Source organism: Pseudomonas sp. C5pp (assembly GCF_000814065.1).
Lineage (GTDB): Bacteria > Pseudomonadota > Gammaproteobacteria > Pseudomonadales > Pseudomonadaceae > Aquipseudomonas > Aquipseudomonas asiatica.
Map to the genome: position 1 here is coordinate 56,319 of NZ_JWLN01000019.1, position 56,710 is coordinate 113,028.

General features: G+C 64.3%; 50 protein-coding genes and 1 pseudogene. 34 read left to right on the top strand and 17 right to left on the bottom strand.

What is annotated here, in order from left to right; genetic code table 11:
- Positions 1 to 70 precede the first annotated feature (70 nt).
- On the top strand, positions 71 to 778 hold the full coding sequence (locus tag RR51_RS16710; RefSeq protein WP_015269550.1) for an MlaA family lipoprotein: 708 nt from the start codon (positions 71 to 73) through the stop codon (positions 776 to 778).
- A gap of 167 nt (positions 779 to 945) precedes the next feature.
- Here the strand turns inward: RR51_RS16710 and RR51_RS16715 are convergent, their stop codons facing one another.
- Positions 946 to 1,245, bottom strand: coding sequence for a PilZ domain-containing protein (locus RR51_RS16715; protein ID WP_013971739.1), 300 nt, complete (start codon positions 1,243 to 1,245; stop codon positions 946 to 948).
- Between the two features lie 281 nt (positions 1,246 to 1,526).
- Here RR51_RS16715 and rssB point away from each other — a divergent pair, with 281 nt between their 5' ends.
- Both rssB and rssC read left to right on the top strand, forming a co-directional pair.
- The gene (gene rssB, locus RR51_RS16720) at positions 1,527 to 2,711 is read left to right on the top strand and encodes a two-component system response regulator RssB (RefSeq protein ID WP_015269551.1); all 1,185 of its coding nucleotides are present in this window, start codon (positions 1,527 to 1,529) and stop codon (positions 2,709 to 2,711) included.
- Positions 2,708 to 3,190: an anti-sigma factor antagonist RssC gene (gene rssC, locus RR51_RS16725; RefSeq protein ID WP_013971741.1), complete on the top strand. Its 483-nt coding sequence runs from the start codon at positions 2,708 to 2,710 to the stop codon at positions 3,188 to 3,190. Before rssB ends, rssC begins: the two co-directional genes overlap by 4 nt.
- A gap of 266 nt (positions 3,191 to 3,456) precedes the next feature.
- On the opposite strand, the gene RR51_RS16730 is transcribed toward rssC, so the two are convergent.
- The 4 genes from RR51_RS16730 to RR51_RS16745 all read right to left on the bottom strand — a co-directional run bounded on the left by RR51_RS16730 (position 3,457) and on the right by RR51_RS16745 (position 8,868).
- Positions 3,457 to 5,307, bottom strand: a complete 1,851-nt coding sequence (locus RR51_RS16730; RefSeq protein ID WP_039614143.1) for an alkaline phosphatase D family protein — start codon at positions 5,305 to 5,307, stop codon at positions 3,457 to 3,459.
- A 206-nt stretch (positions 5,308 to 5,513) separates the two neighbouring features.
- Complete coding sequence (gene tal, locus RR51_RS16735; protein WP_039614144.1) at positions 5,514 to 6,440, bottom strand: transaldolase; 927 nt, start codon at positions 6,438 to 6,440, stop codon at positions 5,514 to 5,516.
- A 345-nt stretch (positions 6,441 to 6,785) separates the two neighbouring features.
- Positions 6,786 to 7,796, bottom strand: coding sequence for a tRNA dihydrouridine(20/20a) synthase DusA (gene dusA / locus RR51_RS16740; protein WP_039614145.1), 1,011 nt, complete (start codon positions 7,794 to 7,796; stop codon positions 6,786 to 6,788).
- Positions 7,797 to 7,998: 202 nt separating this feature from the next.
- Entirely contained in the window at positions 7,999 to 8,868 is an 870-nt protein-coding gene (locus RR51_RS16745; RefSeq protein WP_039614146.1) for an AraC family transcriptional regulator, read from the bottom strand.
- Positions 8,869 to 9,275: 407 nt separating this feature from the next.
- Between RR51_RS16745 and RR51_RS16750 the strand changes: the two genes are divergently transcribed.
- Positions 9,276 to 10,313 carry a sterol desaturase family protein gene (locus RR51_RS16750; protein WP_039614147.1) on the top strand — a complete coding sequence of 346 codons (1,038 nt, stop codon included), beginning with the start codon at positions 9,276 to 9,278 and terminating at the stop codon, positions 10,311 to 10,313.
- A gap of 33 nt (positions 10,314 to 10,346) precedes the next feature.
- Here RR51_RS16750 and RR51_RS16755 read toward each other — a convergent pair.
- Positions 10,347 to 10,661: pseudogene (locus RR51_RS16755) on the bottom strand (chitin deacetylase); the annotation flags it as partial.
- Here RR51_RS16755 and RR51_RS31550 point away from each other — a divergent pair.
- The 9 genes from RR51_RS31550 (at position 10,622) to RR51_RS16795 (ending at position 18,454) form a co-directional block, all read left to right on the top strand.
- Positions 10,622 to 10,837, top strand: coding sequence for a hypothetical protein (locus tag RR51_RS31550; protein ID WP_236693272.1), 216 nt, complete (start codon positions 10,622 to 10,624; stop codon positions 10,835 to 10,837). The pseudogene RR51_RS16755 and the gene RR51_RS31550 sit on opposite strands and share 40 nt — an antisense overlap.
- Positions 10,838 to 10,933: 96 nt before the next feature.
- Entirely contained in the window at positions 10,934 to 11,107 is a 174-nt protein-coding gene (locus RR51_RS31555) for a hypothetical protein (protein ID WP_236693273.1), read from the top strand.
- A 413-nt stretch (positions 11,108 to 11,520) separates the two neighbouring features.
- Entirely contained in the window at positions 11,521 to 11,778 is a 258-nt protein-coding gene (locus RR51_RS16765) for a hypothetical protein (protein ID WP_039614148.1), read from the top strand.
- Positions 11,779 to 11,881: 103 nt separating this feature from the next.
- The gene (locus RR51_RS16770; RefSeq protein WP_039614149.1) at positions 11,882 to 12,169 is read left to right on the top strand and encodes a DUF3077 domain-containing protein; all 288 of its coding nucleotides are present in this window, start codon (positions 11,882 to 11,884) and stop codon (positions 12,167 to 12,169) included.
- 110 nt (positions 12,170 to 12,279) lie between these two features.
- Positions 12,280 to 12,855, top strand: coding sequence for a hypothetical protein (locus RR51_RS16775; RefSeq protein WP_039614150.1), 576 nt, complete (start codon positions 12,280 to 12,282; stop codon positions 12,853 to 12,855).
- Positions 12,856 to 13,321: 466 nt separating this feature from the next.
- Complete coding sequence (locus tag RR51_RS16780; protein WP_039614179.1) at positions 13,322 to 13,804, top strand: formate dehydrogenase subunit gamma; 483 nt, start codon at positions 13,322 to 13,324, stop codon at positions 13,802 to 13,804.
- The gene (locus tag RR51_RS16785) at positions 13,798 to 15,366 is read left to right on the top strand and encodes a formate dehydrogenase beta subunit (protein WP_039614151.1); all 1,569 of its coding nucleotides are present in this window, start codon (positions 13,798 to 13,800) and stop codon (positions 15,364 to 15,366) included. Before RR51_RS16780 ends, RR51_RS16785 begins: the two co-directional genes overlap by 7 nt.
- The gene (gene fdhF / locus RR51_RS16790) at positions 15,363 to 18,254 is read left to right on the top strand and encodes a formate dehydrogenase subunit alpha (protein WP_039614152.1); all 2,892 of its coding nucleotides are present in this window, start codon (positions 15,363 to 15,365) and stop codon (positions 18,252 to 18,254) included. Before RR51_RS16785 ends, fdhF begins: the two co-directional genes overlap by 4 nt.
- Positions 18,251 to 18,454 (top strand): formate dehydrogenase subunit delta, encoded by a 204-nt coding sequence (locus RR51_RS16795; protein WP_039614153.1) that lies wholly within the window; start codon positions 18,251 to 18,253, stop codon positions 18,452 to 18,454. Before fdhF ends, RR51_RS16795 begins: the two co-directional genes overlap by 4 nt.
- 142 nt (positions 18,455 to 18,596) lie before the next feature.
- Here the strand turns inward: RR51_RS16795 and RR51_RS16800 are convergent, their stop codons facing one another.
- Entirely contained in the window at positions 18,597 to 19,460 is an 864-nt protein-coding gene (locus tag RR51_RS16800; RefSeq protein ID WP_039614154.1) for a universal stress protein, read from the bottom strand.
- 154 nt (positions 19,461 to 19,614) lie between these two features.
- Here RR51_RS16800 and RR51_RS16805 point away from each other — a divergent pair, with 154 nt between their 5' ends.
- Positions 19,615 to 20,232 (top strand): tRNA-(ms[2]io[6]A)-hydroxylase, encoded by a 618-nt coding sequence (locus tag RR51_RS16805; RefSeq protein ID WP_013971805.1) that lies wholly within the window; start codon positions 19,615 to 19,617, stop codon positions 20,230 to 20,232.
- Between the two features lie 22 nt (positions 20,233 to 20,254).
- Here RR51_RS16805 and RR51_RS16810 read toward each other — a convergent pair whose 3' ends face one another.
- Positions 20,255 to 20,575, bottom strand: coding sequence for a DUF883 family protein (locus RR51_RS16810; protein ID WP_003256286.1), 321 nt, complete (start codon positions 20,573 to 20,575; stop codon positions 20,255 to 20,257).
- A gap of 129 nt (positions 20,576 to 20,704) precedes the next feature.
- Here RR51_RS16810 and RR51_RS16815 point away from each other — a divergent pair, with 129 nt between their 5' ends.
- Complete coding sequence (locus tag RR51_RS16815; RefSeq protein ID WP_003256287.1) at positions 20,705 to 20,968, top strand: hypothetical protein; 264 nt, start codon at positions 20,705 to 20,707, stop codon at positions 20,966 to 20,968.
- 18 nt (positions 20,969 to 20,986) lie between these two features.
- Here the strand turns inward: RR51_RS16815 and RR51_RS16820 are convergent, their stop codons facing one another.
- The gene (locus tag RR51_RS16820; protein WP_039614155.1) at positions 20,987 to 21,469 is read right to left on the bottom strand and encodes an LEA type 2 family protein; all 483 of its coding nucleotides are present in this window, start codon (positions 21,467 to 21,469) and stop codon (positions 20,987 to 20,989) included.
- Positions 21,470 to 21,604: 135 nt separating this feature from the next.
- Between RR51_RS16820 and RR51_RS16825 the strand changes: the two genes are divergently transcribed.
- Positions 21,605 to 22,726, top strand: a complete 1,122-nt coding sequence (locus RR51_RS16825) for a sigma-70 family RNA polymerase sigma factor (RefSeq protein WP_039614156.1) — start codon at positions 21,605 to 21,607, stop codon at positions 22,724 to 22,726.
- Between the two features lie 226 nt (positions 22,727 to 22,952).
- Positions 22,953 to 25,379 (top strand): TonB-dependent receptor, encoded by a 2,427-nt coding sequence (locus RR51_RS16830; RefSeq protein WP_039614157.1) that lies wholly within the window; start codon positions 22,953 to 22,955, stop codon positions 25,377 to 25,379.
- Between the two features lie 196 nt (positions 25,380 to 25,575).
- On the opposite strand, the gene RR51_RS16835 is transcribed toward RR51_RS16830, so the two are convergent.
- Entirely contained in the window at positions 25,576 to 26,466 is an 891-nt protein-coding gene (locus tag RR51_RS16835) for a LysR family transcriptional regulator (protein WP_023661939.1), read from the bottom strand.
- A gap of 102 nt (positions 26,467 to 26,568) precedes the next feature.
- On the opposite strand from RR51_RS16835, the gene RR51_RS16840 reads away from it, so the two are divergent.
- The 6 genes from RR51_RS16840 (at position 26,569) to RR51_RS16865 (ending at position 32,244) form a co-directional block, all read left to right on the top strand.
- Entirely contained in the window at positions 26,569 to 27,648 is a 1,080-nt protein-coding gene (locus RR51_RS16840; RefSeq protein ID WP_039614158.1) for an extracellular solute-binding protein, read from the top strand.
- A gap of 25 nt (positions 27,649 to 27,673) precedes the next feature.
- A complete protein-coding gene (gene speB, locus RR51_RS16845; RefSeq protein WP_039614159.1) occupies positions 27,674 to 28,639 on the top strand; it encodes an agmatinase in 966 nt (321 codons plus the stop codon).
- 208 nt (positions 28,640 to 28,847) lie between these two features.
- Positions 28,848 to 29,165, top strand: coding sequence for a hypothetical protein (locus RR51_RS16850; protein ID WP_003256290.1), 318 nt, complete (start codon positions 28,848 to 28,850; stop codon positions 29,163 to 29,165).
- A gap of 23 nt (positions 29,166 to 29,188) precedes the next feature.
- Positions 29,189 to 30,337 (top strand): PQQ-dependent sugar dehydrogenase, encoded by a 1,149-nt coding sequence (locus RR51_RS16855; RefSeq protein WP_039614160.1) that lies wholly within the window; start codon positions 29,189 to 29,191, stop codon positions 30,335 to 30,337.
- Positions 30,338 to 30,541: 204 nt separating this feature from the next.
- Positions 30,542 to 31,648: a cell division protein ZapE gene (gene zapE, locus RR51_RS16860; RefSeq protein WP_039614161.1), complete on the top strand. Its 1,107-nt coding sequence runs from the start codon at positions 30,542 to 30,544 to the stop codon at positions 31,646 to 31,648.
- A 14-nt stretch (positions 31,649 to 31,662) separates the two neighbouring features.
- Entirely contained in the window at positions 31,663 to 32,244 is a 582-nt protein-coding gene (locus RR51_RS16865) for a DinB family protein (protein WP_039614162.1), read from the top strand.
- Between the two features lie 120 nt (positions 32,245 to 32,364).
- Here the strand turns inward: RR51_RS16865 and RR51_RS16870 are convergent, their stop codons facing one another.
- The 4 genes from RR51_RS16870 to RR51_RS30545 all read right to left on the bottom strand — a co-directional run bounded on the left by RR51_RS16870 (position 32,365) and on the right by RR51_RS30545 (position 34,483).
- Positions 32,365 to 33,363: an alpha/beta fold hydrolase gene (locus RR51_RS16870; RefSeq protein WP_039614163.1), complete on the bottom strand. Its 999-nt coding sequence runs from the start codon at positions 33,361 to 33,363 to the stop codon at positions 32,365 to 32,367.
- Between the two features lie 75 nt (positions 33,364 to 33,438).
- Positions 33,439 to 33,876 (bottom strand): YqaA family protein, encoded by a 438-nt coding sequence (locus RR51_RS16875; protein ID WP_039614164.1) that lies wholly within the window; start codon positions 33,874 to 33,876, stop codon positions 33,439 to 33,441.
- Positions 33,876 to 34,307: a DUF411 domain-containing protein gene (locus RR51_RS16880; protein ID WP_039614165.1), complete on the bottom strand. Its 432-nt coding sequence runs from the start codon at positions 34,305 to 34,307 to the stop codon at positions 33,876 to 33,878. The genes RR51_RS16875 and RR51_RS16880 overlap by 1 nt, the downstream gene beginning before the upstream one ends.
- 11 nt (positions 34,308 to 34,318) lie before the next feature.
- Positions 34,319 to 34,483: a copper resistance protein B gene (locus tag RR51_RS30545; protein ID WP_236693274.1), complete on the bottom strand. Its 165-nt coding sequence runs from the start codon at positions 34,481 to 34,483 to the stop codon at positions 34,319 to 34,321.
- A gap of 90 nt (positions 34,484 to 34,573) precedes the next feature.
- Here RR51_RS30545 and RR51_RS16885 point away from each other — a divergent pair, with 90 nt between their 5' ends.
- On the top strand, positions 34,574 to 35,224 hold the full coding sequence (locus tag RR51_RS16885) for a hypothetical protein (protein ID WP_039614180.1): 651 nt from the start codon (positions 34,574 to 34,576) through the stop codon (positions 35,222 to 35,224).
- A 9-nt stretch (positions 35,225 to 35,233) separates the two neighbouring features.
- Here the strand turns inward: RR51_RS16885 and trhP are convergent, their stop codons facing one another.
- The gene (gene trhP / locus RR51_RS16890) at positions 35,234 to 36,553 is read right to left on the bottom strand and encodes a prephenate-dependent tRNA uridine(34) hydroxylase TrhP (protein WP_039614166.1); all 1,320 of its coding nucleotides are present in this window, start codon (positions 36,551 to 36,553) and stop codon (positions 35,234 to 35,236) included.
- A 133-nt stretch (positions 36,554 to 36,686) separates the two neighbouring features.
- Between trhP and RR51_RS16895 the strand changes: the two genes are divergently transcribed.
- Positions 36,687 to 37,751: an AI-2E family transporter gene (locus RR51_RS16895; RefSeq protein WP_039614167.1), complete on the top strand. Its 1,065-nt coding sequence runs from the start codon at positions 36,687 to 36,689 to the stop codon at positions 37,749 to 37,751.
- A 116-nt stretch (positions 37,752 to 37,867) separates the two neighbouring features.
- Here RR51_RS16895 and phnX read toward each other — a convergent pair whose 3' ends face one another.
- Together phnX and RR51_RS16905 are read right to left on the bottom strand one after the other, a co-directional pair.
- Entirely contained in the window at positions 37,868 to 38,695 is an 828-nt protein-coding gene (gene phnX, locus RR51_RS16900) for a phosphonoacetaldehyde hydrolase (protein WP_015269646.1), read from the bottom strand.
- Between the two features lie 34 nt (positions 38,696 to 38,729).
- Positions 38,730 to 39,836, bottom strand: a complete 1,107-nt coding sequence (locus RR51_RS16905; protein ID WP_039614168.1) for a 2-aminoethylphosphonate--pyruvate transaminase — start codon at positions 39,834 to 39,836, stop codon at positions 38,730 to 38,732.
- 112 nt (positions 39,837 to 39,948) lie between these two features.
- Between RR51_RS16905 and RR51_RS16910 the strand changes: the two genes are divergently transcribed.
- From RR51_RS16910 to RR51_RS16950, 9 genes are all read left to right on the top strand, one after another.
- A complete protein-coding gene (locus RR51_RS16910; protein WP_039614169.1) occupies positions 39,949 to 40,812 on the top strand; it encodes a LysR substrate-binding domain-containing protein in 864 nt (287 codons plus the stop codon).
- 57 nt (positions 40,813 to 40,869) lie between these two features.
- The gene (locus RR51_RS16915; RefSeq protein ID WP_039614170.1) at positions 40,870 to 41,892 is read left to right on the top strand and encodes an AraC family transcriptional regulator; all 1,023 of its coding nucleotides are present in this window, start codon (positions 40,870 to 40,872) and stop codon (positions 41,890 to 41,892) included.
- 78 nt (positions 41,893 to 41,970) lie between these two features.
- Positions 41,971 to 46,479, top strand: a complete 4,509-nt coding sequence (locus tag RR51_RS16920; protein WP_039614171.1) for an NEL-type E3 ubiquitin ligase domain-containing protein — start codon at positions 41,971 to 41,973, stop codon at positions 46,477 to 46,479.
- A 120-nt stretch (positions 46,480 to 46,599) separates the two neighbouring features.
- Complete coding sequence (locus RR51_RS16925; RefSeq protein WP_039614172.1) at positions 46,600 to 51,030, top strand: dermonecrotic toxin domain-containing protein; 4,431 nt, start codon at positions 46,600 to 46,602, stop codon at positions 51,028 to 51,030.
- A 122-nt stretch (positions 51,031 to 51,152) separates the two neighbouring features.
- A complete protein-coding gene (locus RR51_RS16930; protein ID WP_039614173.1) occupies positions 51,153 to 52,799 on the top strand; it encodes an acyl-CoA synthetase in 1,647 nt (548 codons plus the stop codon).
- A gap of 12 nt (positions 52,800 to 52,811) precedes the next feature.
- Positions 52,812 to 53,579 (top strand): SDR family NAD(P)-dependent oxidoreductase, encoded by a 768-nt coding sequence (locus RR51_RS16935; RefSeq protein WP_013971831.1) that lies wholly within the window; start codon positions 52,812 to 52,814, stop codon positions 53,577 to 53,579.
- 11 nt (positions 53,580 to 53,590) lie between these two features.
- Complete coding sequence (locus RR51_RS16940; protein ID WP_039614174.1) at positions 53,591 to 54,784, top strand: acetyl-CoA C-acyltransferase; 1,194 nt, start codon at positions 53,591 to 53,593, stop codon at positions 54,782 to 54,784.
- An 8-nt stretch (positions 54,785 to 54,792) separates the two neighbouring features.
- Entirely contained in the window at positions 54,793 to 55,920 is a 1,128-nt protein-coding gene (locus RR51_RS16945) for an acyl-CoA dehydrogenase (RefSeq protein WP_039614175.1), read from the top strand.
- Positions 55,921 to 55,933: 13 nt separating this feature from the next.
- Complete coding sequence (locus tag RR51_RS16950; RefSeq protein ID WP_023662690.1) at positions 55,934 to 56,707, top strand: enoyl-CoA hydratase; 774 nt, start codon at positions 55,934 to 55,936, stop codon at positions 56,705 to 56,707.
- The last annotated feature ends 3 nt before the right edge of the window (positions 56,708 to 56,710 follow it).

The following is a 56,710-nucleotide window of genomic DNA, read 5'->3' on the forward strand; positions in this document are numbered from 1 at the left end:
TCTATACTGCCGCCGTACAGCAGCGCACCCGTTTGCGCTTGCGGCCGAGAAATTCGATGGAGAAACACCTATGCGTAGGATCGGTGCCAGTGTGATCGAACGAGTCACCCAGGCCTGTGTCTGCGCCAGCATGCTGCTGGCGCCCGTGGCAGCCACCCAGGCAGCCACCGAGGAAGATCCCTGGGAAGCGGTCAACCGCCCGATCTTCCGTTTCAACGATACCCTCGACACCTATGCCCTCAAGCCATTGGCCAAGGGCTACCAGGCGGTCACCCCGCAGTTCCTCGAAGATGGCATCCACAACATCTTCCGCAACCTGGGCGACGTGACCAACCTGGCCAACGACCTGCTGCAGTTCAAGCCCCATGCGGCGGGCGTGGACACTGCGCGGCTGATCGTCAACACCACCTTCGGCCTGGGCGGCTTCTTCGACGTGGGTACCAAGATGGGCCTGCAGCGCAACGACGAGGACTTCGGCCAGACCCTCGGTTACTGGGGCGTGCCGAGCGGCCCGTACGTGGTCATCCCGCTGCTGGGCCCGAGCACCGTGCGTGACGGCGTGGCCAAGTACCCGGATACCTACACCAAACCCTACCGCTACATCGACCATGTGCCGACGCGCAATTCGATCTTTGCCCTGGATATCATCGACACCCGCGCCGACCTGCTGTCGGCAGAGAAGCTGATCCAGGGTGACAAGTACATCTTCATTCGCAACGCCTACCTGCAGAACCGCGAGTTCAAGGTCAAGGATGGCGAGGTCGAAGACGACTTCTGATCCTGCGCGGGCTTGGTCCTGCGCAGCCCCGTGTAGGAGCGGCCTTGCGTCGCGATAGGGCCGCAAAGCGGCCCCGGCAATTCATGCGGCGAAGCTGAAGTCGGGGGGCTGCTGCGCAGCCCTATCGCGACACAAGGCCGCTCCTACAGGGGTGCCCAGCAGGCCCATCAATGCATCGCTACAATCCGCAACCCGAACTTCTGCTGCCCGCCCGGCTGGTCGGCAATCCACACCACTTCCGTGCTGGCGTGCAGCCCTTTCAGCGCCGGATGCTCGGACTCGATCCGTACCTCGATATGGTCCCCCACCTGGAAGCGCTGCGGTGCCTGCACCTGCATGCCGCCGCTGGACAGGTCCAGGCACACTGCCGCGATCACCTGGCCTTCGTGCAGAAGGCTGACCTCGGTGTCGATGCGCATGCGGATGAAATCGCGTTTCTCGCCATGGCTGGAGGGCGTGTGGGGCATGCTGCATCCTTCCCGTCGGGTTGCGCTGGTCGACTTTCTTATAACTCTCGGTGATTTGCCCTGTAAAGTGCGCCGGGGTCGACCCTTGCATGCTTGAAACGCCTGCCGGATGGGAGTACCGTCTGCGCCTTACAAGGTAGCTCTCGCAGTTGCCAGACAGTTGCCGGGCAGGTGTTCTTGTCCTACAACTCAAGTAGAGTGTGACCATAAAGAATTCCCGTAGCTGGCCGTCTGCCTTGCCGACACCGCTGCACCAACCTAAATCGGCGCCGTTCGCCCACATGCAGAAAACCAGTGCAACGCTGCTGATCATCGATGACGACGACGTGGTCCGTGCAAGCCTCGCCGCCTATCTTGAAGACAGTGGCTTCAGCGTCCTCCAGGCCGGCAATGGCCAGCAGGGGCTTCAGGTCTTCGAAGAACACCAGCCCGACCTCGTGATCTGCGATCTGCGCATGCCGCAGATGGGCGGCCTCGAACTGATCCGCCAGGTCAGCGAGCGCGCCCCGCAGTTGCCGGTGATCGTGGTGTCCGGTGCCGGCGTCATGAGTGATGCGGTGGAAGCGTTGCGCCTGGGCGCTGCCGACTACCTGATCAAGCCGCTGGAAGACCTGGCCGTGCTCGAGCATTCGGTGCGCCGCGCCCTCGACCGCTCGCGCCTGGTGCTGGAAAACCAGCGCTACCGCGACAAGCTCGAAGCCGCCAACCGCGAACTGGAGGCCAGCCTGCACCTGCTGCAGGAGGACCAGACCGCCGGTCGCCAGGTGCAGATGAACATGCTGCCGGAAAGCCCTTGGGTGGCCGGCGAGTTCGCCTTCGAGCACCAAATCATCCCGTCGCTGTACCTGTCGGGTGATTTTGCCGATTACTTCCGGGTGGACGAACGGCGCATCGCTTTCTATCTCGCCGACGTCTCCGGGCATGGCGCGTCGTCAGCGTTCGTCACCGTGCTGCTGAAGTTCATGACCACACGGCTGTTGTTCGAATTCAAGCGCGGCAGCAAAATGCGCGAGTTCAAACCTTCGCAGGTGCTCAGCCACATCAACCGCGGGCTGATCAACTGCAAGCTGGGCAAGCACGTGACCATGGTTGGCGGGGTAATCGATGAAGACACCGGCCTGCTGACCTACGCCGTTGGCGGCCATCTGCCGCTGCCGGTGCTGCACACCCCCGAGCACACCCGCTACCTGGAAGGCCGCGGCCTGCCGGTGGGGCTGTTCGACGAGGCTACTTACCAGGACCTGGTAGTTGAGCTGCCGCCGCAGTTCAGCCTCAGCCTGATGTCCGATGGCATTCTGGACCTTTTGCCGGGTGATACGCTCAAAGATAAAGAAACCGCCCTGCCGGAAATCGTCAGGGCAGCAGGTGGCAGCCTGGATGGGCTGCGTCAACGATTCGGATTGGCTACGCTTGGGGAGATGCCGGATGATATCGCCCTATTGGTGTTGAGCAGGAACCTTCAATGAGTACCGGTAGAATCCAGTTCGCCGAGCAGAGCGGTACCTTCGTCCTGAAATTCGTCGGTGAAGTGCGCCTGACCCTGTGTTCGGCGCTGGATGCGACGATCGAGAAGATTTTCACCGCGTTGAACTTCTCGGCGATTGTCATCGACCTGACCGAAACCGAGAGCATCGACAGCACTACCCTGGGCCTGCTGGCCAAGCTGTCGATCCTGTCGCGCCAGAAGGTGGGCCTGTTGCCGACCGTGGTCACCACCAACCCGGACATTTCCCGGTTGTTGCAGTCGATGGGCTTCGATCAGGTGTTCAACATCGTCGATCGGCCGATCCCGTGTCCGGAATGCCTGACCGACCTGCCATCCCAAGACCAGAACGAAGATGTGGTGCGCTCCAAGGTGCTGGAGGCGCACAAGATCCTCATGGGCCTGAACGACTCCAACCGCGAAGCCTTCCATGACCTGGTCAATGCGCTGGAGCGGACCTGATCTTCAGCCTGTACCGGCCTCTTCGCGGGTAAACCCGCTCCCACAGGTTATGCACCAGTCTTGAGTCAGGCGCTCACCTGTAGGAGCAGCCTTGTGCTGCGAAGAGGCCAGCACTGCCACAGAATATCTTTTGTCATACCTGCCTCTTCGCAGCACAAGGCTGCTCCTACAGGTACTGCGTTGCATTCGAAACCTGTGTTGCCCCTGTGGGAGCGGGTTTACCCGCGAAGAGGCCGGCAAGGCCAACACAAGCATTACCTGCCTGATCACCCTCGCCGCGCAAACTCGGTAGCCTCACCCCCACCCGCATCCAGCTGATACACCCGCGCCGGCCGCCCCTGTTCATCGAAGAACACCTGCCCCAACCCCGCACCATTCCACAACCGCTCGCCAGCCTTGCTATGGCTGGGCGTACGCGGCACCACCTCCATTTCCCGCCGCTTGGTAAACCAGTTGAGCGGCGAGCGTGGCGCATACAGCCAGCGGTTGAGCCGGTCGAGCACATCCAGCAGGCGCCGCGGGAATTCGTTCTTGATCCCGCTGCTGGTCACCTGCCACAAGTGCGGGCTGCGCTGGCGGTGGCGGATCAGCACTTCATAGACGAACGAGTAATGCACATCGCCGGACAGCACTACGTAGTGCCCCGGCGTGCGCGAGTGGCGGAAGATGTTGAGGATGACCTGCGCTGCACCGCGGTGGGCCATCCAGTTCTCGGCATCCACCAGCAGCGGGTAGCCCAGCCAGCTGAACAGCTTCTGCACCGTCTCGATCAGCTTCACGCCAAAAATCGGTGCAGGCGACACGATGATCGCCGAGGGGTGGTCCAGCAGTGCTTGCTGCAACTCGCTCAGCGCCTCCCAGTCGAGCAGCCCGGACGGCTTGGCCAGGCTGCTTTCGCTACGCCAGCGGCGGGTGCGGGTGTCCAGCACCAGCAAGGGTGGGTTGGTGGGCAGGCTGAACTGCCAGCCCTGGAAGCGCAGCAGTGCGCCGATCAGCTCATCCTGGGTCTGGCTGTTCAACGCCTGGCATTGCCCGACCAGGGGCTTGCAACCCTGCGGGTCGTTACCCCAGGCCTGGCACAGCAGGTAGCCGAGCAGGGCATTGCCGATGATCCGCCGCGAGAAGGGGTGGCCGTAGGCGGTTTCTTCCCATAGCGCCGATAGGTTCCAGTCGTCGGTGATGTCGTGGTCGTCGAAGATCATCAGGCACGGCAGGTGGGCCATCACCCGCGCTACCTGGCCGAGGTTGTCGGCAAACGCCTGGATCAGCGGCAGCTCCTGGCGGTAACGTGCCTGGCGCGGTGCGGTGAGCCCGTCGGGCATGTCCAGGTTCACCAGCTGCCAGGGCACCGGTGACCACACCAGCAGGTACATGGCCATGACCTCGGCGAAGGTCACCAGGTGGTTGTCGGCGTTGCTGGACGAGAATATCGGCTTGCGCTTGCCGCCGAAAAAGCGCTCGCGCAGGGTTTCGTTGCGCTCCTGCGCTGGCAGCAGGTCGGCGCGGTGGTAATAGCAGGCCGGGTGCTGGTACAGCGCCTGGCTGTCGGGCACCACCGCGCCCTCCAGTTGCTCGTCGAACAGGCCCAGGCGCGCAATCAGGCTATGGATGGCGCGCAGCATCGGGCCGGCAACGTCGTCGGCATAGACCTGGTCGCCGGTCATCAGCAGCACGGCGGGGCGGTCCGCGGGTTTTTCGCAGGCCTGCAGCAGGCGGTCGGCGCAGAGCAGGCCATCGGCGGCCGGGAAATGCGGCTTGCGGCAGGAACCGTGCAGCAGGTGGTCGAGCCGATCGCGCAGTACCAGGCTTGGGCGCCGGGCGCCGGGGTAAAGCAGGTGCGGCGCCCAGCCTGCGATGCCCTGGCCGTTGATGAGCAGGTCATAGTCGAGCAGCTGGTTGCAGGGCAGCGGCTGGGCGAAGTGGATGTCCAGCAGATGGATGAAGGCGTGCTGGCCCACCGCGACCACCTGGCAATCGACCTGGGCCTCGCCTGCCGGGAAGATGAATTCGGGTTGCAGCGGTTGCGTGGCGACCAGCCAGATGGCCAGGCGCTGGGGTTCCAGGCGGCGCAGTACCGGGCCGGCGAGTACGAGGGGCAATGGGGTAGAGGAGGTCATCGACAGCTCAGGTGGCTTCTCGGGCCTCTTCGCGGGTAAATCCGCTCCCAAAGGTACAGCGCCAACTTCTGGCCTGTGGGAATCCTTGTGGGAGCGGGTTTACCCGCGAAGAGGCCCTGGAATTCAATACAAATCTAAGGCCAGGTAAAACAAAACGGGCGGAAAATGCTGAACACTTCCCGCCCGTCAGGCAATCCCGAAATGTATCAGGCCTTTTCAGCCATCAACTTCTCCAGCTTCTCCTGGTCCCGCGCGAACTGGCGAATGCCCTCGGCCAGTTTCTCGGTACCCATGGCATCTTCGTTCATGGCCCAGCGGAACTGGCTTTCGTTCAGCTGTTGCTTGGGCTCGCCGGCATTGCCCGGCTTCAGCACTTGCGGCAGGCTGCCCTGGTCATCGCTGAGCTGCTGCAGCAGCTCTGGGCTGATGGTCAAGCGGTCGCAGCCGGCCAGCTGCTCGATCTGGCCGATATTGCGGAAGCTGGCGCCCATGACCACCGTGTTGTAGCCGTTGGCCTTGTAGTAGTTGTAGATGCGAGTGACCGACTGCACGCCCGGGTCTTCGGCGCCCACGTATTCCTTGCCGGTGCTCTTCTTGTACCAGTCGTAGATACGGCCCACGAACGGCGAAATCAGGAACACCCCGGCATCGGCGCAAGCCTGGGCCTGGGCGAAGGAGAACAGCAGGGTGAGGTTGGTCTGGATCCCTTCCTTCTCCAGCTTCTCGGCGGCGCGGATGCCTTCCCAGGTGGAGGCCAGCTTGATCAGCACGCGTTCGCGGCCAACACCGGCGGCTTCGTACAGCTCGATCAGCTTGCGCGCCTTGGCCAGCAGCGCGGGTTCATCGAACGACAGGCGGGCATCGACCTCGGTGGAGATACGCCCGGGGATGACCTTGAGGATGCCCGAACCCACGGCCACCGCGAACTTGTCGCAGGCCAAGTCGACATTACCCTTGGCATCGGCCTTCACCTGCTTGAGCAGCTCGGCGTAACCCGGGATGGCCGCAGCCTTGAGCAGCAGCGACGGGTTGGTGGTGGCATCGACCGGTTTCAGGCGGGTGATGGCGTCCAGGTCCCCGGTGTCGGCGACCACGGTGGTGAACTGCTTGAGTTGTTCCAGCTTGGAGGTCATGGGCGTGCTCTGTCCTGTGCAATGACTCGACATTACCCGAGCCCCGACGGCCACTCAAGGGCTCGCGAAGCGCGGTGCGAAAGGTGAGGATTCGAGTCGCAAGCGGCCCCTAGGTTCCGCATCTGCTTGCAAGGGCCGCTGGAGATACAACTGGCTTACACAAAATGTGGTGGTTTGCGCCATCCCTGTGGGAGCGGGTTTACCCGCGAACACCGGCGAAGCCGGTGCCATGTACCGAGTTGTTTTCTTCGCGGGTAAACCCGCTCCCACAGCATCTGCATATATCTGAACCCCTGCGGCATCCTGGAGGGGATGGTTTGCTGGCGATCAGGCTCACCTGCTGAATTACCGCCCCTGCAACAGCTCCACCGCCTGGTCGAACACTGCCAACGGCTCCGCCGCCTTGTGGATATCCGCCGACAGCAACTGGCGGAAGCGCCGCGCCCCCTTGAACCCTTGGGCCAGCCCCAGGATATGCCGGGTAACGTGGTGCATCGCGCCACCAGTTTCCATGTGCGCGACGATATAAGGCCGCAACTGCGCCAGCGCCTCGCTGCGGCTGACCACCGCCGCCTCGCTGCCGAACAGCTGCTGGTCCACCTCGGCCAGCAGGTAAGGGTTGTGGTACGCCTCACGCCCCAGCATCACCCCATCGAAGGTTTCAAGGTGTGCCTGGCACTCGGCCAGGGTCTTTATCCCGCCGTTGAGCACGATCTCCAGGTCCGGGAAGTCCGCCTTCAACTGCGCCGCCACGTCATAGCGCAGCGGCGGAATCTCACGGTTCTCCTTCGGCGACAGCCCTTCCAGGATCGCGATGCGCGCATGCACGGTAAAGCTCCGGCAACCTGCCTCGCGCACCTGGCCGACGAAATCGCACAGCTCGGCGTAGCTATCGCGGCCATTGATGCCGATGCGGTGCTTGACCGTCACCGGGGTCGACACCGCATCGCGCATGGCTTTCACGCAATCGGCCACCAGCGCCGGGTGGGCCATGAGGCAGGCGCCGATCATGTTGTTCTGCACCCGGTCACTCGGGCAGCCGACGTTGAGGTTGACCTCATCGTAGCCAGCCTCCTCGGCCAGGCGGGCACAGGCGGCCAGGTCGGCCGGCACACTGCCGCCCAGTTGCAGGGCCAGCGGGTGTTCGGAGACGTCGTGGCGCAGGAAACGGTGGGCGTCGTTGTGCAGCAGGGCACCGGTGGTGACCATTTCGGTGTAGAGCAGGGTGTTTTTGGAGAGCAGGCGCAGGAAGAACCGGCAGTGGCGGTCTGTCCAGTCCATCATCGGTGCAACGCTGAAGCGACGGGAAGGCTCAGGGCGCGTGGTTGCTGGGTTAGAGCCTGGGTTTGTGGTCATATCGTTCAACGTGTCTTGTACCAAATTCAGCAGTTTCGAAGGTGTTTGTAGCAATCCGGTTGCGCGCCCTGGCAAAAGTCGACGGCAAGCGCTCGGTGATAGCCAGGGCAGGCAGCTAGTTTACCAAGAGAGCCGGGCATCCGTCTGGACTCGATCCATGCGCGGCCCTGCAGCCTTCTCCCCAGATTAGCCACCAGCCAACTTACTTGAGCGGCACGTAGATATCCGTTTGCCATTGCTCCAGCGGCGTTTCCGGATACACGCTCAAGTAGTGAAAGAACAACGGATGATCCCGCAGTTCCTCATCGCTCGAAGGCAGCCAGTCCCGATAAAGCGGATAGATGGTTTCGCCAATGTAGTCAGGCGAGCCGGTATGCCGGATCACGGCGCAGCGGCCCGCCGGGATGATGCGTTCGTGCACGCCGAAATCGTTGGGCTGCACGGCTTCGCATATCTCGCCACACACGGCGAAGCGAAAGGCGTGTGCCGGGGTGGTGTCGGGGTTGTCGTAGGGGATGCCGAAGGTTCGGCTGCTGGCCACCGGTGACTGGCCGCTCTGAATGCGCCATTGGCGAAAACGCGCAACGCTTTCACTGACCAGGCCGGGCGCCCCTTGGTGTTCGAGCGCGGCCACATGGGTTTCGGCGAAATCCACGATGCGGATCTGCATGGTGATACTCCTTGAAATATGAGGAACAACGAAAACCGCACTCCAGGCCTGCCAGTTCGGGGCCTTGGCGAATACGCTCGGCGCCATGCCAAACGCACGCTTGAAAGCCCTGGAAAAGGCTTCGGGGCTTTCGAAGCCGGCGCCGAAAGCTGCCTCCAGCACGGAGATGGCCGGCGAGGCGACCAGTTGGTGCGCCGCGCGTCGAAGCCTCATCAGTTGCACATACCGTGAAACCGGAATGCCCATGTATGCCGTGAACTGCCGATGGAAATGAAATGCCGAGAAGTGCGCGACGCGGCTCAGGGCATTTACCGACAGGTCACCTTCGAGGTGGCTGTCGATGTAGGCAAGCACGGCTTCGAACCGTTTCGTGTAGGTCGCTTTGTGCTGTGAATCAGTCAACGAACGGAATCTCCGGGAGGTGCGGTGAGCGCTAGCATCCGTTGTTCAGCCATGCAGGCGCCTAGCCGGGATTGCTGTATCGGGGATTGTCTTGACCGTGCCGTGGATGGCACCGGTGCTTTCGGTGTTCGCAGGGGGGGGGCAGCAGGGTGAATGCGGTCGCTGGCCTTTCGTGCAAGGGGAAGCACCAGCGTAACCGGCCTGGCATGATCGGTCGACTGGGCGAAGCGGGTCGTTCACGCTGATCAATGAACTCCGAGCCTCGCCAGCGCACTCTGCCGCCCACTTTCAACTGCGGCAGTGCCTGCAGGCGGGAGCTGGTGAGGTAGCACCAGGCAATGCATAAAACCACTGGAGTAAATCAATCTGATTTACAATTGCGTCCCTTTTGCCGAGGCTGACGTTTCGTGGATGCCCTGTCGCTTGTCTTTGAGCACCTGACCGAGTGGGTAATTACGCCCGTTACCGACCAGTTTCTCGGCATTTTCAATATGAACGGCCGTTTCGGGGCCTTGTTCCTTTGCATCTCCTATGGCGCAGCCTACGGCCTGTTCCGTTTCAGGAAGCGGCGCGGCCTGAGCGACGCCCAGTCGTTCTGGCAATTCATCGGCGGCGCCCGGGTACATCTGCATCCCTCGGCGCTGCTGGACTACCGCTACTACTTCGTGCGGGCCATCCTCAAGGTTGCGCTGGTGCTACCCGTCGTCCATCTGGTCGACCCTTACATCCTGCGCTCCGGCGATTACCTGGCCTTTTTCAGCAACCTCTGGGGCGCGCGCCCGCGCCTGGGCGAGAACCTTGCACTGTCCCTGCTCTACGGGTTGGGGGTGTTCCTGCTAAAGGACTTCATCCATTACTGGGCGCACCGGGCCTTTCACTCCCGCTGGCTCTGGGCCTTTCACAAAGTCCATCATTCGGCGCCCGTGCTGGTGCCGGCGACAGCGAGCCGGGTGCATTTCGTGGAAAAGATCGTCGAGAAACTGAGCACCGGCATTGGCATCGGCTTCTACGCCGGATGCTTCTGGTACCTTTGCGGCGGTGAAGTCAGCCGCTACACCCTGTTCGGCGTGACCTACCTGGTGTTCATCTTCAACAGCCTGGCGGCCAACCTGCGGCATAGCCATGTCTGGCTGTCGTTCGGCCCGCAGCTGGAACATGTGTTGAACAGCCCGGCCCAGCACCAGATCCATCACAGTGACGCCCCGCGCCATTTCAACCGGAACTTCGGCACCAACCTGTCCCTGTGGGACTGGATGTTCGGCACGCTCTATGTCACTACATCAACGCCCGAAAGCATACGCTTCGGCACCGGTGAGCAGGACCACCAGCGTTACCTGACGGTCTATAGCCTGATCGTCACGCCCTTTGTCGAAACCGGCCGTAAGGTCCTGATGAAATGCCAGCGCAAGGCTGTGCTCGGCGCGTCCGGCAGGGCAGGCCGGTAGCTGATCCCGTGTTTGTTGCGAACGACTGACCGCTCAGGCGGGAAACTGGGCTATCCAGTGCCTGGCAATCTCTTCGCGCCGGCAGACCCACACCCCGTCGTGGCCCTGCACGTAATCGAGAAAGCGCGCCAGCGCCATCGCACGACCAGGATGGCCACTGATCCGCCCATGCAGGCCCACGCTCATCATCTTCGGGTGGTGCGCGCCCTCCTGCCACAACAGGTCGAAAGCATCCTTCAGCAGCCGGAAGAAGTCTTCACCGCAGGCGAAGCCATTGGGCAGCAGAAAGCGGGCGTCGTTGTTGACCAGTGTGTACGGAATCACCAGGTGGGCGGGCGAGCCTGGGAGCGGCCATCCGCGAGGCGCGCAAGCAGCAGCTCAAGTCGATCGAGGCGCGTTTGCCGGCGGTCTATCTGGATGTGCTCGATGCGGCCATGCATGCGGTCAGTAATGAGGCGGGGGCAAATTTGCGCAAGTTGTTTCTTGCCCACTATTTCCAACAGTTGGTGCAGGCGCAGCAATAGTGGGCAGTTGCATGCGGCGCATCAAACGTTCCTTCAGGCGCTGGATGAACAGCGAGAGCAGCGCGGGCTTGCGCGTTCCACTGTTGGCGGTTGTCGATGAAGGTCAATCCGTACATGGCGGAGGACATGCTTGCGCTTCAGCAGCATACAGAGATGAACCAGACCGAATTGCTGAAGGCTGTGATCGCCCGTATTCAGGCGGATGTGCTGGAGAACCGGGATCAGGAGGTGATTCGAGCTTTGCAGCGACTGGCGCGGTTGGCGTTGTAGTGAGCATTTGAAAGAAGCACAGCGTACCGCCAAGCGCTGTGTTTCACACTCGGTTCTTCGAGTCTTTTAGAGAAACTCATATCAGTTCCTACAAGAACTAATCAGATTTTTCCCCTTCCTCGTAGTCCATTTCTGAATCATCCTTTTCAAGCCGTTTCACCATTGCGATGGAAACCTGAGCCCCCTAGTCTCGCCCTGTCGTTGCAAATTCAACGACCGGGTCTGCAAGCCCGATGCTTGGTTTGGTCTCAGTTTGCTGTTGGCTTCGTTCAACGGTGGCTGCGTGCGGGTGGTCTTCGGGCCAGCCGGGAATCGACCTCCAAGCCCGGTCTTGCAGGCCCGCATGTAGCCGCCACCCTATCATCTGCAAGTGATCTGGCGACGGTCCGACTTGTTATTGTCTGGAGGCTGTCATGCTGAAACTCGTTCCCGATCCACCTTTCTCCACTGACTCACCCCATCACCTGGAAGACACCCTGATCCATGCCGCGGAATACGTACTCTGCGCCTTGTCCGTAGGCCATCACGCCATAGCCTCGCTCCCCAGATCTCCCGCCACGATCATGACCCTGGCGGTCATGCATGAAATGGAGGCTGTGCGCACGCTGCTGGAGTCGGCGATTGCGCAGGTGCAGCTCCGGGGCGGGCAGCCGGTGCATACATTGCATTGATGGGCTGATTTTCAAATTTTGCCAGCCTGGGCGGTGCGGTTTTCTTGCCGGGGACTGCAACCGGGAAATCGCACTGGCCGGCAGATTCAAAAGAGGGTTTCAGATGGACAAGGAATTGGATGACGACACCGGCACACTGGGCCTGACCGTAGGTGCGGCCACGTTCCTGGACGGTGTGCTGGACGGCAAGAAACTTTTCCGCGTAGAGGCGGGAAACTGCTGCGACCACGCGATCGAACAAGCGTCGGTCTTGATGGACTGCTCACGGCGAGCGTCGTTCATAGGGGTTATGGACAACGAACCGGTGCTGGTCTGGGCTTCGCACTTTCTCTGCGACATGGCCAAGGCGCTGATGGATGACGCGCATATGGGCATGCGCAAAAACCGCTGACCCAGCCAGGCGTCGCGAAGCCGGGGCAGGGTGGGCTTGGCACCCTGCCAGTATTGTCTGATCGTCATGCAGGGGTTAGGTTGCTGGGCTCTTTTCAAGGAAGATGACCGATGAAACGGACCCTGCCGCTGGTATTCGCCTGCGCGCTTTTCCCCCTGCAAGCCTGGTCGGCGCTGGAAGTCGGCCAGTTCACCCTGGGCATGCCCAAGCCCCAGGCCATGGCCATTCTGCAGCAGCAGTTCGGCGAAGTTGAGCATTTCACCGGCTATCACTACCAGGTGCCCACCGAGTTCTTCCAGGGGAGCAACCCGAAGGGCGATTTCAACCTGGGCGGTATTGCCATCACGCAAGTGAAGGCATCGTTCAACGAGGCCGACCAGCTTCGCCAGGTGGAGGTGCGGCTGGCCAGCACCGACGAGGCGCGGGTCCAGCAACTGCTGCCGATGACCAGGCAGGCCAAGCCTGTGCCGAACAGCGGTGGCCGACTCGAGGCGTTTTCCGCGGACGGTGAGCTGGTGTACTGGGTGGCCAAGGACCGGGACTGGACGGTGGTGACCATCGCCGACAAGGCCAGCTCGGACCATAACGTCAAGGCGCGGGCCAAGAGCGATGAGCGCTTTGCCCAGCTGAACCGCAAGTTCGACAAGCTGATCGAGACGGCCAAGGCGGTGGAAGGCAAGCACTGATCGACAAAGCCGTGCAGCTTTGAAGCTTGCGCATACCATGCATTCATGGGACTGGACATAACTCATTGAATTAGCAGGGACCCTGTGGGAGCGGCTTTAGCCGCGAACACCGGCGCAGCCGGTGCCATGCACCGCGTTGGATTCATCGCGGCTAAAGCTGCTCCCACAGGGTACGCGGACCGCTTGCGAATTCAGTTCTCTAAGCGACAGCGCAGCAGACTGCATAAGGCCAGAAACAACCCGCGTCGGTTTCAGGATGCGCCTGGTCGTTCGCACGCAACCCCCCGGCGCCACAAGTGCCATGCTTGCAGGATGCCTCGGACCAGTGCGCGCAGACGTACGGCCGCAGGCAAGGAGGCCGCTGGCTCCACGCAACCGTGACGTGGCCGGCGCGCCGCAGCAGAACACGCCGGATACCTGCCCTCACAACAATTCAGGCAGGGTCCGTGATGCCGAGGTCCGCTGTATGCCTGATGAATTGCTCCACCTGCCTGTGATCCAACGCATTCTGGCCCGTGACAAGGATACCCCCGGCGCGCTGTTGCCGATCCTGCATGCCATCCAGCACGACATCGGCTACATCCCCGATGCCGCTGTCGCCGAAATTGCCCATGCCCTGAACCTCAGCCTGGCCGAGGTGCGTGGGGTGATCAGCTTCTACCACGATTTCCGCACCACGCCACCGGCGCGCCACACCCTGCGCCTGTGCCGCGCCGAGTCGTGCCAGAGCCGGGGCGCCGAGGCGCTGGCGGCGCAACTGCGCGAACAACTGGCGCTGGAGGACCACGGCACCAGCGCCGACGGCGCCATCAGCCTGCGCCCGGTGTACTGCCTGGGCGCCTGTGCCTGCTCGCCAGCGCTGGAACTGGACGGCCAGGTGCATGCGCGCCTTACCCCTGAGCGCCTGCGCGCGCTGGTCAACGCTTGCCAGGAGGACGCAGCATGCTGAAGCTGTATATCCCCTGCGATTCGGTAGCCCGTGCCGTGGGCGCCGACCAGGTTGCCGATGCATTGCAGCGTGAGGCCGAGCGCCGCCAGCTGCCGCTGGATATTCAGCGCACCAGCTCCCGCGGGCTGTACTGGCTGGAACCGCTGCTGGAGTGCGAGAGCGCGCAAGGGCGCCTGGGTTTCGGCCCGGTCACCCCGGAAGACGTGCCGTCCTTGCTCGACGCCTTTACCGGTGAGCCCGGTGAACCTGGTGGCCACTCGCTGGCCCTGGGGCCGGTCGAGGACATCCCTTACCTCAAGACCCAGCAGCGCCTGCTGTTCGCCCGCGCCGGCATCACCCGCCCATTGTCGCTGGACGACTACCGTGCCCATGGCGGTTTCGCCGGCCTTGAAGCGGCCGTGGCTCTGGATGGTGCCGAGGTGGTCGCCGCCGTGCTCGATTCCGGCCTGCGCGGCCGCGGCGGTGCGGCGTTCCCGGCCGGCATCAAGTGGCGCACCGTGCGTGACGCCGGGGCCGGGCAGAAGTACGTGGTGTGCAACGCCGACGAGGGTGACTCCGGTACCTTCGCCGACCGCATGCTGATGGAAGGCGACCCGTTCTTGCTGATCGAAGGCATGATCATTGCCGGCCTCGCCGTGGGTGCCGACAAGGGCTACATCTATGTGCGCTCGGAATACCCCGACGCCATCCGCGTGCTTGACCAGGCCTTCGCCATCGCCCGTGACGCCGGCTATCTCGGCAGCGACGTGGCCGGCAGCGGCCAGGCCTTCGACCTGGAAGTGCGGGTCGGCGCCGGAGCCTATATCTGCGGCGAAGAAACCGCGCTGCTCGAATCCATCGAAGGCAAGCGCGGCATCGTTCGCGCCAAGCCTCCGCTACCCGCGCTGCAGGGCCTGTTCGGCCTGCCGACGCTGGTGCACAACGTACTCACCCTGGCCTCGGTACCCGTCATCTTGGCCAAGGGCGCGGCGTTCTATCGCGACTTCGGCATGGGCCGCTCACTGGGCACCATGCCGTTCCAGCTGGCCGGCAACATCCGTCAGGGCGGCTTGGTGGAGCGCGCCTTCGGCCTGACCCTGCGCGAGCTGGTGGAAGGCTATGGCGGCGGCACGGCCAGCGGCCGGCCGCTGAAGGCCGCGCAGGTGGGTGGCCCGCTCGGTGCCTGGGTACCGCCCAGCCACTTCGATACGCCGCTGGACTACGAAGCCTTTGCCGCCATGGGCGCGATGCTCGGCCACGGTGGTGTGGTAGTGGCCGACGACACCCTGAACATGGCCAGCATGGCGCGCTTCGCCTTGCAGTTCTGTGCCGAGGAGTCCTGTGGCAAATGCACCCCGTGCCGCATCGGTTCGACCCGGGGCATGGAAGTGGTCGACCGGCTGATCGCCACCAGCGACATGACCGAGCGGCATGACCAGGCCCTGTTGCTGCGCGACCTGTGCGACACCATGCAATACGGCTCGCTGTGCGCCATGGGCGGCATGACCGCCTATCCGGTGGCCAGCGCGCTGAAGTACTTCCCCGCCGATTTCGGGCTGACCCACACGGAGGCCGCGCAGTGATCAATTTCTTCGACCCCGCTTCTGATAAAAGCAGCGACCTCGGCACCCCGGCCCGTGACAGCGAGGTACAGGTCAGCCTGAGCATCGATGGCCGCGCCATCACTGTGCCCGCCGGTACTTCGGTGATGCGTGCCGCGGCCATGCTCGGCACCAGCATTCCCAAACTGTGCGCCACCGACAGCCTCGAAGCCTTTGGCTCGTGCCGCATGTGCATGGTGGAAATCGAAGGCATGCGCGGTTACCCGGCCTCCTGCACCACCCCGGTCAGCGAAGGCATGGTGGTGCACACCGAAACCCCGCGCCTGGCCGGCCTGCGCCGCAACGTGATGGAGCTGTACATCTCCGACCACCCGCTGGACTGCCTGACCTGTTCGGCCAACGGCAACTGCGAGCTGCAGACCGTGGCCGGCCAGGTGGGCCTGCGCGAGGTGCGCTATGGCTACGACGGCGCCAACCACCTGGCCGAGAAAAAGGACGTATCCAACCCGTATTTCGACTACGAGCCGAGCAAGTGCATCGTCTGCAGCCGCTGCGTGCGTGCCTGCGAGGACATCCAGGGCACCTTCGCCCTGACCATCACCGGGCGCGGTTTCGAGTCGCGGGTGGCGGCGGCGGGTGGTGAGAACTTCCTCGCCTCCGAGTGCGTGTCTTGCGGCGCCTGCGTGCAGGCCTGCCCGACCGCGACCCTGACGGAAAAGAGCCTGGTACAGCTGGGCCAGCCCGAGCGTGCGGTCATCACCACCTGCGCCTATTGCGGCGTCGGCTGCTCGTTCCGCGCCGAAATGAAGGGCGACCAGTTGGTGCGCATGGTCCCGGACAAGAACGGCGGCGCCAACCACGGCCACGCTTGCGTCAAGGGCCGCTTCGCCTGGGGCTACGCCACTCACCCGGACCGCATCACCAAGCCGATGATCCGCAAGCGCCTGGAAGACCCATGGCAGGAAGTCAGCTGGGACGAGGCGGTGACGTACGCCGCCAGCGAGTTCCGCCGCATCCAGCTGAAGTACGGTCGCGATTCCATCGGCGGTATCACCTCCAGCCGCTGCACCAACGAAGAAGCCTATCTGGTGCAGAAACTGGTGCGCACGGCGTTCGGCAACAACAACGTCGACACCTGCGCGCGGGTATGCCATTCGCCCACCGGCTATGGCCTGAAGCAGACCCTGGGTGAGTCGGCCGGTACACAAAGCTTCGACTCGGTGATGCAGGCCGACGTGGTGCTGGTGATCGGCGCCAACCCCACCGACGCCCATCCGGTATTCGGCTCGCAGCTCAAGCGCCGCCTGCGCCAGGGCGCGCGGCTCATCGTGATCGACCCTCGGCGCATCGACCTGGTCGACTCGCCGCACGCCCGCGCCGAGCTGCACCTGCAACTGCGCCCCGGTACCAACGTGGCCATGCTCAACGCCCTGGCCCACGTGATCGTCACCGAAGGCCTGCTGGCCCAGCGCTTCATCGATGCCCGCTGCGAAACCGAAGATTTCGCCCGCTGGCGCGACTTCGTCAGCCTGGCGGAAAACGCCCCCGAAGTGCTTGGCCCGGTCTGCGGCGTGCCTGCTGAGCAGATCCGCGCCGCAGCGCGCCTGTACGCCACCGGCGGCAACGCGGCGATCTACTACGGCCTGGGCGTGACCGAGCACAGCCAGGGCAGCACCGCGGTGATGGGCATTGCCAACCTGGCCATGGCCACCGGCAACATCGGCCGTGAAGGGGTAGGGGTGAACCCGCTGCGCGGGCAGAACAACGTGCAAGGCTCGTGCGACATGGGCTCGTTCCCCCACGAACTGCCCGGCTACCGGCACATTTCCAACGAAGTTGTGCGCGCCGAGTTCGAGCAGGCCTGGGGCGTGACCCTGCAGCCTGACCCGGGCCTGCGCATCCCCAACATGTTCGAGGCTGCGCTGGACGGCAGTTTCAAGGCCCTTTACTGCCAGGGCGAGGACATTGCCCAGAGCGACCCCAACACCCAGCACGTCACTGCGGCCCTGCTGGCCATGGAGTGCGTGGTGGTGCAGGACATCTTCCTCAACGAAACAGCCAAGTTCGCCCATGTGTTCCTGCCGGGCAGCTCGTTCCTGGAGAAGGACGGTACCTTCACCAATGCCGAGCGGCGTATTTCGCGGGTGCGCAAGGTCATGGAGCCGTTGGCCGGGAAGGCCGACTGGGAGGCGACCATAGCCCTGGCCAATGCATTGGGCTACCCGATGAGCTACCGTCACCCGTCCGAGATCATGGACGAGATCGCCCGCCTTACGCCTACCTTCCGCCGCGTCAGCTACGCCGAGATCGACCGCCACGGCAGCCTGCAGTGGCCGTGCAACGACGCAGCGCCGGATGGCACGCCGACCATGCACATCGACCAGTTCGTACGTGGCAAGGGGCGCTTCATGCTCACCGGCTACGTGCCCACCGAGGAGAAGGTCAACAACCGCTACCCGCTGCTGCTGACCACCGGGCGCATTCTCAGCCAGTACAACGTCGGCGCCCAGACCCGGCGTACCGGCAACGTTGCCTGGCATGACGCCGACCGCCTGGAAATCCACCCGACCGACGCCGAAAGCCGTGGCATCCAGGATGGCGACTGGGTCGGCATCGGCAGCCGCGCCGGGCAGACGGTGCTGCGCGCCAAGGTCAGCACGCGGGTGGCGCCGGGTGTGGTGTACACCACGTTCCACTTCCCAGAGTCGGGGGCCAACGTGATTACCACCGACAACTCCGACTGGGCCACCAACTGCCCTGAGTACAAGGTGACGGCGGTGGAGGTGGTGAAAGTGTTCCAGCCTTCGCAGTGGCAGAAGCGCTATCAGGACTTCAGTGATGAACAGCGGCGGCTGCTGAAGGAGCGCCGTAAAGCGGAGAAGACGGAGAAGGCCGAGGTGCGCCGATGAGCACCGAAAACCTGGTCAAGATGGCCAACCAGATTGCCCATTACTTCGACAGCGAGCCAGACCGGGCGCTGGCGGTGCAAGGGATACGGCAGCATCTGCAGAGCTTCTGGACGCCTGCGATGCGCCGGCAACTGGCGGAATGGGCCGAGGCCAATGCAGGGGAGGGGCTGGACCCGAAGGTGCAGGAAGCGTTGGCCTAGATACTTCTTGTAAGAAATCCCTGTGGGAGCGGGTTTACCCGCGAATGCGTCGTTGGACTCACCGCCGCTTTCGCGGGTAAACCCGCTCCCACAGGGGCCCTGCAATTTCAAGGAATCATGTGTCCTCCTGAGGAAGGCAAACTCAGCCGCGAGCCAGTTCCGCCAGATGGGCAATTGCCTCCTCGCTCTTGAGCACCAGCACATCCCCCTCCAGCGAATCCAGCACCACCTCCGCGGTATTACCAATCAACGCCCCGGAAATCCCCGTGCGGCACACCGTGCCGATCACCGTTACCACGGCATCGAGCTTCTTCTCGGTATACGGAATCAGCACATCCGCCGGCCCTTCGGCCACATGCAAGCGGTCTTCGCTGATGTCGTACTCTGCCTGGAACGCCTTGCACGCCTCGCGGTAGCGCTTTTCGATGGTATCGCTCAGCTGGTACACCGGGTCCGACGCTGACAGCATCGGCGACGGATGGGCGCTGATGACGTGAAGCTCGCCTTTGGCCAGCCCGGCAATGGCATAGCCATGGTCGATGATGCTGGCATGCAGGCGGCGGTGGTCCTCGTCCTGGTTGCCCACGTCCACCGCGGCCAGGATCTTGCCGCCGGTCCAAGGCCGCTCGCTCTTGACCATGAGCACGGCACACGGGCATTGGCGCAGCAGCTTCCAGTCGCTGGGGGTGAGCAGGGCCTTTTTCAGCGGGTTGTCCGGGCGGTGTTCTTTGATCACCAGCTCGCAGCCCTCGGCCTGCTGCACGTAGATGATGGTGTCGTGCAGGTTGTCGCGCCAGGCCTCTTCATGGGTGACGCTGTCGTACCCGTCATCATGCAGCTGGCTGCTCAGCAGGCTCAGCAGCGCGCTGTGGTCATGCCTTTTGTCGCACATCAGCAGGTGCAGGCGGGCGCCGGTGACGCCGGCGATCAGCTTGGCCCGGGTCAGTGCCCGGCTGTGGGCGTGCTCGGGGTCGAGGACGACGAGGATGCTGCGGACGGCTTGCATGGGCGTTAACTCCCTTCAAAGGTGGCGACCAATGCCTGACTATAGTCGGCGCTTCCCCCGCTGGCGCTTGATGTACATCAAGCATAGTCACTGGCGCCGCCCGCCGCCGCCGGTATAATCGCCGGCCCTGCCTGTTCTTTGTGGTCGCACGCTCATGTCCCTGATCCCCGAAATCGACGCCTTTCTTGGTTGCCCGACACCAGACGCCTGGATCGAAGCGGCGCTCGCCGACCAGGAAACCCTGCTGATCGACCACAAGAACTGCGAGTTCAAGGCTGCCAGCACCGCCCTGAGCCTGATCGCCAAGTACAACACCCACCTCGACCTGATCAACATGATGTCGCGCCTGGCCCGCGAGGAACTGGTGCACCACGAGCAGGTGCTGCGCCTGATGAAGCGTCGTGGCGTGCCGCTGCGCCCGGTGTCGGCGGGGCGATATGCGTCGGGGCTGCGGCGGCTGGTGCGCGCCCACGAGCCGGTCAAGCTGGTGGATACGCTGGTGGTGGGGGCGTTCATCGAGGCGCGCAGCTGCGAGCGCTTTGCCGCGTTGGTACCGCATCTGGACGAGGAACTGGGCCGCTTCTACCACGGCCTGCTGAAGAGCGAAGCGCGCCATTACCAGGGTTATCTGAAACTGGCGCACAACTATGGCGAAGAGGCAGACATTGCCCGCCGGGTGGACCTGGTGCGCGCAGCAGAGGTGGAGCTGATCCAGTCACCGGACCAGGAGCTGCGCTTCCACAGCGGTATACCGATGGCGCAGGCCGCCTGATTCGCACCAGGCGGCCCAGGGGTCAGTGACGGCGGCCCAGCAGCAGGCCGACCACCAGCCCGAGGCCAGCGGAAATGGCCACGGTCTGCCACGGGTGGCCACCGATATAGTCCTGGGTAGCGTCCATCACCGGTTGCGCCTTGCTGCGTACCTTGTCGGCGGCATTGCGCGCCTGGCGTAGCTTGAGGCTTACCTGCGCGCGCAGGGTTTCCGCCTCGTCACCCACCAGGGCGGCGCTGTCGTTCAGCAGTTTTTCCGACTCTTCGATCAGCGCCTGCAGTTCGCTGAATACCTGGTCCTTGATCTGATCGCTGTCGGTCAGCGGGGCGTTTTTCCGGGCCATGAACTCGTCCTCGTCGATGGTGTGGCTTGAACAATGGATGCCGGCGCGTCGGGAAAGTTGCGGCGGCTTTGGGCTGTTGCAGTACCTGGGTGTAAGATAGCGGCCATTTTCAAACCTGCAGGTACCTTCATGAGTTTCAATCTGGCCAACATGAGCTTTGAGGAACGGGCGCAGATCGAGGCAGAGAAGGCCCGGCTGTTCGAGCTGTGGCAGAACAACCTGGGCAAGGCCAAGGGCGAAGCGGCACGGTTGATCGCCGAGAAACCACGGCGCAAAGGCAAATGGGCCGAGTGGGTGCGCGCCGAGCTGGATGGCATGTCGCCGCCCGAATACGCCAACATGGTGCGCAGCGAAGTCAACAAGCTGATGGCCGCAGCCAGCGCCAGCCGCTGATCACACCCCGCCAGGCGCCTACCAGTAGGCGCCCTTGGGCAGGTCCAGCTTGCCCTCGTCGGTAAAGCGCACGGTCCCCAGCAGCCCGCCGGCCAGCTTGCCGCGCAGCACATAGGGCAGGCCTTGCAGCGCGTCCACCTGGCCCAGCCCATAGGCCTGGCGCAGGAAGGAAAACGCCGTGATGCTCACCGGCACCACGATCACCGCTTCGCCATAACGGCCGATGTGCCCCTGCTGGTCGCTCACCCCGGCAGCCAGCGGCTGGCCGTTCACCTCCAGGTTCAGGGCGATGCCGTTGTAGTCGATCGGCGCCTCGTTGGGGTTTTGTACCCGCATCTTCACCGCCATGCGCAGTTCCAGCTCCTGCCCGGGCAGCGGCTCGATACCGATCACGCTGATATTGACCGGGTCGCGTGCCTGGAACAGCGCACAGGCCCCCAGGCCGCAGGCCAGCAGCAGGACCAGGAAAAGGCGGGCGTAGCGGTGCAGACGGGCAGCCATGGGGTGCGACCTTGCCAGAGTGGGCGAATGGGCAGTGTGGCAAATACGCGTCGGCGTTGAAAGTCTCCGCCCAGATGAAAGATACTGTTTCTCATTAACGCCCGATAACTTCTCCTACTGGCCGTTTCCGAACCCATGCTGACTTCTCCCGCGCCGGGCCTGCTGGCAAGCTTCCAGGAGCACTACGACGACCTGCTTCAGTTCCTGACCCGGCGCATGAGTGACCGTCAGCGCGCTGCCGATGTCGCGCAGGAAACCTACCTGAAGCTGGTGAACATCGACCAGCAGGCGGTGCCGGTGCTGCACGCGCGCAGTTTCATCTTCCGCGTGGCCGGCAACCTGGCGATCGATGCCTTGCGCCGCGAGCAGCGCATTGCCGCCAGCCACGACGACAGCGAGCGCGCAGGTGAGGTCGCCTGCCCGGCGCCGGCCCCGGAGGCGGCCTTGCTGGCCCGGGAGCGCTTGCAGATCCTCGACCAGGCGCTGCTGCAGCTGTCCGACAATGCCCGCCAGGCGCTGTTGCTCAACCGCGTGGACGGCCTGACCCAGGCACAGATCGCGCAGCGCCTGGGGGTTTCCGAAAGCATGGTGGCGAAATACATCGGCCAGGCCCTGCGCCATTGCCGCCAGTGGCTCAAACAGGCGGGGGTGGCTGCTGCACTGGTGTTGGCCGTTGGCGTGGCGGGTTGGCAGAAGGCGCCAATGCTGCTGGCGGATTACCACACCGGGGTAGGTGAGCGACAGGTGATTACTTTGGCAGATGGCACGCGGGTGACGCTGAACAGTGCCACAGCCCTGAGCGTGGTGTTCAGCGACCGTGAGCGGCGGGTGGTGCTGGAATCTGGTGAGGCCTTGTTCGAGACCGCCGATGATTCACGGCCCTTTGTGGTCGACACGGCCGGCGAGCGGGTGCAGGGGAGTGCGGCCACCTTCAGCGTGCGTCGCGATGGCCGCGTGGTATTGGCCCATGGCGAAGCCAAGGTTGGCGAACATGAATTGGCAGTAGCGGCCGATGCCGGCACGCAGATGGCCTGGCAGCGCGGCAAGCTGATCTTCAACGGCAAGCCGCTGGGGCAGGTGCTGGCGGAGCTCGAGCGTTACCGGCATGGGCGGATCGTGTTGTCCGATAGCAAGCTGGCGGCGATGCAGGTCAGCGGGGTGTTCGACCTCGATGAGCCGGAGGCCCTGTTGCGGACCCTTGAGCAGCGCTATGGGCTGAAGGTGACCTACCTGCCGTGGTTGGCCGTGGTTCATTGATTCGCCTGTGCCGGCCTCTTCGCGGCTGAAGCCGCTCCCACAGGTACTGCACAGGTCTGGAAGGCTGTGGAGATCCCTGTAGGAGCGGCTTTAGCCGCGAAGAGGCCGGCACAGGAAAAATTTTTTATCTTGCACTGCAAGTTCCTGCAAGCCAGATCGTCGTAGTGGGACTGATCAGCAACCAATTCTCATTTACGACTTGTCAGGAAGCTCATTCGTGCCTCTGATGCTCAAGCCCTTGCACCGCCGCCGCGGTCCGCTTCACCATGCCCTGATGTCCTGCAGTGCCCTGGCCATGCTGGTCGGCCCGCTGCAGGCGTTTGCCTCGACCGCCACCGAACAGGCCCAGACTCAGGCCCGCCAGGTCCAGCTCGACCTGCCGGCCCAGCCGCTGGACCACGCCCTGACCACGTTCGCCGACCAGGCCGGCCTGCACCTGCTGTACACCACCGGCGACGTCGCCGGCCAGGCCAGCCCGGCCTTGCAGGGCAGCTACAGCATCGAGCAGGCGCTGCAGCAACTGCTGGCCGGCAGCGGCATGAGCTGGCACTTCAGCGATGCCCGCACGGTGACCCTGCGCAAGGCCGACGCTGTGCCGCAGGCGGTCAATCTCAAGCCGATCGAGGTCAGCGTGGCCTCGCGCACCAGCACCGCGATCAGTGAAATCCCCGGCACCGTGTGGGTGGTCGACCAGCAGCAGTTGCGCGAGCAGATCGACAGCGGCGTCAGCCTGAAGGAAGCCATCGGCAAGCTGGTGCCAGGCCTCGACCTGGCGCCGGAAGGCCGTACCAACTACGGCCAGAACATGCGCGGGCGCAATGTGCTGGTGATGATCGACGGGGTCAGCCAGAACAGCTCGCGCGGCCTGTCACGCCAGTTCGACAGCATTTCGCCGTTCAACGTCGAGCGCGTCGAAGTGCTGTCTGGCGCCAGTGCCATCTACGGTGGTGGCGCCACCGGCGGCATCATCAACATCGTGACCAAGAAGGGCGAACCCGGCCCGGCGCGTTTCGAGACCCAGCTCGGTGCCAGCAGCGGCTTCAACAACAGCGACGACCTGGCCACCCGCTTCGCCCAGTCGATCAGTGGCGGCAACGAACGGTTCAACGCCCGCCTGGGGGTTTCCGGCGAGCAGAACGAAGCCTTCTACGACGGCGCCGGCGACCAGATCTTCATCGACAACACCCAGACCGACCTGCAATACAACCGCACCATCGACGTGCTCGGCACCTTGGGGATGCAACTGAACGACCAGCAGAGCCTCGACCTGCTGGCCCAGTACTATGACTCGGGCAACCACGGCAGCACCGGCATTTACTTCCCTAACCTGAACTACAACGCCCCATCCGACCTGGAAGACGCCGAGCTGCGCAGTGGCTACTCGTCGGACCTGGAGCCGCGCACCCGGCGCCTGCTGCTGAACGCCAACTACCACCACACCGACGTGCTTGGGCAGGACTTCTACCTGCAGGCCTCGTACCGCAAGGAAGACGACAACTTCTACCCGTTCCCGTACTACAACCGCGCCACGCCCACCGGCTCGCGCGGGGTGTACTTCGCCGCCTCGCAGCAGAACTTCGAAGTCACCAGCCTCAAGGGCCTGTTCGCCAAGCAGTGGGACGCGCTGAAGCTGACCTACGGCGTCGACCTGGACCGCGAGCGCTTCAACGCCGAGCAGACCACCTTCAACGCCCAGACGTCGTCCGAGTCGGGTGGCCTGGAGCTGGATAAGGAAAGCAAGGCCGCGCGCTACCCCAGCTACCGGGTCGATGGCGTGTCGGTGTACGCGCAGCTGGACTGGCATGCCACCGATAACCTGACCCTGTCCGGCGGCGCCCGGCGCCAGCAGATGGATGTGGACGTCAGCGACTTCAAGGGTGTGCCGGGTGGCAGCAACGATTACCAGGTCAACCTGTTCAACGTCGGTGCCATCTACGACTTCAAGAATGGCCACCAGGTATGGACCAACTACGGCGAAGGCTTCGACCTGCCCGACCCGGCCAAGTACTACGGCAAGCCCGGGCTGAGCGTGGCCGACAACCCGCTGGCCGGCATCAAGAGCCGCCAGGTGGAACTGGGCTGGCGCTATGCCGACCTGGACTGGGATGCCCAGGCGGCGTTGTACTACATCTGGTCGGACAAGATCATCAACGTCGACTCGCAGACGCTGACCATCAATGTGGAAGACCAGAAAAGCCGCGACTTTGGTTTTGAGGGCGCGCTGACCCGGCACTTCCAGACCGGCTGGGAAGCCGGTGGCACCCTGCACCTGACCCGCTCCGAGGAGGAGGATGTCGATGGCGGCTGGATCAAGCGCGATGCCCGCTATGCCTCGTTGTCCAAGGCTACCGCGTTCGTCGGCTGGAAGGGCGATGGCCGCAGTGCGCGGCTACAGGCCAACCATGCCTTCAGCCTGAAGGACGATGCCGACCACGAGATCGACGGCTACACCACCTTCGACCTGCTGGGCAGCCAGGATACCGGCTTCGGCACCTTCAGCGCCGGCATCCAGAACCTGCTGGACAAGCAATACAGCACGGTCTGGGGGCAGCGTGCGACGCTGTTCTACTCGCCGACCTACGGGCCGGCTTACCTGTATGACTACCAAGGGCGCGGGCGTACCTACACGCTGACCTGGAGCATGGCTTACTGAGCCTGCACGGTTCTGTGGGAGCGGCCTTGTGTCCCGAAAGGGGTGCGAAGCGCCCCCAGGATTTCGGCTCTGCAGCACATATTACTGGGGCCGCTTTGCGGCCCTTTCGCGACACAAGGCCGCTCCTACAGAGACCGCACATGCCGGAGGAAGTCGCGGTCCCTGTGGGAGCGGGTTTACCCGCGAAGAGGCCAGGTCAGGCAAACGACGCCAGCAAATCCTGCGCAAACGCCTGCTGTGCCTCGCCAACCGCTTGCGCCCGGTGCCTGGCCAGGGTAAACGGCACCACAAAGTCCAGCCCCGGGTCCAGCGCCCACAACAGCCCCTCAGCCTCCCAAGCTTGCGCACAATGGCATGGCAGATAGCCAATATGCCGCCCCGACAGAATGAACGTCAGCACGCTCTCGATCTGCTCCGCCACCGCCATGCTGCGCTGGCTCTGGAACGGCTCGCCGCCCTTGAGAAACCGGTACGGATGGCGCACCTGGTCCATCGCCAGCAACCGCTCCCGGCCAACACCAGCCTCACCGAACAGCACATGGCCCTTGCCGCAATACAGCCGTTGCCGCTCCTGGAACAGCGGCTGGTAGTCGAAGGCTGCCTGGTTGCCGGAAAAGTAGCTGATGGCGTAATCCAGCCGCTGCTCCAGCAACAAGCGCTCCAGCTCTGCCGGTGGCGCACTGATCAGTTCCAGCTGCACCGCCTCCTCGCGCCTGCGAAACGCCGCAATGGCCGCCGCCAGCTTCAGGCTCACCGCCTTGTCCTGGCTCTCCGCCATGCCTATGCGCACGGTCCCCAGCAGCCGCCCGGCAACGCCATTGGCCTGCTGGCGAAACTGTTCGATGTTCAGCAATAGCCCACGGGCGGCGTCCAGCAACAACGCGCCCTTTTCCGTCAGGTGAAAGCCACCTTTGCCGCGGCTGCACAAGCGGTAGCCCAGCCGCGCTTCCAGCTGCGCCATGCGCTGGCTGATGGTGGGCTGGCTCAGGCCCAGCACGCCTTGCGCGGCGCTGAAACCACCGGCCTCGACTACAGTGACGAACAGCCGCAGCAGGTGCAGGTCGGGGTCGTGCACTTGTCCGAGCATTACATTGCTCCTGATGAATGTCAGCTTTGCAAACTTGCCATTCCTGCAATGTAACCCGGCTGGCATGCTCGCGGCATCCACCCATTTGCCGAGGTGTTCGCCATGCGTCGATCGTTGTGCCTGCTGTCCCTGGTCCTGGCCTTGCCGCTGCAGGCCGAAGAAAAGGTCGTCAACCTCTACAGCTGGGCCGACTATGTCGCCCCGCAAACCCTCCAGCGCTTCGAGCAGGAAACCGGCTACAAGGTGCGCTACGACACCTTCGACACCACCGAAGTGCTGGAAACCAAGCTGCTGACCGGTGGTAGCGGCTATGACGTGGTGGTGCCGTCGTCAACCGTACTGGCCCGGGCGCTCAAGGCAAATGCCCTGCAGCCGTTCGATCCCCAGGCCATGCCCGGCTATGCCAACCTCGACAAGGACCTGCTGGCCAAGCTCGCAGAGGCCGACCCCGGCAACCGCCATGCCGTGCCCTACACCTGGGGCACCCTGGGTCTGGGAGTGAATGTGGAAGCGGTGCGCCAGCGCCTGGGTGATGTACCGCTGGACAGCCTCGACCTGCTGTTCAAGCCCGAGTACGCCAGCCGGTTGAAGGACTGCGGCATCGCCATGCCCGACTCGCCCCAGGAGGTGATCGGCGTGGCCCTGAACTACCTAGGCAAGGACCCTTACAGCCAGGACAAGGACGACCTGGCCGCCGCGCAGAACCTGCTGAGCCAGCTGCAGCCGTCGATCAGCTACGTCGCCAATGGCCGGCAGATCAGCGACCTGGCCAACGGCAGTGTGTGCCTGGCGCTGACCTACAACGGCGATGCGGCGATGGCCGCCGACCAGGCGCGTCGCGCTGGCAAACCGTTCGAGCTGATCTACCGCATCCCCCGCGAAGGCACGCTGGTGTGGCAGGACAACCTGGTCATTCCCAAGGACGCTCCGCACCCCGAGGCCGCGCGGGCGTTCATCGCCTTCATGCTCAAGCCCGAGTCGGTGGCCGCACTGACCAACACGCTGTTCTTCGCCAACGCCAACCAGGCGGCCACGCCGCTGGTGGACGAAGCAGTGCGCAACGACCCGGACATCTACCCGTCGGCCGCAGTGCGCCAGCGCCTGTATGCCGACCGCAGCATGGCCCTGGCCGACCTGCGCCAGCGCAACCGCCTGTGGACCGCGTTCCGCAGCCGCCAGTAACCGATAACGACAAAGGAACCCGACCGTGGAGCAAGCCGCAAACAACGACCAGGCCATGACCCGCGACAGCCTGTATGGCACCGCTGCGGAAAGTACCTACGCCGGCATTACCAGTTTCTCTCGCCGCCGCTACAGCCGCGACCTGCGTGGTGTCGATGTGGTGGTCAGTGGTGTGCCGTTCGATACTGCCACCAGCAACCGCCCCGGTGCGCGCTTCGGCCCGCGGGCGATCCGCGCCGCCTCGGTGCAGCAGGCCTGGGCCCGGCACTGGCCGTGGGCGTTCGACCCGTTCGACCACCTGGCGGTGATCGACTATGGCGATTGCGCCTTCGACAGCGGCACCCCGCAGTCGGTACCGGACAGTATCGAGGCCCATGCCACGCATATTCTGGAAGCAGGCTGCGCCATGCTCACCCTGGGTGGCGACCACTTCATCAGCTACCCGCTGCTCAAGGCCCATGCCCGCCGCCATGGCCCGCTGGCGCTGATCCACTTCGATGCGCACAGCGACACCTGGCCGGACGAGGAAGGCAAGCGCATCGACCACGGCACCATGTTCTGGCATGCCGCCCGCGAAGGCCTGGTGGACCCGGCCAGCTCGGTGCAGATCGGCCTGCGCACCACCAATGACGACAGCCAGGGCTTTGCCATCCTCGACGCCCGCCAGGTGCACCGGCAGGGCACCGAGGCGGTGATTGCGGCGATTCGCCAGCGGGTGGGCGAGCGGCCGGTTTACCTTACTTTCGATATCGACTGCCTCGATCCGGCCTATGCGCCCGGTACCGGCACGCCGGTGTGCGGCGGGCTGAGCACGGTGCAGGCGCTGGAGATCCTTGGCGGGCTGCGTGGCATCAACCTGGTGGGCATGGACCTGGTGGAGGTGGCGCCCGCCTATGACCATGCCGACATCACCGCGCTGGCCGGGGCGACTCTGGCGATGGAAATGCTGTGCCTGTATGCGGCGCGGCACAAGGTGGACAAGGCTCAGTAACCTGGGGCCGCTTTGCGGCCCATTCGCAGCACAAGGCTGCTCCTACAGGGAGCGGCCTTGTGTCGCGATGGGCTGCAAAGCAGCCCTTAAGGCCCATACTGAAACATCAGGAATCATCTCCACCCGCATTCACACTTTTGCCGCGAACCCTTCGCGCCTTAGGCTATCAAACCCACCAGGCGCGGCATTTTCGTACAGGAGGTGAAGCATGACCCCGACCTTGCCCATCCTGGCCCTCGGCCTGGTGCTGTGCCTGCCCGCGCAAGCGGCCCCCGAGCCGCCCTTGCAACTCGCCGCCGGCAACAACAACCCCTACAACAGCCCGATCCAGCGCGCCAACCCCAACAGCCGCCAGGGCAGCATGCCGGCCACGCCTCCCGTGCGCGGCCCGTCCACCGACCCGTACCAGCGCACGCCCACCCTGGACAACCGCGGCATCGGCAATGGCGACAACCTGCGCCGCCAGCAACAAACCCCGAACCTGGAGCCCAGCCGACCACCGCGCGACAACCCGCGCGCGCCATGAGCGCCCTACGAAAGGAATCCTGCATGCTTCGAGCACCCTGGCTTGTAACCCTGACCGCCGCCGCACTCCTGCCCCTGCTGGCGCAGGCGGCGGCCGAACAGCAGTTCCGCAGTGAAGAAGGCACCTTGACCGTCAGCACCCTGGCCGATGGCCTGCGCAACCCTTGGGCCCTGGCGTTCCTGCCGGGCGGCAAGGACATGCTGGTCACCGAGCGTGCCGGCAACTTGCGGGTGGTCAATGCCGAAGGCAAGGTCGGCCCGCCGATCAGCGATGTACCCAAGGTCTGGGCCGAGGGCCAGGGCGGCTTGCTGGATGTGGTGCTGTCGCCGGAGTTCGCCAAGGACCGCACCGTCTACCTGTCCTACGCCGAAGAGGGCAGTGACGGCAAGGCCGGTACGGCGGTCGGCCGTGGCCAGTTGTCCCAGGACCGCGCCCGGCTGGAAAACTTCAACGTCATCTTCCGCCAGCAGCCCAAACTGTCGGAGGGCAACCACTTTGGCTCGCGCCTGGTGTTCGACCGCGACGGCTACCTGTTCATCGCCCTCGGTGAAAACAACCAGCGCCCTACTGCCCAGGACCTGGACAAGCTGCAAGGCAAGATCGTGCGTATCTTGCCGGACGGCGAAGTGCCCAGGGACAACCCCTTCGTCGGCAAGGACAATGTGCGGCCGGAGATCTGGTCGTTCGGCCACCGCAACCAGCAAGGCGCCGCACTCAACCCCTGGACCGGCAAGCTGTGGACCCACGAGCATGGCCCGCGCGGCGGCGACGAGATCAACATTCCCGAACCCGGCAAGAACTATGGCTGGCCGATTGCGACCCACGGCATCAACTACTCGCTGCTGCCGATCCCCGAGGCCAAGGGCAAGCATGTACAGGGTATGGTCGACCCGCACCATGTATGGGAGAAGTCGCCGGGGATCAGCGGCATGGCGTTCTACGACAGCCCTAGGTTCAAGGCCTGGGACCACAACCTGTTCATTGGCGCGCTGGCTACCCAGGAGCTGATCCGCCTGCAACTGGATGGCGACAAGGTGGTGCATGAAGAGCGTTTGCTGGGTGAGCTGAAGGCGCGTATCCGCGATGTACGGGTGGGGCCGGATGGCTACCTGTATGTGCTGACCGATGACAAGGACGGCGCGCTGCTCAAGGTAGGCCTGGGCGACGCCTGATCACCACTGTTGTACGCGGCCCCTGTGGGAGCGGGCGTGTCGAGGCGTCGAACCGCCGCGAAGCAGGCGCCGCGGTGGATGGCACGGGCTTCGCCCGTGTTCGCGGGCACGCCCGCTCCCACAGGGATCGCGGCAGCCTTTTGAATTTGGGCAAGACCGTTGTTCCTACAAGGTCCGCGGTGTGTCAGCCGTGTAGAATGCCGCATGGCTATCGATCCCCATTCCCTCTACCAGCAGGCCCTGACCACCCAGGGCTATGTCGCCGACCCCGCCCAGGCCCGCGCCGTCGAGGCGTTGCAGGCCTGTTTCCAGGCCGTCGAACAGGGCCGCCCCACCCAGGGTATCTACCTCTGGGGCCCGGTCGGCCGCGGCAAGACCTGGCTGATGGACCAGTTCCACCGCTGCCTGCGGGTGCCCAGCCGGCGCCAGCACTTCCATCACTTCATGGCCTGGGTCCACCAACGCCTGTTCCAGCTCAACGGCACCGCCGACCCGCTGCTGGCGCTGGCCGGGGAACTGGCCGGGCAGATTCGCGTGCTGTGCTTCGACGAGCTGTTCGTCAACGACATCGGTGACGCGATCATCCTCGGCCGCCTGTTCCAGGTACTGTTCGACCAAGGCGTGGTGATCGTCGCCACCTCCAACCAGCCACCCGAGCAGCTGTACCGCGACGGCTTCAACCGCGAGCGTTTCCTGCCGGCCATCGCCGCCATCCAGCGGCACATGCAGGTGCTGCCGGTAGCCGGCGAGCAGGACCACCGCCTGCACCCCGGCGCCGAGCGCCAGCGTTACTGGGTGGCGCAAGCGGGGCAGGCCAGCCAGCTGGGCGAGGTGTTCCGCCAGCTCAGTCCCGGCGACGCAGGCCACGATCAGCCCTTGGCGATCGGCTCCCGGCAGGTGCAGGTGGTGCGGCGCAGCGCGCAGGCCATCTGGTGCCGTTTCACCGACCTGTGCGAACAGCCGCTGGCGGCCATGGAGTTCATGGCCCTGTGCGACCGGTTCCCGGCCATCCTGGTGTCGGGCATTCCGGCGCTGGGGGGTGAACAGCGGGCCGGGCGCATTGCCCGGGGTACCGAGGATGCTGCGGCGCGGGTGGCAGCGGGCGACCGCGAGCTGCCGGCGCTGTCGCCCAAGGACGACGCGGTGCGCCGCTTCATAGCCCTGGTCGACGAATGCTACGACCGCCGGGTGGCGTTGTACCTGGAGGCACAGGTGCCGCTGGATGCCCTCTACACTCAAGGGTATCTGGCGTTCCCGTACCAACGGACCCTGAGCCGGCTACGGGAGATGCAACTGCAACGCTTCGCCTGAAAAGGAGCCGAACCATGGAGCCGCTGTCGCATCATCTGCTGACCCAGGCCTACAACAATGGCTGGGCCAACCACCGTCTGTACAAGGCCTGCCTGCAACTGACCCAGGACGAATTCGTCGCCCCCCGCTGCAGTTTTTTCCCCTCGATAAAAGCCACCCTCAACCACCTGCTGACGGTGGACTGGTTCTACCTGCACATGCTCGAGTGCGAGCAGCGTGGCGAGCAGCCCGACGCCGACGGCGAGCGCTTCTTCGACCCGGAACAGCCGTTTGCTACCTGTACTGACCTGCATGCCGAACAGGCCCAGGCCGATCACCGGCTGATCGCCTATTGCCGGGGCCTGCGCGATGGTGAGCTGGGGCGCTATGTGAGCATCGTGCGCCCCGAGCGGGTGCAGCGCGAACAACGGCTGCGGTTGTTGGCGCACCTGTTCGAGCACCAGATACATCATCGTGGGCAGGTGCATGCGATGCTCAGTGATACGGCAGTGAGGCCGCCGCAGCTGGATGAGTTTTTCTGCGAGGAAGAGGCGGGGTTGCGGGCGGCGGACTTTGCCGAGCTGGGCTGGACCGAGGAGCAGGTCTGGAAAGTGTAGGGGGCTGCTTTGCAGCCCTTCGCGGGCTCGCCCGCTCCCACAGGTACTGCACAGGTTTTGGCACTACCCGTGGGAGCGGGCGAGCCCGCGAAGGACCGCAAAGCGGCCCCCAAATTAGATCTAGCGCCCTAACCACTCGACCAGCGTACGGTTGAACCGCACCGGCTCCTCGATCTGCGGCGCATGCCCCATGCCTTCAAAGGTAATCAGCTCACCCTTGGGGATCAGCTTGGCCACCTGCGGCCCCAGCACTGCATATTTGCCCAGCTTCGCTTTCACCTCCGGCGGCGCGATATCACTGCCGATGGCTGTGGTGTCCTGGTCACCGATCAGCAGCAGGGTGGGCATCTGCAGGTCCTTGAACTCGTGGTACACCGGCTGGGTGAAGATCATGTCGTAGATCAGCGCCGAGTTCCACGCCACTGCTTCATGCCCCGGCCCCTTGTTCAGGCCCACCAGCATCTGCACCCAGCGCTCGTACTCCGGCTTCCAGCGCCCGGCGTAGTAGGTCTTGCGCTCATACTCGCGCACGCCTTCGGCATCCAGTTTGAGTTCGCGCGCATACCACTGGTCCACCGTTCGGTAGGGGACGCCCAGGGCTTTCCAGTCTTCCAGCCCGATGGGGTTGACCATCGCCAGGCGCTCCACCTGCTGCGGATACATCAGCGCATAGCGGGTGGCGAGCATGCCGCCGGTGGAGTGGCCGAGCACGATGCTTTGCTTCACGCCCAGCTGTTCGAGCAAGGCATGGGTATTGCTCGCCAGTTGCTGGAAGCTGTACTGGTAGTAGGCTGGCTTGCTGGAGCTGCAGAAGCCGACCTGGTCGGGGGCGATGACCCGGTAGCCAGCCTTGCTCAGGGCATCGATGGTGGTTTCCCAGGTGGCGGCGCAGAAGTTCTTGCCATGCATCAGCACCACGCTGTGGCCGTTGGCCTGGCCCTGGGCGGGCACGTCCATGTAGCCCATCTGCAGGGCCTGACCCTGGGACTTGAAGTCGAAATGCTTGAGCGGATGCGGGTAGCTGAAGCCTTCCAACTGAGGACCGTAGGTGGGCGATTCGGCGGCGATGGCCGAACTGCCGGCGAGGCAGGCCAAGGCCAGGGCAGTTGCGCGCAGCATAGGGGCACTCCGTGTAGGGCCATGTAGGAAGGGGCGACTGTAGCAGTCAGTGGACCACGCGGAACGTGAAAGGTGTTACCAGGCGTGAAACCAGCCCAGGGTAATCATCGCCAGCACCCCATAGCGGCCGGCCTTGGCCAGGGTCACCAGCAGCAGGAAGCGCCAGAACGGCTCACGCATGATGCCGGCGATCAGTGTAAGCGGGTCGCCGATCACCGGCATCCAGCTGAGCAGCAGCGACCATTGCCCCCAGCGCTGGTAGCGCTGTTGCGCACGCTCCAGTTGAGCAGGGTTGAACGGGAACCAGCGCTTGTCACGCAGGTGCTCGATGGCCCGCCCCAGCACCCAGTTGACCACCGAGCCCAGCACATTGCCCAGGGTCGCCACCAGCAGCAGGGTGGCCCAGGCCTCGGGCTGGCGCAGCAAAAGGCCGACCAGCACGGCCTCCGATTGCAGCGGTAGCAGGGTAGCGGCGCCGAAGGCGCTGAGGAACAGCGCCCACAGGCTGAGCATCAGTAGTTGGCGACCACGGTGTCCTTGCCGTCCTGGGTCACGCCGATGACCTGGTAGGCATCCTTGTGGTCACCCATTTCCATGCCGGGCGAGCCCATGGGCATGCCCGGCACGGCCAGGCCCTTGAGGTCGTTGCGCTTGGCCAACAGGCGCACCTGCTCGGCCGGTACGTGGCCTTCGACGAACTTGCCGTCGATCACCCCGGTATGGCACGACGCCAGGCGTGGCGCCACGCCCAGGCGTTGCTTCACCTCGCTCATGTTCGGCTCGACATGGTCGTTGACGGTGAAGCCGTTGTCGCGCAGGTGGCTGATCCAGGCCTTGCAGCAGCCACAGTTGGGGTCGCGGTAGACGTCGATGGTCTCGGCAGCCTGGGCCAGGCCGGTGATGGCCAGCAGGCCCAGGGGCAGCAGGTGTTTACGCAGCTTCATGACGCACTCCTTCAAAAACGTGGGCGGATACCGGCGACCAGGCCTGTGCCTTGCTCGCGCCCGGTGGCGTTGCGGCCCCAGGGGCGGTCCGGTATCCAGCGGTAGGCCAGCAGCATAGCGTAAGCGGCTTCCAGGCGCAGCGCGGCCTGTTGCTGTTCGCCAACCTTGTTGGGCAAGCAGCCTAACTGCCCGGTAATGGTTCCGGATGCCGGCCTGTCATCACGCTGGCTAACATGCGGCACACCTATCTGAGAGCCTACTGGATCATGACGCTACCACTGGACTGCCTGTTGTACTCCAAGACCAATTTGATCGGCATCGGACCAAACCTGTCCGAAGAGGAACGCATGGACGTGCAAACGTTGCTGGACCATGCCGATGAGTTCGCAAGCCGCTTTCTCGACCGGGACGAGCTATGGAAAAGCTGGCTCGACCGCTTCCGCAATCGCCTGGAGAAACATGGTTGCGTAAGGACGGCCGCCCTGGAGTTACCGCCCCAGGTCATCAGGGGCCATGACGATTTCGATATCAGGCTCGAGCCCATCGGCACAGGCAGCACACCGACGCTGTTGGCCCAACTGGCGCGCGCATCCATGCAGGAACTGCGAATCAGTGCACACGCCAGCAAGTTCCTGCAGTCTGGTTGGCAGAACGACGTCGCCTCATCGTTTCTGATCACACCCTGCCATAAGGATGAGGAGGGCCAGATCCATCTGGCGGTCTACTCGTTTCGTTTCAACGGCACTGTGGAGATGCGCGACTTCGGATTCTGGAGCGAGACCCAGCGTGACATCGTCGTGTGGAACACCGGCACTGTTTATCGTTTTGACGTGGAACGTTTTGCCGGTTTCCGTCAGCAGATTCGTAAAGAGTTGGGCGACCGACGGCTTGGTGCCGTTACCAGGATTGACCTCTAGCCACCTCGCTCAAGCTGGCAGGTCACGCATCAACAGGCCATAGGCCAACGGCACCTGCTCGGGAACAGGAAGGTAGATGGTGTGGCCATCGCCTGGAGCGACCTGAAGCGGTTGCTGCTGGCCGTTGCTCATGTGCTCGAGATCGAAGTGGTAGTTGCCGCGCGGGGTCATCAGTTCCAGGTGGTCGCCCACGGCGAAGCGATTCTTCACCTTGACCTCGGCCAGGCCGTCGACGCGTGCCCCGGTCAGCTCGCCGACGAACTGCTGGCGCTCGGACACCGAGTTACCGCGCTGGTAGTTCTGGTATTCGTCGTGCACATGGCGGCGCAAAAAGCCTTCGGTGTAACCGCGTTGGGCCAGGGATTCGAGGTTGTCCATCAGCGAGCGGTCGAATGGTCGCCCGGCCACCGCATCGTCGATCGCCTGGCGGTACGACTGCACGGCGCGGGCGCAGTAGAAGTGCGATTTGGTACGGCCTTCGATCTTCAGCGAGTGCACGCCCATGGCGGCCAGGCGCCCGACGTGCTGTATGGCTCGCAGGTCCTTGGCATTCATGATGTAGGTACCGTGCTCGTCTTCGAACGCCGGCATTTCGGTGCCGGGGCGGTTGCTTTCCTGCAGCAGGAATACCTGCTCGGTCGGTGCCCCCAGACCCAGGGTCGGCTGCACTTCGCGCACGATGTCGCCGGTGGCGTTCTCGGTGGCCGGTGTGGCGTCGTACTTCCAGCGGCAGGCGTTGGTGCAGGTGCCCTGGTTGGCATCGCGCTTGTTGAGGTAACCCGACAGCAGGCAACGGCCGGAGTAGGCCATGCACAGGGCACCGTGGACAAACACCTCCAGCTCCATGCCCGGCACCTGCTGGCGGATTTCCTCGATCTCTTCGAGCGACAGTTCGCGCGACAGGATTACCCGGCTCAGGCCCAGTTGCTGCCAGAATTGCACGCTGGCCCAGTTGACCGTGTTGGCCTGCACCGACAGGTGCACCGGCATCTGCGGAAAATGCTGGCGTACCAGCATGATCAGGCCTGGGTCGGACATGATCAGCGCGTCCGGTGCCATCTCGATCACCGGCGCCAGATCCTTGAGGAAGGTCTTGAGCTTGGCATTGTGCGGGGCAATGTTGACCACCACGTAGAAGCGTTTGCCCAAGGCATGCGCCTCCTGGATGCCCAGGGCCAGGTTGGCATGGTCGAACTCGTTGTTGCGCACCCGCAAGCTGTAGCGTGGCTGGCCGGCGTAGACCGCGTCGGCGCCATAGGCGAAGGCGTAGCGCATGGTCTTGAGGGTGCCGGCGGGGGCCAGCAGTTCGGGCTTGGCGATAGGGGTCATGTGCGCACCGGAGCAAAAGGCGCGGATGCTAGGGCTGGCAGAGACGGCGCGTATTGATTTGCATCAAGGAAATGGCGGCACTTTTGCCAGGGCGCGGTGCACTAATAACGCATAAGCCATGCGAGGACCCGCGATGAACCAGACCGCCCTGCAGAACAAAGCCCTGGCAGTACTGCTGGCGCTGGTGACCATTGCCTTCATCTGGATCCTGCTGCCGTACTACGGTGCTATCTTCTGGGCGGTGATACTCGGCATCCTGTTCGCCCCGCTGCAGCGCCACCTGCTGCTGCGTTTCGGCCGAAGGCGCAACCTGGCTGCGGCGGCCACCTTGCTGGTGTGCCTGCTGGTGGCGATCCTGCCGGTGATCATCACCAGTGCGCTGCTGGTGCAGGAGGGAGCCGCCCTGTACCAGCGCATCGAGCACGGGGAGCTGGATATTGCCGGTTATGTCGAACGCGGCAAGGAGATGCTTCCGGCGTTTGCCCAGCAGGGCCTGGACAGCATGGGCATGGGCAACCTCGACGGGCTACGCGACAAGATCAGCAAGTGGGCCACCCAGGGCAGCCAGGTGCTGGCCAGCCAGGCGTTCAACTTTGGGCAGGGCACGTTCGAGTTCGTGATCAGCTTCGGCATCATGATGTACCTGTTGTTCTTCTTCCTGCGCGAAGGCGCGGAAGTCGCCCGCCAGGTGCGTCTGGCAGTGCCGCTGCCCGAACACCAGAAGCGCCGTTTGCAACTGAAGTTCAACCGTGTGGTGCGGGCGACGGTAAAAGGCAACGTGCTGGTGGCCATTACCCAGGGGGCGCTGGGCGGTTTCATTTTCTGGATGCTGGATATCCCGAGTGCGCTGGTATGGGCGGTGCTGATGGCGTTTCTGTCGCTGTTGCCGGCGGTGGGGGCGGGGATCGTGTGGGCACCGGTGGCGGCGTATTTCCTGCTGACCGGTGCGATTTTGTCGGGGGTGATACTGACCGCGTTCGGTGTGCTGGTGATCGGCCTGGTGGACAACTTGTTGCGGCCGATCCTGGTGGGCAAGGACACGCGCATGCCGGACTACCTGATTCTGGTGTCGACGCTGGGCGGGCTGGCGGTATTCGGGCTTAACGGCTTCGTGATCGGGCCGTTGATCGCGGCGCTGTTCGTGTCGAGCTGGGCGATCTTCGCGGCAACCAAACCCCGGGTGCAGTTGCCGGAGTAGGGGCGGGCCGTGGGCAAGCCAGCTCCCACAGGTACGGCGTTGTTCTCAAGATTGTCGCTGGACCTGTGGGAGCTGGCTCGCCTGCGATGGGCCGCAACGCGGCCCCCATGGCCGGGTCAGGATGTTTGCGGCATCTCACCCTTGGCCAGGCGCCGGTTGATGTCGGCGATCACTTCGGGCAGTTCGTTGATGGTGTCGATCAGGTAGTGCGGACGGGAGCCGGCGAACAGGGCGTGGATGCGCTGGCGCTCGCTTTCCAGCTTCTCGGCGCTCAGCGCGCGGTAGCCTTCCCAGGTCAGCCCCAGGGCATTGCCCGAGCACACCAGGGCCACGGTCCACATGCCGGCACGGCGGCCTTCGAGAATGCCCGGCACGGTATCGTCGACCTTCACGCACGCCGCCACATCGTCGATACCCAGCGCGATCACGTTGGCCAGGGCCTGGGCCGGCCATGGGCGGCCGTTCGGGGTTTCGTCGGTGGCCACCACATGGTCGGCCACGTAGCCGTTCTGCGCGGCCAGCTCCACCACCTTGTCCATCACCACCTTCGGGTAGCCCGAGCAAGAGCCGATCTTCAGGCCGTCCTGGCGCAGCCCGGTGAGAGTGTCCAGGGCGCCGGGGATCAGCGCCGAGTGCACGGCGATCTTCTCGATCTGCAGCGGCATGAAGCGGTTGTAGATGGCGGTGACATCATCGTCGGTCGGGGTACGGCCGAACACCTTGCGGTAGCGCTCGGCAATTTCCGGCACATCGCACAGGGTGCGGATGTGGTCCCACTTGCCCATGCCCATCGGGCCACGGGCTTCTTCGATGGACACCTGCACATCGAATTCGGCAAAGGCTTCGACAAAGATCTGGGTCGGGGCGAAGGAGCCGAAGTCGACCACGGTGCCGGCCCAGTCGAGGATGGCGGCTTGCAGCTGGGTAGGGTTGCTGTAGTTCATGTGCGCTTGTTCCTGAAATTGGGTGGGCAAAGGGTCAGATGTCCAGCACTTCCATTTCCCGCAGCACCTCGGCCACGGCATTCACGGCGGCCTGCATGCCGTCCGCTCCGACCACGCCGATGCAGCCGACACGGAAGGTTTCCACCTGGGTCAGCTTGCCCGGGTAGAGGATGAAGCCCTTGGCCTTGACCCGCTCGTAGAAGTCCTTGAACTGGTAGCGGGGATCGTTCGGTGCGTGGAAGGTGACGATGATCGGCGCCTGGATCTCGGCGGGCAGGAAGCTGCGCAGGCCGATGGCGGCCATGCCGTCGAGCAAGGTTTTGCAGTTGTCGGCATAGCGCCGGTGGCGTGCCGGCAGGCCTCCTTCCTCGTTGTATTGCTGCAGCGCTTCGTGCAGGGCAGCGACCACGTGGGTCGGCGGGGTGAAGCGCCATTGGCCGGTCTTGGCCATGTAGGTGTGCTGGTCGTGCAGGTCCATGGCCAGCGAGTGGGCGTTGCCTTCGGCAGCGGCCAGGGCGGTTTTCTCGGCGAACACGAAGCCCATGCCAGGTACGCCTTCCAGGCATTTGCCGGAGGCGGCGATCAGTGCCTCGAAGGGGATGACGCGGGCATCGATCGGCAGTGCGCCGAACGAGCTCATGGCGTCGATGATCAGGCGCTTGCCGTGGCCTTTGACCACCTGGGCGATCTCGGGCAGCGGGTTGAGGATGCCGGTGCTGGTTTCGCAGTGGATCAGGGCGACATGGGTGATGGCCGGGTCGGTGGCCAGCAGGCGGTCGACGTCGGCGGCGGTGGTCGGCTGGTCTTCGGCGGTTTCGAAGGTGCTGTAGGCACGGCCCAGCACTTTGCAGATCTTCGCCAGGCGCTGGCCATAGGCGCCATTGATCAGCACCAGGACCTTGCCGTCACGCGGCACCAGGGTGCCGATGGCCGCTTCCACGGCGAAGGTGCCGCTGCCTTGCAGGGGCACGCAGTGGTGGCTGGCGCTGCCGTCGATGATGGCCAGCAGTTGCTCGCAGACACTGGCAGTCAGTTGGTTGAAGTCGCGGTCCCAGGAGCCCCAGTCCACCAGCATGGCTTGGCGGGTGCGGATTGATGTGGTCAGGGGACCGGGGGTCAGCAGAATCGGGGCGTTGCTCATTCCGTTATTCCTCACAAGCGGTGGGCTGAAACTACGGGGCCTAGGTTGCAATTGGCGCTGTCATCAATCAAATTGTTTGTTGTTATCCGAGCTATAAGTCAGGCCGATAAATATGAACCTGTTTCAGTTGCGTGCCTTCGATGCCGTGGCCCGTGAGGGCAGCTTCACCCGTGCCGCCGCACGCCTGTTCATCAGCCAGCCGGCAGTGACCGGGCACGTGAAGGCGCTGGAGGAGCAATACCAGATCACCTTGCTGCGGCGTACCGCGCGGCGGGTTGAGTTGACCGAAGAGGGCACCCGCCTGGCAGCCATTACCCGCGCCATGTTCAGCCTGGCCGAAGAGGCGCAGGCCATGCTCGAGGCCAACCGCCAATTGCTGACCGGGCGCCTGGAGGTGGCGGCCGATGGCCCGCACCGGGTCATGCCGATGCTGGCGCTGCTGCGCGAGCGCTACCCGGGCATTACCGTCAACCTGCGCCTGGGCAATGCCCAGGAAACCTTGGCGGCATTGCTCAGCGAGCATGCCGACGTGGCCGTGCTGACCGAGATCGAGCCGCGCAAAGGCCTGCATCTGCAGAACTTGTGCGAGTCGCGGTTGTGCGCCTTGCTGCCGGCGGGGCATGCCTGGGCCAGCGGCGAGGGTGATTTGCCGCTGGCTGAGCTGCACCAGCAGATCATGGTGTTGCGCGAACCCAGCTCCACCACCCGGCGCACCTTCGACAAGGCCTGTAGCAAGGCCGCCGTGCAACCTCGGGTGCTGCTGGAGCTGGATAGCCGCGAGGCGGTGACCGAAGCGGTGGCCTCGGAGCTGGGCATTGGCGTGGTGTCGTCCACCGAAGTCGCCAATGACCCGCGGGTAGTGGCGCGCCCGCTGGCCGGTGACGGCCTGGTCAACCAGCACCTGATCGGCTGCCTGGAGCGCCGCCGTGAGCTGCGCCTGATCCAGGCGTTCCTCGGCCTGGCGGCGGGGCTGTGATGGCTGTTTTCAACGGGGCGGCCTAAGATGGCCGGCATTGAGCCGACAGGACCGTTGATGAGCGAGAAAGACACCATTTCCATGCAGCTGGTACGCGAGGCGCTGTTGCAGACCTGCCCCGCTGGCGAGCCCGATATCGGCTTGCTGGCCCGGGCGGGTATCGCCGTCGAACAGCTCCACCTGCCTGCGGCGCGAGTCAGCGCCGAGTCCTATGCCCGGCTCTGGCGCCTGCTGGCGCGGCGCTGCAACGATGAGTTCTTCGCCATGGACCCGCGCGGTCTGCGCAGCGGCAGCCTGGCGTTCATGTGCCGTGCCAGCATGGGCCAGCCGACCCTGGGCGCTGGCCTGGAAACCGCGCTGGCGTTCCTGTCACTGATGCTTGAAGACCTGCAGCCAAGCCTGGTGCGCCAGCAGGGCCTGGCCGAAATCGTCATCAACGAACCGCGTGATACCCCGCGCCGCGCTTTCACCTATTTCACCTTCTGGATGATCGTGCACGGTGTGACCTGCTGGCTGGCCGGGCGACGTATCCCGATCCTGGCCATCGATCTGCGCTGTGCCGAACCGCCTTTCTGCGATGACTACCGGGTGATGTTTTCGGAAAACCTGCAGTTCGAGCGCCCGCGCACGCGCATGATCATCGCTGCCGAATGCCTTGAGCTGCCGCTGCGGCGCAGCGAAGAAGAACTGCAGCGCTTTCTGGCCGAGGCGCCGGGCAACATCCTGGTCAAGTACCGTGACCCGGCCAGCCTCGGGCGGCGCATTCGCACCGACCTGCTGCGCCTGGACCCGGGGCAGTGGCCCGATGGCGACAGCCTGGCACGGCAGTTGTGCCTGTCGCCTTCTACCCTGCGCCGGCGGCTGGCCGAAGAGGGGCAGAATTACCAGGGGTTGAAGGACAGTGTGCGGCGTGAGCTGGCGATTGCCTGGCTGAGCCAGGAAGACGCAGCCATGAGCGAAATCGCCGAACGCCTGGGTTTTGCCGACAGCAGTTCGTTCTACAAGGCGTTTCGCAAGTGGTTCGGCTGCAACCCCGGGCATTATCGAGCGCTGGTCCTCAAGCGCGGTAGTGGTGGCTAAGGGACCACGCCTTCCCAATGCCGGTCGCCACCGCTGGCGAGCATCGTGACAAGTCGATCACTGACCAGGAAATCGACGATGTCTCAACCTGCCTTGCACCCCAAGCTGCTTCACCCCGCCGAAGATTTCATCGCGCAAAGCTTGCCCGCCTGGTTGAAGGCGGCCAAGCCACAGCAGCTTGCCAGGCTGCAACTGCGTTTCAATGCCTATCTGGCGAGCCAGCGGCAGATGGCGGGGTTCGCCAACCGCATGGAGCCCTTGGACCGTTTTGCCAAGCAACTGTTCGAGCGTGCCTTGCGCCAGGACCGCCAGCTGAAACTGCAGGTTGACCTGGAAAAGCTGGTGTGGCGCGAAACACGCGCACGGCTGGATGTGAAAGCAGGGTTGATCCCGGATTACCAACCGTACTTCGTGCGCATGCCGGCCTTGCAAAAGCTGTTGCAGAACTTCAACGCCAACGAGTCCTTCTTCCTCGGCACCGCCTTGACCCTCCCGGCAGCCCCCCAGGCCGAGCAGGTGGTGAGCGAAGACATCGACCGGATTGTCAGCCTGTGCCGCGAGGTGGATGTCGGCAGCGCCTATCAGCGGCACCTGGCGCAGGTATTGACCCCTGACTTTGAACAAGCCCTGACCACCGACCGGCGCCTGGAACTGGCCGTGGCGGTCGAGATCGCGGCCATCAAGCAGCAGTTGGATCCGGAAGACCTGTTGACGCTGCGTATCGCGTGCAAGGATGAACCAGTCGTGATCAAGGGGCCGCTGCAGTTGGAGATCGGTGCGCTGCAGGTCCTTGGCTGCAGGGTAGATGGCGCGCTGGCCGTTGAGTTGATCGAGCAGCCCCGCCATCAGTCAACGTTTCCCTTCGGGGTACCAGGGCGCTTGAAAAGAGTGATCCTGTACACCCCTGACGATCAGGCGCAACCCCTGCGCGCGTTTACCAACTGGGATGAGGCGAACCGCGTCCTGGCCACGGCGTTGGGCAACCAGGACTTTCGGCAGGCATTCGTGCGGCGCATTGCCTTGGGTGATCGCGCCACTTGTGAGCAGGCCCTGGCCACCCGCTTGCAGGATGCACAACCTGACCTGGAACCCCGCAGGGTGTTGGAAGCGGGGGACGGTTTTGCGTCGATGGCCGCCTGGCACATGCAGCGAATCAAGGCCGATGCACGTTTCCTTGCGGTGCCCACCGCCCAGGCCGATGACGCGGCTTCGGAGCAGCGCCTTGACGAGCTCAAAGGCGCCGGCCTGGTATTGCTGAACCTGGCAGGCCTGTTCGTGCCGGTCATCGGGGCTTTGCTGCTGGCGGACCTTGCCAGGCAACTGTTGACCGAAACTTTCGAGGGCGTGCGTGACTGGCAGTTGGGCCATCAGCATGAGGCCTTGGAGCATATGCTTCAGGTGGCCTTCAGCGTGGCAACTACCGGTGCGGTGGTTGTCGGTGTCCACCTGGCCCGCAGTGCATTCGTCGAAACACTGGAGCCGGTTATCACCGAAGATGGCCGGCAACGGCTTTGGCGCAATGAGCTGGCGCCTTACCAGGACACTACGCCACCTCTACAGCTGACGGAGCTCGACAACGGCTTGCTCGCCGAGGGTGAGCGCCATTGGTGGCGGTTGAATGGAGCTTTGTACCGGGTAAGGCAAACCGTCAATGGCGCTTGGCGCTTGCTGCATGCCGAAGGTGAGGCAGCGTTCGGGCCGGTGCTGGAACGCTGCTCTGCGCGTGGCTGGCGGCTGGCTTATGAGCGGCCACTGGAATGGCAGGGCGCCGCGCTGTTGCTCGGGCGGCTTTGGCCGGCTGCGGCCGCGATGGACGCTGTGCGGGTGGAGCAGGTGCTGAAAGTCGCGGATGTCGACGAGGCCTACCTGCGTGGCCTGCTGGTGGAGCGGCGAGCGATGCCAGTGCAACTGCGCGATACCTTGCAGCGCTTTGCCGTGGACGCGCGCGCGCAAGCCTTTTTCAGCCGGCTGGAAGCGGGGGAGGCCGATACCGATTCCGACTTGTGGCAATGGTGCATCGAAAGGCTGCAGCTGCAGGATGAAACCGTCGAAGAACAGGCGCTGTCGATCTGTGACGCGGCAATCGAGTTGCGTGAGGCGATGCTCGAGCATTTCTCCAGGCTTTACCTGGCCGACGACCCGCTGCTGGGATTGATTCAGCGAGACTTCCCGACGCTGCCAGATGCCTATGCCCTCGATGTGCTGGAGCATGCCACCGAGGCTCTGCGCTTGCGCATGCAGGCAGAGTCTCGCCTGCCGCTGGCGTTGGCCGAACAGGCGCGGGTGGCCCTGCAGTTGGCGCGCCTGACCCGCATGCGCGAAGCGTTGTACCTGCAAGGCAGTTATCGGCCCGAAGTGGTGGCGCTGGCCTTTGCCTTGCTGCGTCGGCATGGCCCCGGCGCTGCCGGGTTCAACCTGGTGTTGCGCCGGGACCCGTATGCCGGGGCGGCGATGGAACGGCTGTTCGCCGAGACCGACCTTGAGCAGGCAGTGGTGCTGGTCAGGCGGAAGGGGCGCTTCCAGCTCTACAACGACAGAGGCTTGCCGGATGAGCGTAAGGTCGCCGCCCCCGAGGGGCTGTTCGAGGTTCTAGCCGCTTGCCTGCCCGTGGAATACCGGCTTCGACAGGGGTGGGATGGCGCCGATGCGCCTGCCAGAATTCGCGAGCAGATGCAGGCCTGGCTACCCGGTGACCGGCAGGCCGTGCTGCGTCTGCTCGGCTGGCGGGAGGCAAGGCCCATGGCATCGCCTATGCAGCGTTTGGCCGATGGCCGAGCGGGCTATCCACTGGGTGGCTGCCAGTCGTGCATCGACTCGCCGGAGCGCGTAGTGCGTCAGCGGGTGCGCGCCTTGTACCCCGGTATCGGAGATGTCGGCGTCGAACGCTATGTTCAGAGCCTGGGGGAAATGCGTGGGGGCCTGTTCGAGAATCTGCTGCGTGTGGAACAGGAATACCGCCGCCTGGATGACAGCTTGCTGGCCTGGGTTGAAGAGGGTGCGGGCACCGCCAGCCGCGCACGCCGACGAGTCGCAGATTCGTTGCGGCGTGCCTGGCAGATGCGGAGCGACCGCTCTGCCGGGGCTATCAGCAACGATGCGATGCTCAGCCTGAACATCGTTGCCGTACCGGTGGGCAGCCTGCCTGTGTTGCCGGTCGGGACGGACTTCTCGCACGTATCGGAATTGACCCTGTCATCGCTCCGGCTGGATGCCCTCCCGTCGGGTTTTCTCGCCTGCTTCCCCCGTCTGCTGTGCCTGGACCTGAGCGACAATGCCTTGCTGGCGTTGCCTGCCGGGCTGGAGCGGTTGACCGCCTTGCGCCAGTTGCTGATGCCGCGCAACCGTATTCGTATCTCGGAGCCGCAGGCCAATGTGCTGACCAGTCTGATGCTCTTGCGTTCGCTGGACCTGAGTGACAATCCGCTCGGCGACATCAGGCTACGGTTCGACCAATTGCCCAGCCTGCGGATTCTGCGCTTGAACCGCGCGCAGATGACGGCGCTGCCCACGGGCATGGAATGGTGTGGTCTGTTGGTGTTCGCCGATCTTCGCAACAACCGGATAGCCGAGTTGCCGACAGCCTTGTTCCGGGCCCCGCTGCAGCTGCGCCGTGCCATGCACCTGGAGGGCAATGCCCTGCCAGTGCAGGATATCGAGCGCCTGTATGGCGTCGAACGCCTGCTGGTTTCGCCCCGCCCGCAACGGCACGCCTCGGCCCGGGAAGAATGGCTGCAGACTCTGGACTCAGCGGCGCGGCAGGAGCAGCAAGGGAAATGGGATGCGCTGAATGCCGAGCCCGGCAGCCTGGCTTTCTTCGAGCTGCTCAGGCAACTGACGACCACGGCTGAATTCAGCAAGGCGCCGACCGAACTCAGGTTCAGGATATGGGCAATGCTGGATGCTGCCCATGCCGATACCGCCACGCGCATTGCGTTGTTTGACCTGGCAGCGGAGCCCACCACCTGCGTGGACAGCGTTTCCACCGTGTTCAGCCGCCTTGAGGTGCGCATGCATGTCGAGCAGGCCACCCGCGGCGGCGACCCGATCTCGACCCGCTCGGCACGCCTGCAGTTGGCCAAGCGGCTGTTTCGCGTGCACTGGGTAGAGAGAATCGCCCGGCGCGAAATAGACGCCCGCTACCAGGATGGACGCTGGAGCCGCGGGAACCATGATGAAGAGGAGGTGGAGGTCAATCTTGCCTACCTCAGCGGCTTGGCCCAGCGTCTGGACCTGTTGGGCCAACCTCGCCACATGCAGTTTGGCAGGCTGGCCAACGTGTCGTCGCTGCAACTGGAGGAGGCCTTCAAGGAAGTGCTGGAGGTGGAGGCGGGCGAGCAACGGATCGTGTTCATCAGCGAGCGTGATTTCTGGTTGCCGGTACTGCGGGCAGAGCATCCGGACGACTTCGAAAACCTGGAAACGCAGTTCACCCTGCGGCTGGAAACACTGGACGAGCAAAGGGAGGCCTTGACCAGTGACGAGTACTGGAACCTGAGCAACGCCCTGCGCGATGAGCGCGAGCAGGCCCTGGGCAGCCTTGCTCAGCGCCTTACGCGCGAAGCGTTGATGGTGCCAGAGGCAAAGTGACGACGCTTCACGGGCGGCACGCCTTGTGCCGCCCTGCTTCTACCGCAGGGGTTCCCTCTGCGCAAGTGCCGACAGGTTGCACACCATGCATGGCTTTCGACAGCCATCCAGGGACCTGCCATGACCCGCCAACCACAAGCACCACAGCCCGCCTCTGCATCTTCCAGCCACTTGCACGACGGTTTCATCGGTGACCGGTTGCCTGCCTGGCTCAAGCAGGCCACGCAGAGCCAGATCCGCACTTTGCGCGAAAATCTGGAAGCCCATCATGCCACTCAGGCCCGGTTGCGCGGGATCACCCTGGCGCTGCCGTCACCACAGCAGTTCGCCGAACGGCAATTCGCCAGTTTGTTGCGCGAGCCGCTGCCGGGCGACGTAGCGTTCTGGCAGTTGGAGTGGCTGGAGGTTTCGCATCGTTTCTCGTCCACGCTCGGCGCTGAGCCGCCATTTCCTACGTTCGGGCAACGGCGTGAAAACGGCTTGCTCCGCCTGATGCGCAACTTTGCCGCCAGCAACGATTTCTACCTTGGAACCGGGTTGGTCGCGCCTGGGCAGGAACGGGTACTTTCCCGAGGCACCGAAGAACTGGTCGAGGCTTGCCGCAAACTCGATGCCGGGCGCTTGTATCAGCAGGAACTGGACCGGACATTCGATGCCACGGCTCAGCGCGTCCTGTGTGAAGACAAGCGCTCCGGGCTGCGCCTGGCCGTGCAGGTTGCTGCTCTGAAAGGCGAGATCACCGAACCGGTCAGGGAGGCATTGCATGCCCTGGTGGATAAACCCGCAGATCGGCGATACGCCAGCCTCACGGGCCATCCAGGCCTGTTCGAAGCCCTCGGTTGCCCAGTGGCGGATGGTGTGTGGATTCAACTTCGCGACACGCATGGGCAAACGCAGGGCGGCGTGCTCTACCTGCCCAGCGACCCGGTACAGGCGCTGCGACACTTCGAAAGCCATGCCTCGATCAACCGCGCGCTGGTGGCCGAGCTGCGTCATGAACCCTATCGCCAGGCGTTCAGCCAGTTGATCGGCCTGGATCAGCGTGCCGGGTTCATGCACAAGCTGCAGGCCCGCCTGGCGGATGACCAGCCGGACCTGGAGCTCGATGGCAGCGTGCCACAGCATGACATCTTCCAGGCGCTGGCTGCGCAGCAGACAAACCGGGTGAAGCAGGATGGCCGCCTGTTGCTGGTGCCGACTGCCGACGCCGATGAAGCCGCGTCGCGCGAACGGCATGAGGCGTGGAAGGCCGCCGGCCTTGATGTGCTCAATCTTGCGGGCCTGTTCATTCCGGTGGTGGGTGGCTTGCTGCTTGGGCAACTGGTGGCCCAGACCCTCTCGGAGGTTTTCGAGGGCGTGCAGGACTGGTCGCGAGGCCATCAGCACGAGGCGCTGGAGCACATGCTGGGCGTTGCCGAGATACTGGCGGGCACCGCCGCGACGGTGGCCGGCGTCACCTTCGTGCGCAGCGCGTTCGTCGCGGCGCTGGAGCCGGTAAGGCTCGCCAATGGGGCGGGGCGCTTGTGGGCCGGTGACTTGGCGGTCTTTGCCTCTACACCTGGAACGGTCACCTTGGGCGCGGACGGTGCCTATGCCGATGGAGGGCGCCGCTGGATAAAGGCCGACGGAGTCTTCTACGAGGTTCACCGGCCTGACCCCGATGGTCCCTGGCGTCTGCGCCATCCCGGTCGCGAAGAGGCGTATGGCCCGGTCGTGCTGCACAATGGCGAACGCAGCTGGCGCCTGATGCACGATGAGCCGCAGCGCTGGCGCGACCCTGCGAAAATGCTCGATACCCTTTGGCCGCGCAATCAACCTTTCGATAGCCAGCAGGCGCAGCAGATCTTGCGCATGGCCGGCATCGATGAGGACGAGCTGCGCGGCCTGCTGGTGGAAAACCGGCGAACGCCCGCCAGCTTGCGGGAAACCCTCAGGGCATTCGATGCCGATGCTCGGATCGACACATTCTTTCGCGATCTGGAGCGCGACACTGTCTCCGATCAGGACTTGCAGCTGCTGGCCTGGTGCGAGGCCCGACCGGGCAGTAAAAAAGGGCGTGCCGCAGTGCTTGCGGACCGACCAAGGTCAAGCGACCTGCTGTTCGCTCGGCTGACACGCCTGCCAGAATCGGCGGAGCCTTTGCTCAAGCCGCTGATGGCGCTGGGGTTGCCTGAACCCTATGCGCGCGATCTGGCCGATGGGGCAAGTCACGAGGCCCGTCAGCAGTTCGTCAACAGTGGGCAGCTGTCGCACAGGTTGGCCATCCAGGCCAGGTCGTTGTGTTCGGTGGCGAAGGTGAGCAGGGCGATGGCAGGGCTTTATCTGCCGAGCGCGTATAGCGATGAAACGGGAATGCTGGTGTTGGCATTGCTGAATGTCGAGGCCATGGATGCGTTCAACCTGGCATTGAGAAAAGCTGTTTCCGATGCCGTGGAGCTGAAGCGCATCGGTTCGGTTGCTGACGTGGTCGACCAGCGGGTGCTGGTGCGTGAGCAAGGGGTTTTTGCCCTGTACGACGGGCGAGGCCGAAAACTCGCGATGCAGCCACCTGCGTCCTCGGACGTTTTCCAGGCCGTGCTGGCCGCGCTCAAGTCGCGCAACCTGCTGGGGCGGTTGGGCCTGGCCGAGAACGCCAATGCCGAGCGCCTGCGCGAAAAACTCATGGCGCACCTGGGTACCCACGGGGAAATCGCCCGCATGCTGGGCTGGGCGCCGACGGAACGCTGGTTCAACCCCGGGCAGCGTCTTGCCGATGGCCGCGTCGGCTACCTGCTCAGCGGGCGCGCGGCAGTGCCCACCACGCCCAGGGAACAACTGCGTGCAGGCCTCAGGCGATTCTTCCCTGGGCTGGGCGATTCGCTGGAAACGCAAGTTGATCGCTGGCTGCTACAGAATGTGCCGGTCGCCGATGCGCTCATGGCGCTGCAGGATGATTACGAGCAGTTGAACCGCGCGCTCAATCGCTGGGTGTCCGCTGCGCTGGGTGACACATCGCGGGCGCGGCGTCAGTTGTTCGCCGAACGAATGCTGCGTGCCTGGCAGGCGCTTGGCGACCAAGTGGAGGTCGACAGTGTCGGCAAGCGCCAGGGGTTGCGCCTGGTCCTGAATGACTTGCCAACCGATTCGTTGCCGGTCATGCCTGCACCTATCGATTTCTATCACGTAACCACCCTGGTACTGAGCGAGACGACCATCGGGGTGGTGAACGAGGAGTTTCTGCGGGCATTCACCTACCTGCAGGAGCTGGACCTGAGCCACAACCAGCTGTTGCGCTGCCCGCGCGGGCTTGGCTACCTGATCAACCTGCGTCGTTTGCGCCTGGGGCATAACCGCATCCGCCTGGATGCCCATGCCATCGAAGCATTGAACGGTTTGCCGCTGCTCAGCCATCTCGACCTGAGCCATAACAGCCCGCTGGGGGTGTACGAAATGCGCTTCCATCACTTGCCCCACCTGATCGAGCTGAATTTGCGCCGCTGCGGGCTCAGCGAGTGGCCCAGAGGGCTCGAATTGTGTGGCTTCCTGCAACGAGCCGACCTGCGTGACAATTTCCTGCGGGGGGTGCCTGACGGCGTGCTGGCCATGCCGCTGGAGTTTCGCCAGCGCATCCTGATTGATGGCAACCGCCTGACCATGGCCGATTACGGCAAGCTGTATGCCTTGGAGCCGCTCCTGGAAGAGCCGCAGGAAGAGATCGGCCGAACCTGGTGGGTCGGTTCCGACTCCGCCAGCCATGGGCGCGGCGAGCTTTGGGACCGGCTGAGCACCCGGGACGAAAACGCCCGCCTGTTCGATCTGCTGGAGCTTTTGCAAGGCTTGGCGGACTTCAGCTGGCCCAAGGCTTATCTGCTGCGCATGGGCTGGCAATGCCTGTCGATGCTGGAGACAGACGTCGAGTTCGCTCGCCAGGCGCAACTGGCGGCCGACGATGTTGTGATGGATGACAACGGTGCCATCGACCTGTTCAGCCGACTGCTGCGTCTGCATGCCGAGCGCGACGCGGCAGGCGATAGCGCCCAATCCCGTGGCCCGAGGTTGCTGGCATTGGGGCGCGCCTTGCAACGCCTGGACCGCCTTGACGAGTTTGTCGAGACCGAGCGGCAAAACCTTGAAGGCTTCGCCGAGCCCGCGGTACTGGCGACGTTGGCAATGCGCTACAGGGTACGCTTGCGCACCAGGCTCAGGTTGCCGTTCCAGCCCGCCAGAATGCGCCTCAGGGCGGCAGCTGTAGGGTTGAGCGAGCATCGGCTGCAGGCGGCAGAGGCGGCCGTGGAAAGGGCGAACGTTCTCGTTGATGTAGTCGCAAACCTGTGCACGCGCGCATTCTGGCAGCGTTTTTTGCAACAGCACTTCGCCCAGCCGTTCAATGACCTTGAGCAACTCGCTGCGGAGCAGCGGGCAGCACTTGCGGTAAGGCGCGATGAACTGGGTGAAGCACAGTATCTGAACCAGGAACAGGCTCTGGATGCGCAGCTGCAGGCCGATCGGCTGGCGTTGCAACTGCAACTGACCGAGCACTACGTGATCAGCCTGGAGCGCGCACCGGGCTGATGGCCACCGGCCAAACCGGTCATCCAGTTTGACAACTTAGGCCATTGCCGCGACGCCAGCGCGGCGCGAACATCGTCGGACCGATGGTTCAACTCCAAAAACAAGAAACCAGGAGTCCGACGATGCGCGATTACACCGAGGCCGCTCGTGCGTTCGACCATGGCCAGGCTGCTGCTGCGGCGCTGCATGGCAACCTCGAAGCCCTCAATGCCTGTGTCGAATGTTGCGACCGCCATGCCGGTCAGGGCAAGACCGCACTGGTCTGGGAAGACCGCGAGGGCAACAGCGCGCGCTTGAGCTTCGATCAGTTGCAGGCACTGGCGGCCCGTTTCGCCAATGTACTCGAAGCGCAGGGCGTGGGTGCGGGTGACCGGGTCGCCGGCCTGATGCCGCGTACCCCCGAGCTGCTGGTCACCATCCTTGCCACCTGGCGCCTCGGGGCGGTGTACCAGCCACTGTTCACCGCGTTCGGCCCCAAGGCCATCGAACATCGCCTGGAGCAGTCCCACGCCCGGGTGGTCGTCACCGACAGCCACAACCGCGCCAAGCTGGACGATGTGCACGCCTGCCCGACCATCATCACCGTCAATGCCCGCAGTGGCGAGCTGGACTTCCAGCAGTGCCTGGACAATGCCGCAGACAAATGCGAGCCGGTCATGCGCTCGGGCAACGACCCGTTCCTGCTGATGTTCACCTCCGGCACCACCGGCCCGGCCAAACCGCTGGAAGTGCCGCTGCGTGCCATCGTCGCGTTCCAGGGCTACATGCGCGATGCTATCGACCTGCGCCCCGAGGACAACTTCTGGAACCTGGCCGACCCGGGCTGGGCCTATGGCCTGTATTACGCGGTCACCGGCCCGCTGTCGCTGGGCCATGCCACCACCTTCTACGATGGCCCGTTCAGTGTTGAAAGCTGCGCACGGGTGATCGACAAGCTGGGCATCACCAACCTGGCCGGCTCGCCCACCGCGTACCGCCTGCTGATTGCCGCCGGGGATGACTTCTCGGCACCGATCAAGGGCCGCCTGCGGGTGGTCAGCAGTGCCGGTGAACCGCTCAACCCGGAAGTGATCCGCTGGTTCGCCGACGAACTGGGCGTGACCATCCACGACCACTACGGGCAGACCGAACTGGGCATGGTGCTGTGCAACCACCATGGCCTGCAGCACCCGGTACACCTCGGCTCGGCCGGCTTCGCCATCCCCGGCCACCGCATCGTGGTGCTGGACGAGCAGGGCAACGAACTGCCCGCCGGGCAGCCGGGCATCCTCGCGGTCGACCGCGAGCAGTCGCCGCTGTGCTGGTTCGCGGGCTACCACGGCCTTCCGACCAAAGCCTTCGTCGGCAAGTACTACCTCAGTGGCGACACCGTCGAACTGAACCAGGACGGCAGCATCAGCTTCGTCGGCCGCAGCGACGATGTGATCACCACCTCCGGCTACCGGGTCGGCCCGTTCGACGTCGAGAGTGCACTGATCGAGCACCCAGCGGTGATCGAAGCGGCGGTGATCGGCAAACCGGACCCGGAGCGCACCGAACTGATCAAGGCCTTCGTGGTATTGGCCAGCGGTTACCAGGGCAGCGCCGAGCTTGAAGAGGCTTTGCGCCAGCACGTGCGCCAGCGCCTGTACGCCCATGCCTACCCAAGGGAAATCGAATTCGTCAGCGAGCTGCCCAAGACCCCGAGCGGCAAGCTGCAACGCTTCATCCTGCGCAACCAGGAAGTCGCCAAACAACAAGCGCAACAGGCCACCCCTGCCAGCGCCTGAAAGGAACCGATCATGCAGATAGCCAACAAACACTTCATCGTCAGCGGCGCCGCCTCCGGGCTGGGCGCTGCCACCGCGCAGATGCTGGTCGAGGCCGGCGCCAAGGTCATGCTGGTCGACCTCAATGCCCAGGCCGTTGAAGCCAAGGCCCGCGAACTCGGCGAAAACGCCCGTTTCGCGGTGGCCGACATCAGCGACGAGCAGGCCGCCCAGGCGGCGGTCGATGCGGCCGTCAGCGCCTTTGGCAGCCTGCACGGGCTGGTCAACTGCGCCGGCATCGTCGGTGCCGAGAAAGTGCTGGGCAAACAGGGCCCGCATGGCCTTGCCAGCTTTGCCAAGGTCATCAACGTCAACCTGATCGGCAGCTTCAACCTGCTGCGCCTGGCCGCCGCGGCCATGGCCGAAGGGGCTGCCGATGAGGGGGGGGAGCGCGGGGTGATCATCAACACCGCCTCCATCGCCGCCTATGACGGCCAGATCGGCCAGGCGGCCTACGCTGCTTCCAAGGGCGCCATCGCCAGCCTGACCCTGCCGACCGCCCGCGAACTGGCGCGCTTCGGCATCCGTGTGATGACCATTGCCCCGGGCATCTTCGAAACGCCGATGATGGCCGGCATGACCGAGGAAGTACGCGCCTCGCTGGCCGCCGGCGTGCCTTTCCCACCGCGCCTGGGGCGCCCGCAGGAATATGCCGCGCTGGCCCGCCACATCATCGAGAACAGCATGCTCAACGGCGAGGTTATCCGCCTCGACGGCGCACTGCGCATGGCTGCCAAGTAAGGAGAGCGAACATGACCCTCGCCAATGACCCGATCGTTATCGTCAGCGCCGTGCGCACGCCCATGGGCGGCCTGCAGGGCGACCTCAAGAGCCTGACCGCGCCGCAGCTGGGCAGCGCCGCCATCCGTGGTGCCGTGGAGCGTGCTGGCATCGATGCTGCCAGTGTCGAGCAGGTGCTGTTCGGCTGCGTGCTGCCGGCAGGCCAAGGCCAGGCACCGGCGCGCCAGGCCGCGCTGGGCGCCGGGCTGGACAAGCACACCACCTGCACCACCCTGAACAAGATGTGCGGTTCGGGCATGCAGGCGGCGATCATGGCCCATGACCTGCTGCTGGCCGGTACCGCCGATGTGGTGGTGGCCGGTGGCATGGAAAGCATGACCAACGCCCCGTACCTGCTGGACAAGGCCCGTGGCGGCTACCGCATGGGCCACGGCAGAATCATCGACCACATGTTCATGGACGGCCTGGAAGACGCCTACGACAAGGGCCGCCTGATGGGCACCTTTGCCGAAGACTGCGCCCAGGCCAATGCCTTCAGCCGCGAAGCCCAGGACCAGTTCGCCATCGCCTCGCTGACCCGCGCCCAGGACGCTATCAAGAGTGGTCGCTTTGCTGCCGAGATCGTGCCGGTCGAGGTTACCGAGGGCAAGGAGAAGCGCGTCATCAAGGATGACGAACAACCGCCCAAGGCGCGCCTGGACAAGATCCCGCAGCTCAAGCCGGCCTTCCGCGAAGGCGGCACGGTGACCGCCGCCAATTCCAGCTCGATTTCCGACGGCGCTGCGGCGCTGGTGCTGATGCGCCGCTCCGAAGCCGACAAGCGCGGCCTCAAGCCGCTGGCGGTGATCCACGGCCACGCCGCCTTTGCCGACACCCCGGCACTTTTCCCGACCGCGCCGATCAGTGCCATCGACAAGCTGATGAAACGCACCGGCTGGAACCTGGCCGAGGTCGACCTGTTCGAGATCAACGAGGCCTTCGCCGTGGTCACCCTGGCGGCCATGAAGCACCTCGACCTGCCGCACGACAAGGTCAATATCCATGGCGGCGCCTGCGCCCTCGGCCACCCGATCGGCGCTTCCGGCGCGCGCATCCTGGTGACCCTGCTGTCGGCCCTGCGCCAGAACAACCTGCGCCGTGGCGTGGCGGCCATCTGCATTGGCGGTGGCGAGGCCACGGCCATGGCTGTCGAATGCCTGTACTGAGGTGAACCATGCTGGTAACTGACGAGCAACAACAGATCGCCGACGCGGTACGCGCCTTTGCCCAGAAGCGCCTGAAACCGTTTGCCGAGCAATGGGACAAGGAACACCGCTTCCCCAAGGAGGCCATCGACGAGATGGCCGAGCTGGGCCTGTTCGGCATGCTGGTGCCGGAACAGTGGGGCGGCAGCGACACCGGCTACGTGGCCTATGCCATGGCCCTGGAGGAAATCGCCGCCGGTGACGGCGCCTGCTCGACCATCATGAGCGTGCACAACTCGGTGGGCTGTGTGCCGATCCTGCGTTTTGGCAGCGAGCAGCAGAAAGAACAGTTCCTCACCCCGTTGGCCAGCGGTGCGATGCTCGGCGCCTTCGCCCTGACCGAACCGCAGGCAGGCTCCGACGCCAGCAGCCTGAAGACCCGTGCGCGTCTGGATGGCGACCACTACGTGCTCAATGGCAGCAAGCAGTTCATCACCTCCGGGCAGAACGCCGGGGTGGTGATCGTGTTCGCCGTGACCGACCCGGACGCCGGAAAGCGCGGCATCAGTGCTTTCATCGTGCCCACCGATTCGCCGGGCTACCAGGTGGCGCGGGTTGAGGACAAGCTCGGCCAGCACGCCTCCGACACCTGCCAGATCGTTTTCGACAATGTGCGCGTGCCGGTGGCCAACCGCCTGGGCGCCGAAGGCGAGGGCTACAAGATCGCCCTGGCCAACCTCGAAGGCGGCCGCATCGGCATCGCCTCGCAGGCGGTGGGCATGGCCCGCGCGGCGTTCGAAGTGGCGCGTGACTACGCCAACGAGCGGCAGAGCTTCGGCAAGGCGCTGATCGAGCACCAGGCGGTGGCCTTCCGCCTGGCCGACATGGCGACGAAGATTGCCGTGGCCCGGCAGATGGTGCTGCACGCTGCCGCGCTGCGCGATGCCGGGCGCCCGGCGCTGGTGGAAGCGTCGATGGCCAAGCTGTTTGCCTCGGAAATGGCCGAAAAGGTCTGTTCGGATGCCTTGCAGACCCTGGGCGGTTATGGCTATCTGAGCGACTTCCCGCTGGAGCGGATTTACCGCGACGTTCGGGTTTGCCAGATCTACGAAGGCACCAGCGACATTCAGCGCATGGTCATTGCGCGCAATCTTTGAAGGAGCAGACTGCATGGCATTCGAAACTATCCTGTTGGATATCCACGGCAAGGTCGGCCTGATTACCCTCAACCGCCCGCAGGCGCTGAACGCGCTGAACGCGCAGATCGTCGGCGAGATCAACCAGGCCCTTGACCAGCTCGAGCGCGATCCGAACATCGGCTGCGTGGTGCTGACCGGTTCCGCCAAGGCCTTTGCCGCTGGTGCCGACATCAAGGAAATGGCCGAGCTGCAATACCCGCAAATCTACGTTGACGACCTGTTCAGCGATTCCGACCGCATTGCCAACCGGCGCAAGCCGATCATTGCCGCGGTGTCCGGTTTTGCCCTGGGCGGTGGCTGCGAGCTGGCGATGATGTGTGACTTCATCCTGGCGGCGGACAATGCCAAGTTTGGCCAGCCGGAAATCAACCTTGGCGTGCTGCCGGGCATGGGCGGCACCCAGCGCCTGACCCGCGCGGTGGGCAAGGCCAAGGCCATGGAACTTTGCCTGACCGGTCGCCTGATGGGGGCTGAGGAAGCGGAGCGTGCCGGGTTGGTGGCGCGTATCGTGCCGCAGGCTGAGCTGGTGGAAGAGGCGCTGAAGGTGGCCGCGACCATTGCCAGCAAGTCGATTCCGGTGAGCATGATGGTCAAGGAGAGCGTCAACCGTGCGTTCGAAGTGACCCTCAGCGAAGGTGTGCGCTTCGAGCGGCGGGTGTTCCATGCGGCGTTTGCTACCGAAGACCAGAAAGAGGGGATGGCTGCGTTCATTGCCAAGCGCGAGGCGCAGTTCAAGGACCGCTGATTG

Excerpts from the sequence above, each read along its gene's own strand:
- RR51_RS16875 (WP_039614164.1), bottom strand. The coding sequence starts at position 33,876 with ATGCTCAGCCTGTGGGCGCTGTTCCTCAGCGCCTTCGGCGCCGCTACC.
- phnX (WP_015269646.1), bottom strand. The coding sequence starts at position 38,695 with ATGAACTACAGCAACCCTACCCAGCTGCAAGCCGCCATCCTCGACTGG.
- RR51_RS16915 (WP_039614170.1), top strand. The coding sequence starts at position 40,870 with ATGAGCGAGAAAGACACCATTTCCATGCAGCTGGTACGCGAGGCGCTG.
- RR51_RS16730 (WP_039614143.1), bottom strand. The coding sequence starts at position 5,307 with ATGACCTCCTCTACCCCATTGCCCCTCGTACTCGCCGGCCCGGTACTG.
- RR51_RS16945 (WP_039614175.1), top strand. The coding sequence starts at position 54,793 with ATGCTGGTAACTGACGAGCAACAACAGATCGCCGACGCGGTACGCGCC.
- dusA (WP_039614145.1), bottom strand. The coding sequence starts at position 7,796 with ATGACCACAAACCCAGGCTCTAACCCAGCAACCACGCGCCCTGAGCCT.
- RR51_RS16775 (WP_039614150.1), top strand. The coding sequence starts at position 12,280 with ATGAAACGGACCCTGCCGCTGGTATTCGCCTGCGCGCTTTTCCCCCTG.
- RR51_RS16885 (WP_039614180.1), top strand. The coding sequence starts at position 34,574 with ATGACGCTACCACTGGACTGCCTGTTGTACTCCAAGACCAATTTGATC.
- RR51_RS16895 (WP_039614167.1), top strand. The coding sequence starts at position 36,687 with ATGAACCAGACCGCCCTGCAGAACAAAGCCCTGGCAGTACTGCTGGCG.
- rssB (WP_015269551.1), top strand. The coding sequence starts at position 1,527 with ATGCAGAAAACCAGTGCAACGCTGCTGATCATCGATGACGACGACGTG.
- RR51_RS16805 (WP_013971805.1), top strand. The coding sequence starts at position 19,615 with ATGTCCCTGATCCCCGAAATCGACGCCTTTCTTGGTTGCCCGACACCA.
- RR51_RS16820 (WP_039614155.1), bottom strand. The coding sequence starts at position 21,469 with ATGGCTGCCCGTCTGCACCGCTACGCCCGCCTTTTCCTGGTCCTGCTG.
- RR51_RS16825 (WP_039614156.1), top strand. The coding sequence starts at position 21,605 with ATGCTGACTTCTCCCGCGCCGGGCCTGCTGGCAAGCTTCCAGGAGCAC.
- RR51_RS16905 (WP_039614168.1), bottom strand. The coding sequence starts at position 39,836 with ATGAGCAACGCCCCGATTCTGCTGACCCCCGGTCCCCTGACCACATCA.
- RR51_RS31555 (WP_236693273.1), top strand. The coding sequence starts at position 10,934 with ATGAAGGTCAATCCGTACATGGCGGAGGACATGCTTGCGCTTCAGCAG.
- RR51_RS16710 (WP_015269550.1), top strand. The coding sequence starts at position 71 with ATGCGTAGGATCGGTGCCAGTGTGATCGAACGAGTCACCCAGGCCTGT.
- RR51_RS16835 (WP_023661939.1), bottom strand. The coding sequence starts at position 26,466 with ATGCTCGGACAAGTGCACGACCCCGACCTGCACCTGCTGCGGCTGTTC.
- RR51_RS16880 (WP_039614165.1), bottom strand. The coding sequence starts at position 34,307 with ATGAAGCTGCGTAAACACCTGCTGCCCCTGGGCCTGCTGGCCATCACC.
- RR51_RS16830 (WP_039614157.1), top strand. The coding sequence starts at position 22,953 with ATGCTCAAGCCCTTGCACCGCCGCCGCGGTCCGCTTCACCATGCCCTG.
- RR51_RS16795 (WP_039614153.1), top strand. The coding sequence starts at position 18,251 with ATGAGCACCGAAAACCTGGTCAAGATGGCCAACCAGATTGCCCATTAC.
- RR51_RS16935 (WP_013971831.1), top strand. The coding sequence starts at position 52,812 with ATGCAGATAGCCAACAAACACTTCATCGTCAGCGGCGCCGCCTCCGGG.
- RR51_RS16910 (WP_039614169.1), top strand. The coding sequence starts at position 39,949 with ATGAACCTGTTTCAGTTGCGTGCCTTCGATGCCGTGGCCCGTGAGGGC.
- RR51_RS16950 (WP_023662690.1), top strand. The coding sequence starts at position 55,934 with ATGGCATTCGAAACTATCCTGTTGGATATCCACGGCAAGGTCGGCCTG.
- trhP (WP_039614166.1), bottom strand. The coding sequence starts at position 36,553 with ATGACCCCTATCGCCAAGCCCGAACTGCTGGCCCCCGCCGGCACCCTC.
- tal (WP_039614144.1), bottom strand. The coding sequence starts at position 6,440 with ATGACCTCCAAGCTGGAACAACTCAAGCAGTTCACCACCGTGGTCGCC.
- RR51_RS16920 (WP_039614171.1), top strand. The coding sequence starts at position 41,971 with ATGTCTCAACCTGCCTTGCACCCCAAGCTGCTTCACCCCGCCGAAGAT.
- zapE (WP_039614161.1), top strand. The coding sequence starts at position 30,542 with ATGGCTATCGATCCCCATTCCCTCTACCAGCAGGCCCTGACCACCCAG.
- RR51_RS16865 (WP_039614162.1), top strand. The coding sequence starts at position 31,663 with ATGGAGCCGCTGTCGCATCATCTGCTGACCCAGGCCTACAACAATGGC.
- RR51_RS16930 (WP_039614173.1), top strand. The coding sequence starts at position 51,153 with ATGCGCGATTACACCGAGGCCGCTCGTGCGTTCGACCATGGCCAGGCT.
- RR51_RS16785 (WP_039614151.1), top strand. The coding sequence starts at position 13,798 with ATGCTGAAGCTGTATATCCCCTGCGATTCGGTAGCCCGTGCCGTGGGC.
- RR51_RS16715 (WP_013971739.1), bottom strand. The coding sequence starts at position 1,245 with ATGCCCCACACGCCCTCCAGCCATGGCGAGAAACGCGATTTCATCCGC.
- RR51_RS16800 (WP_039614154.1), bottom strand. The coding sequence starts at position 19,460 with ATGCAAGCCGTCCGCAGCATCCTCGTCGTCCTCGACCCCGAGCACGCC.
- RR51_RS16840 (WP_039614158.1), top strand. The coding sequence starts at position 26,569 with ATGCGTCGATCGTTGTGCCTGCTGTCCCTGGTCCTGGCCTTGCCGCTG.
- RR51_RS16810 (WP_003256286.1), bottom strand. The coding sequence starts at position 20,575 with ATGGCCCGGAAAAACGCCCCGCTGACCGACAGCGATCAGATCAAGGAC.
- RR51_RS16815 (WP_003256287.1), top strand. The coding sequence starts at position 20,705 with ATGAGTTTCAATCTGGCCAACATGAGCTTTGAGGAACGGGCGCAGATC.
- RR51_RS16870 (WP_039614163.1), bottom strand. The coding sequence starts at position 33,363 with ATGCTGCGCGCAACTGCCCTGGCCTTGGCCTGCCTCGCCGGCAGTTCG.
- RR51_RS16765 (WP_039614148.1), top strand. The coding sequence starts at position 11,521 with ATGCTGAAACTCGTTCCCGATCCACCTTTCTCCACTGACTCACCCCAT.
- rssC (WP_013971741.1), top strand. The coding sequence starts at position 2,708 with ATGAGTACCGGTAGAATCCAGTTCGCCGAGCAGAGCGGTACCTTCGTC.
- RR51_RS16850 (WP_003256290.1), top strand. The coding sequence starts at position 28,848 with ATGACCCCGACCTTGCCCATCCTGGCCCTCGGCCTGGTGCTGTGCCTG.
- RR51_RS16770 (WP_039614149.1), top strand. The coding sequence starts at position 11,882 with ATGGACAAGGAATTGGATGACGACACCGGCACACTGGGCCTGACCGTA.
- RR51_RS16780 (WP_039614179.1), top strand. The coding sequence starts at position 13,322 with ATGCCTGATGAATTGCTCCACCTGCCTGTGATCCAACGCATTCTGGCC.
- RR51_RS16855 (WP_039614160.1), top strand. The coding sequence starts at position 29,189 with ATGCTTCGAGCACCCTGGCTTGTAACCCTGACCGCCGCCGCACTCCTG.
- RR51_RS16940 (WP_039614174.1), top strand. The coding sequence starts at position 53,591 with ATGACCCTCGCCAATGACCCGATCGTTATCGTCAGCGCCGTGCGCACG.
- RR51_RS16925 (WP_039614172.1), top strand. The coding sequence starts at position 46,600 with ATGACCCGCCAACCACAAGCACCACAGCCCGCCTCTGCATCTTCCAGC.